58 protein-coding genes are annotated in these 55872 nt (G+C 61.5%); 37 read left to right on the forward strand and 21 right to left on the reverse strand.

From position 1 onward, the window contains the following. Positions 1 to 186 precede the first annotated feature (186 nt). The 3 genes from LB529_RS22535 to LB529_RS22545 all read right to left on the reverse strand — a co-directional run bounded on the left by LB529_RS22535 (position 187) and on the right by LB529_RS22545 (position 2225). Positions 187 to 651, reverse strand: a complete 465-nt coding sequence (locus LB529_RS22535) for a hypothetical protein (RefSeq protein ID WP_140848042.1) — start codon at positions 649 to 651, stop codon at positions 187 to 189. 179 nt (positions 652 to 830) lie between these two features. Continuing rightward, positions 831 to 1319, reverse strand: coding sequence for a hypothetical protein (locus LB529_RS22540; RefSeq protein WP_224532374.1), 489 nt, complete (start codon positions 1317 to 1319; stop codon positions 831 to 833). Between the two features lie 63 nt (positions 1320 to 1382). Beyond that, entirely contained in the window at positions 1383 to 2225 is an 843-nt protein-coding gene (locus LB529_RS22545) for a PRC-barrel domain-containing protein (RefSeq protein WP_318011914.1), read from the reverse strand. Between the two features lie 580 nt (positions 2226 to 2805). Here LB529_RS22545 and LB529_RS22550 point away from each other — a divergent pair. From LB529_RS22550 to LB529_RS22590, 9 genes are all read left to right on the forward strand, one after another. After that, positions 2806 to 3003, forward strand: coding sequence for a hypothetical protein (locus LB529_RS22550; RefSeq protein ID WP_224532373.1), 198 nt, complete (start codon positions 2806 to 2808; stop codon positions 3001 to 3003). A 2-nt stretch (positions 3004 to 3005) separates the two neighbouring features. Next, positions 3006 to 3332: a DUF736 domain-containing protein gene (locus LB529_RS22555; protein WP_224560579.1), complete on the forward strand. Its 327-nt coding sequence runs from the start codon at positions 3006 to 3008 to the stop codon at positions 3330 to 3332. Positions 3333 to 3603: 271 nt separating this feature from the next. Further along, positions 3604 to 3885, forward strand: coding sequence for a helix-turn-helix transcriptional regulator (locus LB529_RS22560; RefSeq protein WP_041002472.1), 282 nt, complete (start codon positions 3604 to 3606; stop codon positions 3883 to 3885). Positions 3886 to 3902: 17 nt separating this feature from the next. Next, positions 3903 to 4958, forward strand: a complete 1056-nt coding sequence (locus LB529_RS22565; protein ID WP_224638792.1) for a replication initiator protein A — start codon at positions 3903 to 3905, stop codon at positions 4956 to 4958. Continuing rightward, positions 4955 to 5446 carry a DUF2840 domain-containing protein gene (locus LB529_RS22570; RefSeq protein WP_224532295.1) on the forward strand — a complete coding sequence of 164 codons (492 nt, stop codon included), beginning with the start codon at positions 4955 to 4957 and terminating at the stop codon, positions 5444 to 5446. Before LB529_RS22565 ends, LB529_RS22570 begins: the two co-directional genes overlap by 4 nt. Next, entirely contained in the window at positions 5443 to 5988 is a 546-nt protein-coding gene (locus LB529_RS22575) for a S26 family signal peptidase (protein WP_224532296.1), read from the forward strand. Before LB529_RS22570 ends, LB529_RS22575 begins: the two co-directional genes overlap by 4 nt. A gap of 36 nt (positions 5989 to 6024) precedes the next feature. Next, a complete protein-coding gene (locus LB529_RS22580; RefSeq protein ID WP_224638790.1) occupies positions 6025 to 6354 on the forward strand; it encodes a DUF736 domain-containing protein in 330 nt (109 codons plus the stop codon). Next, positions 6351 to 7127, forward strand: a complete 777-nt coding sequence (locus LB529_RS22585) for a lytic transglycosylase domain-containing protein (RefSeq protein WP_411962571.1) — start codon at positions 6351 to 6353, stop codon at positions 7125 to 7127. The genes LB529_RS22580 and LB529_RS22585 overlap by 4 nt, the downstream gene beginning before the upstream one ends. Positions 7128 to 7370: 243 nt before the next feature. Continuing rightward, on the forward strand, positions 7371 to 9110 hold the full coding sequence (locus tag LB529_RS22590; RefSeq protein ID WP_224638788.1) for a relaxase/mobilization nuclease domain-containing protein: 1740 nt from the start codon (positions 7371 to 7373) through the stop codon (positions 9108 to 9110). 391 nt (positions 9111 to 9501) lie between these two features. On the opposite strand, the gene LB529_RS22600 is transcribed toward LB529_RS22590, so the two are convergent. Both LB529_RS22600 and LB529_RS22605 read right to left on the reverse strand, forming a co-directional pair. Next, positions 9502 to 10812 carry a type II toxin-antitoxin system HipA family toxin gene (locus tag LB529_RS22600; protein ID WP_224638770.1) on the reverse strand — a complete coding sequence of 437 codons (1311 nt, stop codon included), beginning with the start codon at positions 10810 to 10812 and terminating at the stop codon, positions 9502 to 9504. Continuing rightward, positions 10812 to 11066: a helix-turn-helix domain-containing protein gene (locus LB529_RS22605; RefSeq protein WP_224547933.1), complete on the reverse strand. Its 255-nt coding sequence runs from the start codon at positions 11064 to 11066 to the stop codon at positions 10812 to 10814. The genes LB529_RS22600 and LB529_RS22605 overlap by 1 nt, the downstream gene beginning before the upstream one ends. Before the next feature lie 292 nt (positions 11067 to 11358). Between LB529_RS22605 and LB529_RS22610 the strand changes: the two genes are divergently transcribed. Together LB529_RS22610 and LB529_RS22615 are read left to right on the forward strand one after the other, a co-directional pair. After that, positions 11359 to 13344: a conjugal transfer protein TraG gene (locus tag LB529_RS22610; RefSeq protein WP_224712363.1), complete on the forward strand. Its 1986-nt coding sequence runs from the start codon at positions 11359 to 11361 to the stop codon at positions 13342 to 13344. A 5-nt stretch (positions 13345 to 13349) separates the two neighbouring features. Then, on the forward strand, positions 13350 to 13790 hold the full coding sequence (locus LB529_RS22615) for a CopG family transcriptional regulator (protein ID WP_224638763.1): 441 nt from the start codon (positions 13350 to 13352) through the stop codon (positions 13788 to 13790). Between the two features lie 91 nt (positions 13791 to 13881). On the opposite strand, the gene ehuB is transcribed toward LB529_RS22615, so the two are convergent. Beyond that, positions 13882 to 14754 carry an ectoine/hydroxyectoine ABC transporter substrate-binding protein EhuB gene (gene ehuB, locus LB529_RS22620; RefSeq protein ID WP_224638760.1) on the reverse strand — a complete coding sequence of 291 codons (873 nt, stop codon included), beginning with the start codon at positions 14752 to 14754 and terminating at the stop codon, positions 13882 to 13884. A 325-nt stretch (positions 14755 to 15079) separates the two neighbouring features. Between ehuB and ligD the strand changes: the two genes are divergently transcribed. Together ligD and LB529_RS22630 are read left to right on the forward strand one after the other, a co-directional pair. Beyond that, a complete protein-coding gene (gene ligD, locus LB529_RS22625; protein ID WP_224638757.1) occupies positions 15080 to 16849 on the forward strand; it encodes a DNA ligase D in 1770 nt (589 codons plus the stop codon). 294 nt (positions 16850 to 17143) lie between these two features. After that, complete coding sequence (locus LB529_RS22630; RefSeq protein ID WP_140721597.1) at positions 17144 to 17335, forward strand: hypothetical protein; 192 nt, start codon at positions 17144 to 17146, stop codon at positions 17333 to 17335. Positions 17336 to 17522: 187 nt separating this feature from the next. Here LB529_RS22630 and LB529_RS22635 read toward each other — a convergent pair whose 3' ends face one another. From LB529_RS22635 to LB529_RS22645, 3 genes are all read right to left on the reverse strand, one after another. Continuing rightward, the gene (locus LB529_RS22635) at positions 17523 to 17807 is read right to left on the reverse strand and encodes a PilZ domain-containing protein (protein WP_224547915.1); all 285 of its coding nucleotides are present in this window, start codon (positions 17805 to 17807) and stop codon (positions 17523 to 17525) included. A gap of 181 nt (positions 17808 to 17988) precedes the next feature. Continuing rightward, positions 17989 to 18648 (reverse strand): hypothetical protein, encoded by a 660-nt coding sequence (locus LB529_RS22640; protein ID WP_224712364.1) that lies wholly within the window; start codon positions 18646 to 18648, stop codon positions 17989 to 17991. 443 nt (positions 18649 to 19091) lie between these two features. Next, positions 19092 to 20351 carry a GGDEF domain-containing protein gene (locus LB529_RS22645; protein ID WP_224638755.1) on the reverse strand — a complete coding sequence of 420 codons (1260 nt, stop codon included), beginning with the start codon at positions 20349 to 20351 and terminating at the stop codon, positions 19092 to 19094. Between the two features lie 2402 nt (positions 20352 to 22753). Here LB529_RS22645 and LB529_RS22650 point away from each other — a divergent pair. Both LB529_RS22650 and LB529_RS22655 read left to right on the forward strand, forming a co-directional pair. Beyond that, positions 22754 to 23491, forward strand: a complete 738-nt coding sequence (locus LB529_RS22650) for a Crp/Fnr family transcriptional regulator (protein WP_224608037.1) — start codon at positions 22754 to 22756, stop codon at positions 23489 to 23491. Between the two features lie 15 nt (positions 23492 to 23506). Further along, positions 23507 to 23746, forward strand: a complete 240-nt coding sequence (locus tag LB529_RS22655) for a DUF6894 family protein (protein WP_224608034.1) — start codon at positions 23507 to 23509, stop codon at positions 23744 to 23746. Positions 23747 to 24385: 639 nt separating this feature from the next. Here LB529_RS22655 and LB529_RS22660 read toward each other — a convergent pair. Then, entirely contained in the window at positions 24386 to 24853 is a 468-nt protein-coding gene (locus LB529_RS22660) for an Lrp/AsnC family transcriptional regulator (RefSeq protein WP_140721070.1), read from the reverse strand. 126 nt (positions 24854 to 24979) lie between these two features. On the opposite strand from LB529_RS22660, the gene LB529_RS22665 reads away from it, so the two are divergent. The 3 genes from LB529_RS22665 to LB529_RS22675 all read left to right on the forward strand — a co-directional run bounded on the left by LB529_RS22665 (position 24980) and on the right by LB529_RS22675 (position 29492). Beyond that, positions 24980 to 27361, forward strand: coding sequence for a transketolase (locus LB529_RS22665; RefSeq protein ID WP_224638753.1), 2382 nt, complete (start codon positions 24980 to 24982; stop codon positions 27359 to 27361). Between the two features lie 128 nt (positions 27362 to 27489). Beyond that, positions 27490 to 28425, forward strand: a complete 936-nt coding sequence (locus LB529_RS22670) for a kinase (RefSeq protein ID WP_224638750.1) — start codon at positions 27490 to 27492, stop codon at positions 28423 to 28425. After that, positions 28419 to 29492, forward strand: coding sequence for a PLP-dependent cysteine synthase family protein (locus tag LB529_RS22675; RefSeq protein WP_224638747.1), 1074 nt, complete (start codon positions 28419 to 28421; stop codon positions 29490 to 29492). The genes LB529_RS22670 and LB529_RS22675 overlap by 7 nt, the downstream gene beginning before the upstream one ends. On the opposite strand, the gene LB529_RS22680 is transcribed toward LB529_RS22675, so the two are convergent. After that, the gene (locus LB529_RS22680) at positions 29487 to 30824 is read right to left on the reverse strand and encodes a threonine synthase (protein ID WP_224638744.1); all 1338 of its coding nucleotides are present in this window, start codon (positions 30822 to 30824) and stop codon (positions 29487 to 29489) included. The genes LB529_RS22675 and LB529_RS22680 overlap by 6 nt on opposite strands. A gap of 127 nt (positions 30825 to 30951) precedes the next feature. Here LB529_RS22680 and LB529_RS22685 point away from each other — a divergent pair, with 127 nt between their 5' ends. From LB529_RS22685 to LB529_RS22695, 3 genes are all read left to right on the forward strand, one after another. After that, complete coding sequence (locus LB529_RS22685; protein ID WP_140845541.1) at positions 30952 to 31218, forward strand: helix-turn-helix domain-containing protein; 267 nt, start codon at positions 30952 to 30954, stop codon at positions 31216 to 31218. 167 nt (positions 31219 to 31385) lie between these two features. Next, complete coding sequence (locus LB529_RS22690) at positions 31386 to 32114, forward strand: LuxR family transcriptional regulator (RefSeq protein ID WP_224712365.1); 729 nt, start codon at positions 31386 to 31388, stop codon at positions 32112 to 32114. 67 nt (positions 32115 to 32181) lie between these two features. Then, complete coding sequence (locus LB529_RS22695) at positions 32182 to 32796, forward strand: acyl-homoserine-lactone synthase (protein WP_224638741.1); 615 nt, start codon at positions 32182 to 32184, stop codon at positions 32794 to 32796. A gap of 455 nt (positions 32797 to 33251) precedes the next feature. Here LB529_RS22695 and LB529_RS22700 read toward each other — a convergent pair whose 3' ends face one another. From LB529_RS22700 to LB529_RS22710, 3 genes are all read right to left on the reverse strand, one after another. Continuing rightward, the gene (locus LB529_RS22700) at positions 33252 to 33569 is read right to left on the reverse strand and encodes an SDR family oxidoreductase (protein ID WP_224712369.1); all 318 of its coding nucleotides are present in this window, start codon (positions 33567 to 33569) and stop codon (positions 33252 to 33254) included. A gap of 110 nt (positions 33570 to 33679) precedes the next feature. Continuing rightward, the gene (locus LB529_RS22705) at positions 33680 to 34105 is read right to left on the reverse strand and encodes a type II toxin-antitoxin system VapC family toxin (protein ID WP_224608012.1); all 426 of its coding nucleotides are present in this window, start codon (positions 34103 to 34105) and stop codon (positions 33680 to 33682) included. Then, a complete protein-coding gene (locus LB529_RS22710; RefSeq protein ID WP_224608009.1) occupies positions 34105 to 34347 on the reverse strand; it encodes a type II toxin-antitoxin system Phd/YefM family antitoxin in 243 nt (80 codons plus the stop codon). Before LB529_RS22710 ends, LB529_RS22705 begins: the two co-directional genes overlap by 1 nt. Positions 34348 to 34596: 249 nt before the next feature. On the opposite strand from LB529_RS22710, the gene LB529_RS22715 reads away from it, so the two are divergent. Then, on the forward strand, positions 34597 to 34932 hold the full coding sequence (locus LB529_RS22715; protein WP_224638727.1) for a hypothetical protein: 336 nt from the start codon (positions 34597 to 34599) through the stop codon (positions 34930 to 34932). 104 nt (positions 34933 to 35036) lie between these two features. On the opposite strand, the gene LB529_RS22720 is transcribed toward LB529_RS22715, so the two are convergent. From LB529_RS22720 to LB529_RS22730, 3 genes are all read right to left on the reverse strand, one after another. Beyond that, positions 35037 to 35453, reverse strand: coding sequence for a curlin (locus LB529_RS22720; RefSeq protein ID WP_224608004.1), 417 nt, complete (start codon positions 35451 to 35453; stop codon positions 35037 to 35039). 237 nt (positions 35454 to 35690) lie between these two features. Beyond that, positions 35691 to 36092 (reverse strand): curli-like amyloid fiber formation chaperone CsgH, encoded by a 402-nt coding sequence (gene csgH, locus LB529_RS22725; protein ID WP_224608001.1) that lies wholly within the window; start codon positions 36090 to 36092, stop codon positions 35691 to 35693. A 35-nt stretch (positions 36093 to 36127) separates the two neighbouring features. Next, a complete protein-coding gene (locus LB529_RS22730; protein WP_224532320.1) occupies positions 36128 to 36565 on the reverse strand; it encodes a curlin in 438 nt (145 codons plus the stop codon). Positions 36566 to 36815: 250 nt separating this feature from the next. On the opposite strand from LB529_RS22730, the gene LB529_RS22735 reads away from it, so the two are divergent. Beyond that, positions 36816 to 37751, forward strand: coding sequence for a GGDEF domain-containing protein (locus LB529_RS22735; protein ID WP_224638725.1), 936 nt, complete (start codon positions 36816 to 36818; stop codon positions 37749 to 37751). 373 nt (positions 37752 to 38124) lie between these two features. Then, the gene (locus LB529_RS22740; RefSeq protein ID WP_224638723.1) at positions 38125 to 38940 is read left to right on the forward strand and encodes a winged-helix domain-containing protein; all 816 of its coding nucleotides are present in this window, start codon (positions 38125 to 38127) and stop codon (positions 38938 to 38940) included. An 86-nt stretch (positions 38941 to 39026) separates the two neighbouring features. Here LB529_RS22740 and LB529_RS22745 read toward each other — a convergent pair whose 3' ends face one another. Genes LB529_RS22745 through LB529_RS22755 form a run of 3 tightly spaced genes read right to left on the reverse strand, consistent with a single transcriptional unit; the run spans position 39027 to position 41111 of the window. Further along, positions 39027 to 39803: an amino acid ABC transporter ATP-binding protein gene (locus tag LB529_RS22745; RefSeq protein ID WP_224638721.1), complete on the reverse strand. Its 777-nt coding sequence runs from the start codon at positions 39801 to 39803 to the stop codon at positions 39027 to 39029. Then, on the reverse strand, positions 39803 to 40462 hold the full coding sequence (ehuD, locus tag LB529_RS22750; RefSeq protein WP_224638719.1) for an ectoine/hydroxyectoine ABC transporter permease subunit EhuD: 660 nt from the start codon (positions 40460 to 40462) through the stop codon (positions 39803 to 39805). Before ehuD ends, LB529_RS22745 begins: the two co-directional genes overlap by 1 nt. Then, complete coding sequence (locus LB529_RS22755; RefSeq protein ID WP_224532325.1) at positions 40452 to 41111, reverse strand: amino acid ABC transporter permease; 660 nt, start codon at positions 41109 to 41111, stop codon at positions 40452 to 40454. The genes ehuD and LB529_RS22755 overlap by 11 nt, the downstream gene beginning before the upstream one ends. A gap of 420 nt (positions 41112 to 41531) precedes the next feature. Between LB529_RS22755 and trbB the strand changes: the two genes are divergently transcribed. The 11 genes from trbB to LB529_RS22810 are packed head-to-tail and all read left to right on the forward strand — an operon-like array spanning position 41532 to position 51159. Then, positions 41532 to 42515 carry a P-type conjugative transfer ATPase TrbB gene (gene trbB / locus LB529_RS22760; protein WP_224712366.1) on the forward strand — a complete coding sequence of 328 codons (984 nt, stop codon included), beginning with the start codon at positions 41532 to 41534 and terminating at the stop codon, positions 42513 to 42515. Continuing rightward, positions 42512 to 42844, forward strand: a complete 333-nt coding sequence (locus LB529_RS22765; RefSeq protein ID WP_140845533.1) for a TrbC/VirB2 family protein — start codon at positions 42512 to 42514, stop codon at positions 42842 to 42844. Before trbB ends, LB529_RS22765 begins: the two co-directional genes overlap by 4 nt. Then, the gene (locus tag LB529_RS22770; RefSeq protein WP_019863699.1) at positions 42844 to 43125 is read left to right on the forward strand and encodes a VirB3 family type IV secretion system protein; all 282 of its coding nucleotides are present in this window, start codon (positions 42844 to 42846) and stop codon (positions 43123 to 43125) included. The genes LB529_RS22765 and LB529_RS22770 overlap by 1 nt, the downstream gene beginning before the upstream one ends. 10 nt (positions 43126 to 43135) lie before the next feature. After that, positions 43136 to 45586, forward strand: coding sequence for a conjugal transfer protein TrbE (gene trbE, locus LB529_RS22775; protein ID WP_224638715.1), 2451 nt, complete (start codon positions 43136 to 43138; stop codon positions 45584 to 45586). Then, positions 45583 to 46341, forward strand: coding sequence for a P-type conjugative transfer protein TrbJ (gene trbJ / locus LB529_RS22780; RefSeq protein ID WP_224638703.1), 759 nt, complete (start codon positions 45583 to 45585; stop codon positions 46339 to 46341). The genes trbE and trbJ overlap by 4 nt, the downstream gene beginning before the upstream one ends. Positions 46342 to 46352: 11 nt before the next feature. After that, positions 46353 to 46679 (forward strand): putative entry exclusion protein TrbK-alt, encoded by a 327-nt coding sequence (gene trbK-alt / locus LB529_RS22785; protein WP_224638702.1) that lies wholly within the window; start codon positions 46353 to 46355, stop codon positions 46677 to 46679. A gap of 2 nt (positions 46680 to 46681) precedes the next feature. Beyond that, positions 46682 to 48052, forward strand: coding sequence for a P-type conjugative transfer protein TrbL (gene trbL, locus LB529_RS22790; protein WP_224638700.1), 1371 nt, complete (start codon positions 46682 to 46684; stop codon positions 48050 to 48052). A gap of 3 nt (positions 48053 to 48055) precedes the next feature. Continuing rightward, positions 48056 to 48745 carry a conjugal transfer protein TrbF gene (gene trbF, locus LB529_RS22795; protein ID WP_224638698.1) on the forward strand — a complete coding sequence of 230 codons (690 nt, stop codon included), beginning with the start codon at positions 48056 to 48058 and terminating at the stop codon, positions 48743 to 48745. Next, entirely contained in the window at positions 48742 to 49803 is a 1062-nt protein-coding gene (gene trbG / locus LB529_RS22800) for a P-type conjugative transfer protein TrbG (protein WP_224638697.1), read from the forward strand. Before trbF ends, trbG begins: the two co-directional genes overlap by 4 nt. Continuing rightward, entirely contained in the window at positions 49800 to 50936 is a 1137-nt protein-coding gene (locus tag LB529_RS22805) for a TrbI/VirB10 family protein (protein ID WP_224638695.1), read from the forward strand. Before trbG ends, LB529_RS22805 begins: the two co-directional genes overlap by 4 nt. Position 50937: 1 nt before the next feature. Then, positions 50938 to 51159, forward strand: a complete 222-nt coding sequence (locus tag LB529_RS22810; RefSeq protein WP_224712367.1) for a DUF2274 domain-containing protein — start codon at positions 50938 to 50940, stop codon at positions 51157 to 51159. An 80-nt stretch (positions 51160 to 51239) separates the two neighbouring features. On the opposite strand, the gene LB529_RS29240 is transcribed toward LB529_RS22810, so the two are convergent. Beyond that, a complete protein-coding gene (locus LB529_RS29240; protein ID WP_224638690.1) occupies positions 51240 to 51434 on the reverse strand; it encodes a transposase in 195 nt (64 codons plus the stop codon). Between the two features lie 276 nt (positions 51435 to 51710). On the opposite strand from LB529_RS29240, the gene LB529_RS22820 reads away from it, so the two are divergent. Continuing rightward, a complete protein-coding gene (locus tag LB529_RS22820) occupies positions 51711 to 54380 on the forward strand; it encodes an EAL domain-containing protein (protein ID WP_224638688.1) in 2670 nt (889 codons plus the stop codon). A gap of 948 nt (positions 54381 to 55328) precedes the next feature. Further along, on the forward strand, positions 55329 to 55523 hold the full coding sequence (locus tag LB529_RS29055; protein ID WP_263483784.1) for a hypothetical protein: 195 nt from the start codon (positions 55329 to 55331) through the stop codon (positions 55521 to 55523). The last annotated feature ends 349 nt before the right edge of the window (positions 55524 to 55872 follow it).

Here is a 55872-nt window from a genome sequence, read left to right on the forward strand (position 1 = left end):
TCGCACCTAGTGCCGAACCTCGGTGGACACCGTTGGTCGGTTTACCTTTGAGGAGAGTGATCGCGGCCACCGGATGCAAAAAGAATACGGGCGACACTCGCCCGTATTCTCATAATTAGCGATGTTAGCCCCAAATGCATCTGCTGGACTTTTCGCACGCTGCCTTTTCAGCTTTCCGAGGAGACGTTACTCCCTCGCATGGGTCAAAATGCGAAATACCGGCCAATGAGCAATCGCTTCACGTAGTCTGCTGAAAAGCTTCCCTTCCATGCCGATGGCAGACCGAACTTGAACGGCAGCCCATCCGGCTTTCATGGTCCCGCCGACATGGCAATGGCAGACGATAGCGTGCAACTGCCAATCCGTAAGCTCGAAAAAGCGTTTCGCTTCGCCATAGGTATCGTTCTTCAATCCTTGCGCGCGCAATATCGGATCAGCGAAAGCGACGCTGAGCGCGGAGTCCAGGGACCGCGCCTTGTCACGCACGTCCAAGGTCATGTATTCCGTCCCAGGGAAAGCGGCGAGGCGCCGCTCGGGATTTCGCTCGAGCAGCATGGCCCAATGTTCCAAACGCTGCCCTCGCGTCATAGCCGGAAAGGATACTTCGACTTCCGCGACCTCATGTAGTTCTTCCAGTGTCTGATGTTTCATGGCCGTCTCCTGTTGGCGAGGCGCTCTGCCTGCAGAATGCACAGGTCGGAATGGGCCTCAGTCGTCCCTATGCAGGCGAACCAGCAGTGCGTCGGGAAGTTCCAATGGCGAGAAAATTTGACAGTGTGCCTGCTTCAATCTCCGCTGTCTGTGTGCCTTGGACCATCCCGCGCAACGAGCTACTGCGATGCTTCGACCAGCCGTCGGAGCAATGGGTAATCCTTCAGGTCCTTGTAAGGCGTGAGATCTAACTCCCCTGGCACGCACTGAAGCTGTTCTTCATCGATCGCTTTCTCGTGCCCCTTGATGACGCTTTGGTAGTGCCGCCAGGTCAGGCCAGCCCCTCTCACCGCATCTCTTTCGATGCGCGAGGCAATTTGGTGGGCGTGCAGATAATGAAGCCGCAACTCGTCCAAGAGAGCTTTTTCAACAATTTCGTGGCACACCAGAAATGGTTCGAGCCGCACGTCCTTGCCTCTCCACCTGATGGTGCGCGGCAGATGTCGGTCGATGTAAATCGTCCTTGCATCCGTGCTGTACCCAGCAATGTAGGGAATATCGAACTCGTGGCTGACCTTAACTCGTCGATGAAGTGCAGACACGACATCGGACAGGACCAGGTCGCTGATATCTTCAGAGCTATGACGGACCTCGTCGGCTAGTTTCAAGTCCGCTCCTGCGTTTTCCAGTCGAAGCGCCCGCCACACGGGCGAGCGCTGCGCGATGATTTTTTACTTGTTGACGATGATGCGCTGCTTGTCCCGGTTTTGGGCGTAAGTGGCCTTGTCGTAGGCAGTCTGCGCCTCCAACTGGTCCTTGGTGAAGTTCGTGTAGAGGTAACGGTTGCCGTTCTTGTCGGTCATGAACTTGAGGTTCTCCATAGCGACCGCGACCTTCTTTTCGCCAATGCCCAGAAAGCCGCCTACATCAACGATTATTGCGTCGACCTTCTTGTCACCAGTCAGGATGACGTCGCCGATCTCGCCGACCTTCGCATCATCTGCGCCATAGACGTTGGTTCCGATCAGATTTGCCGCACTGATTTTGTCTGACGGCATTTCGGTCAGGGACGACTTGTCGATCGAGGCTGTCGAAGTCGTATCGGTTTTGCCGTTAGCCGCTTGGCCGTTAGTCGTCTGCGCCGTGGGTGCTGCCGCGGTATCATAAGCCTTCGTATCAAAATTGGGTTGAGCTTTGAGCTCATCCTTCGTCGTCTTTGCGACTAACCAGCGATCGCCCTTCTTGTTGACCCATTGAAGCTTGCTGAAATCATAGGCTACGTTCTTTTCCCCCACGCCAAGGAATCCGCCGACGCCAATGACGACGAGCTTGGCGTTCCCGTCCTTGTCCAGGACGATGTCATTGACATCGCCTATCTTCGTCGCGTCGTCGGCGGTACTGTCATAGACCGCGGCTCCCATGATCTTGGAGACGAGCTTGCCATCGGTGACCGCGGCAACAACCTCCGTCTGGGTAGCGGGGTTGCTGGGATTTGCGGCGTGAGCACCCGCCGTGCAGAGCGCCGTCGACATGAGAGCTGCCGTCGCGGCCGCAGCTAGTATCTTGCGGATCATTGTGAAATTCCTCCTGTTGCCTGGTCGATTGACGTCGGCAGCTGCCAACGCCAATTCATCCAACGGAAGGAACTGCCTTGCGTTCCGGGAGGAGGCCAATGGTCGCAACGGGCGCCGGACTGAAGGCTCATGCAGAACCTGCACGGGTTTACCGCCCCCCGCCACCAACGAGTCAAATGACCCGACCTGCAAACAGGATTACAACTGCCGTCGATGCCGGGGACCTAGCCTAATTGTCCGAAGAGGACGTTCCGTTATCGGCCGCAACGAGACGTCCGCAATATACGGCCGCTCAATAGCAAAAGCCGGTACTTGGAGCGCGTGTCTGGACCAGCTTCGATAGCATCCAGCAACGGCATTACCAGTCATCACGCGAAGCCGAGGCCGATCCCATGCGCGATCGCCAGATGGATCAGGCTCTGATGCAGCACATGTCAGGCCCTGGTGACATCAGCACCGGCGAAATGGTCCACATCAGGTCATTTACCCGCAGATGATCGCATCGTCCCGTCTTCCATTTCACGGCGGGCACCAAACGACCTCTCGGACGGGCTGATCTGGCCGAAGGACGGCGGAAGCCTTGATCGCCTATGCCGCAATGGCGCGACGCGCGTTTCTTCCCCTGGGCGAAGCCCATTCCTCGCGCAACCAAGAAACGCGCGCCTGCGCCATCCTGCGCTTTGCTGCGGTCGCAAGCGATGCGGCAGCGGTCGCCTCCGGCCTCACGATCGCCATCGAGGCCGCATGGTGCGGGCTCGGAAACAAGAACGGAGACTGAAAATGGCTACCATCGGCAGCTTCAAGAAGACCAATGCGAACGAGTTCACCGGCGAGATCGTCACCCTCAGCGTCCAGGCCAAGGGCGTGCGCATCGTCCCCGACACCCGGGCCAGCGGCGAGAACGCTCCAAGCCACCGCGTGGTGGTCGGCAAGGCCGAGATCGGCGCCGCCTGGTCCAAGCGCTCCAACGAGGGCCGCGATTATCTCGGGCTCAAGCTAGACGATCCGAGCTTCACCGCTCCCATCTACGCCAACCTCTTCGCCGACGAGGAAGGCGAGGGCCACAGCCTCATCTGGTCCCGACCCAACCGCCGCAATAGCGAGTGACCTGGAAGACGCCCCGCCCGGCACCGGGCGGGGCGTCTCCTGATGGCGCGGAAACGTTCCGCGGCGCCGGTATCTGACCGAGGTTCCGGTTACCGGGTGCGCGGCTTGATGCGCGATACCTCCGATCGACGCACGCGCCCGAGCCACCGCCTAAGGTCTCTCAGCGGTGCGAAATAGTGCCCCTCAATTGCGCACCTGATCATCGTGCCCTTGCTCCTCCATCCTGGCCATCGATCGCCGTTCAACCGCAACGGCCGGAAGGAGAAACCTCATGAACGCCGACGCCGCGCCACTGCCGCCGCGCTACCTGCGCACTTCGGAAGCCGCGCATTTCCTCAGTCTCTCGGCGCGCACGCTTGAGAAACATCGCACCTACGGCACCGGGCCTGCCTATCGCAAACTTGGCGGCCGCGTGGTCTACGCCGTCGATGACCTCCAGCTCTGGGTTCAGCGCGGCGCGATGACATCGACGTCCGATCCGCATGGGTCGGTGCTGCCCGCCAAGCCTCAGGCCGCCCGCCTGATCCCTTATGCCGGGCGCGAAAGGCGCTGAGCCCGCTGATTTCCCCCTTGTCGGCACGACTACGCCCACCATTGGAGCGCGAACAGCTCGACCTGTTCCAGGCTCTGCCGGGCGTCGTCGCGCCACGCGATGCGCAGGACCTCATGGCCTATCCCTTCTTCTCCCTCGCCAAATCCAGGCGCATCGCACCGATCGACTTTCACGCCGGCGATATCGCGATCCGTGTCGAAGCGATGCCCGATCACGGCATGGCGACGATCTGGGATGCCGATATTCTGATCTGGGCCGCTAGCCAGATCGTCAGCGCGCGGGACGCCGGATTGCGCACATCCCGCCTGATGGCCGCGACGCCATACGAGATGCTTACCTTCATCGGCCGCGGCGTCTCCAAGCGAGACTACCTGCGCCTCAAGGCGGCGCTCGACCGCCTGCAGTCGACAAGCGTCGTCACCTCCATCCGCCAACCCGCCGAGGGACGGCGTCATCGCTTCTCGTGGATCAATGAATGGCAGGAACGTTCGGGTCGAAACGGCCGCCCGCTTGGCGTCGAAATGATCCTGCCTGATTGGTTCTATCGCGCCGTCATGGACGACACGCTGATCCTGACGATAGACCGGGCCTATTTCGGGCTGACCGGCGGCCTGGAGCGTTGGCTCTATCGCCTGGTGCGAAAGCATGGCGGGCGCCAGCGCGCCGGCTGGCGTTTCGACATCAGCCACCTGCATCGGAAATCCGGCAGTCTCTCGCCACTCAAGCGCTTCGCCTTCGAGCTGCGTGACATCGTGCGTCGTCAGCCTTTGCCGGGATATCTGCTGTTCACCGAGGTCGAAGCCAGCGGCCGCGTGTTGTTGGCTTTCGAACCGGCGCCGACGCCTGTTGATAGGATCGTGCCATCGGGAACCCGAACTATCGTGCCATCGGGAACCGCTTCCTCGTGCTTTCGGGAACCGCAATCGGCCTTAAGGAACGGACCCGAAACGAAAAATCGCGCTCTTAACTTGGAGTCTAACTCTCAATCTAACATTCTTGCGGAGCAGCCGCGCATCGACGGCGGGGAGCAGAAGCCGCGATTTGTCGGCCGACGCGGTGGAGGCGACGCATGACGCGGCCTCCTCAATCGACGCCGCGCACCGGCCTCACGACGGTGGAGTTGATCTGGATCGAGAAACGGATCGAGCACCGCATCCGCTTCGGACGCCCTGCCGATCAGACGATCATCGACACGCGGCGTCGCGTCGTGGGATTTGCGCCGGGCAGCGTTTTTGCGTTCGTCCGCTGGGCGGCGAATGACTTTGGCACCATCGTTTCGCGCATCGACATCGTGCGCGCCGTCTTGCCCGTTGAACCCTATCAGACGCTGCCTTACATCCGGCCAGGCGCCGAGATCCTGCTCAAGATCGCAGGCTGGGACAAGGTTGAGCGGGTTCTTCAACTGATCGATGCAATCGAGGCGATCGGCCTCGATCCGGTCGATGCCGCCCCTGACTATTGGCGTCAGACCCACAACCGGCTGGTTGCCGGCGGAACGCCGCGCGCCTATTCGCTCGAGCAGCACCGGGCCTTTCTGTTGCGCAAGCGAGCGACTTCATGAGCCGCGCCGCTTGCATGGCCGTGACGCTTGCGGCCGTTGCCGCGATCGTCGCTCCAGCTGCTGTGGAAATGCCGCCGCTGCTGCTATGGAACGCGTCGGCCAGCGCGCCGATCGGGCTCTATTCACTCAGGAAAATGGCCGTCCCTACGGCTGGCGCGCTCGCCGTCATCGAACCGCCGGAGACCGTCGCTCGGTTCGCCGGCGAACGCGGCTACCTTCCGCTCGGTGTGCCAATGCTGAAGCACATCGAAGGGCTTCCTGGACAGGAAGTCTGTCGCGTCGGCCGCGTCGTCACGGTGAACGGGCTTGCCGTTGGCACCGCGCTGGAGCGCGATCGCAAAGGACGCGCGCTGCCTGACTGGCAGGGCTGCCGCACCATTGTCGCCGCCGAAATCTTCGTCATGAACCGGAATGTCCAGGACAGTCTCGACGGCCGCTATTTCGGCCCGTTCCCGATGGACTCGATCGTTGGGCGCGCGATGCCGCTTTGGACCGACGAGAGGGGCGATGGCCATTACACCTGGCTTGCTCCCGCGAACTGAAATTCAGCCCAGCCAACAAGAGGAAGGAGATTGTCCATGGCCGAGATCGGCGTCTTCCAGGAAACGGAATCGGGTTACTCCGGACGCATTCGAACGCTGCTTGTGGACGTCGAGCTGGTGCTTGTCCCGATCAGGACGTCCAACGGCAATGCGCCGGATTTTCGCATCCACATCGGCGATGGCAGCGGCCCCGAGGTCGGCGCGGCCTGGAAGGAAAACGGGCAGACGGCTGGCGACTATCTGTCCTGCCGACTGGAGGATCCGCTGTTTGGTCGACGCTTCCGCGCCGGTCTCTTCCGCTCCGATGACGGTTCCTGGTCGCTGCGCTGGATCCGGCCGAAATCGCGGCCGGAGCGTGCTCGATGAGTGCGCCATCGGCGCCGAACTATGCGCACGTAAGCCGCCCCGTCAGTTGGTTGCCTGGTCGGAGGCAAGCACGTCGGCTTATCGCTGGCATGCTGATTTTTTGTCACGCGATGACGGAGGCCGTCGCACAGAGCGCCCCGGGGCCACGTATGCCTGCGGACGATCCATATGCCACCCATATCGCCGAGGCGTCGCATCGCTTCCGTATTCCTGAGCTCTGGATACGGGCAGTCATGCACATCGAGAGCGCCCGCGACCCACGCGCCGTGTCGCGCAAGGGTGCAGTGGGTCTGATGCAGATCATGCCCGCAACCTGGGCCGAACTGCGTCTTCGTCACCAACTGGGCCGCGATCCCTACGATCCGCACGCCAACATCCTTGCCGGCACCGCCTATCTTCGCGAGCTCTATGATCGATACGGTTCACCGGGCTTCCTGGCCGCCTACAATGCGGGGCCGGGGCGCTACGAAGCCTCCTTGAAGGGCCTCCCGCTGCCGGCAGAAACCCGGGCCTATGTTGCGAAGCTTCGCCCTTTGTGGCGCGGCGGCGATGCGCCCGGCGCGCTCACCGCCGGTCATGCCAAGGCCATCACTTGGAAGCTCGCGCCGCTGTTCATAGTGCGGTCCGGGTCCTTGACCGATTCCGGTCTCTCGTCCGGCGAGCACGCTTCTGTCGAGGTCTCATCGTCACTGTTGGTGCGCAAACTTTTTGCGGCCAGTTCGCAGCCGCGCCGACTGTTCACCGGGTCTTACGTCCGGACATCGCGGCGATGATGAAGTCTCCGCCAAATCGCGCCCCGGCGCCTCTTTGGGAGTCGTGGCCTTTGAGGCGCATAGGGTACAAGGCAACAACCGAAGGATGGCAAGATAAAAGGGCGCACATTGTGCTGCGGTCGGTTGGTTGCATTTATTGGGTTTTTTGCCGTTTCTCGCACATTGCGGCGCCTCGGCGCAATGTGCTGAGAACATGCAAATTATTGTATTTGCTGTACTTATGGCAAGGTGAGGGCGGGCGCCGTGTCTGATGAGCACGAGTTCCGTATCCGTCCAGGCCGCATTCGCTCGACGCGAGCTCAATCGTCGCGGCCCTTCATCGCCCAAGCGCTTGCGGCAGCGCAAAAGGCTGGCGGCAGCGTGTCCCGGTCAGGCCGGATCAGGACAGGCAAGCGCTCGCAGTTCGGACGCGGCAGGGCAGCGAGCGTTCAAGCCAACCGCTTCCTCACCGGCCGCTCCCGCCTCGCCACGATCAAGACCCGCGTGGTTCGCCATTCGAAACGTAGCGCGCCGCTGGCGACCCACCTCAATTATCTGCGCCGCGAAGGAGTCACACGCGACGACGCGAAAGCCCGAATGTTCGGACCGGAGGTCGACGATGCGTCGACCACGGATTTCGTCGATCGCTGCAAGGACGACCGGCATCATTTCCGCTTCATCGTCTCGCCCGAGGATGCCGCCGACATCGCCGACCTGAAATCCTTCACCCGTGATCTCATGGGTCGCGTGCAGAAGGATCTCGGCACGTCCCTCGACTGGATCGCGGTCGATCATTGGAACACCGACAATCCGCATGTCCACGTCATCCTGCGTGGCCGGGCCGACGACGGCCAGGACCTGGTGATCTCGCGCGACTACATCAGCCGCGGCATGCGCGATCGCGCCAGCGAACTCGTCACGCAGGAGCTTGGCCCCCGGTCGGAACTTGAGATCCGACGGCATGTCGAGCGCCAGGTCGAGGCCGAGCGGTGGACCGGGCTCGACCGCCAGTTGCTCCGCGACACAGGCGAAAGCGGTGTCATCGATCTCGCGCCACGTGCCGATCGCCAGCCTGACGAATTCATCGCGCCAAAGATCGGGCGGCTGCGCAGGCTGGAAACGCTGGGCCTCGCCGAGCAGGTCGGTCCTGGCCAATGGATCCTCAGCGACAAAGCCGAGGCGACGCTGCGCGCGATGGCTGAGCGCGCCGATATCATCAAACGCGTGCATCGCGCATTCTCAGCCCGCGACATCGAACGTGCGAGCGCCAGCTATGTGCTGGCCGCTGAGACCATCGACGACAGGATTGTCGGCCGTCTGATCGAGCGCGGCTTGGACGACGAGCTCAAAGGCACGGCCTATGCGGTCATCGATGGCGTCGACGGCCGTTCTCATCACGTGCGGCTCGCCGATCTCGAGGCGGCGGGCGACGCCCCACCGGGCGCGATCGTCGAACTGCGCAAATTCGAGGACGCCACGGGACGCCCGCGGCTGGCGCTTGCCGTGCGCTCCGATCTCGACATTGACAGACAGGTGGTTGCGGAGGGGGCGACCTGGCTCGACCGGCAGGCGCTTGCCCGTCCTGCGGCGGCTCTCTCCGATGGCGGCTTCGGCGCCGAGGCGCGCCAGGCGCTCGATCGGCGCGTCGAGCACCTGGTCGGACTGGGGCTGGTGGAGCGGCGGCCGGGCGGGACCGTCTTTGCCCGCAACTTGATCGACACGCTGCGCCGAAGGGAGATCGAGGCGCTGGGCGGCAGGATCGCGGCCCAGACCGGCCGTTCGTTCAACCGTGCCGCACCTGGCGAGTCCGTGTCCGGTACCTACAGCCAGCGCTTTGCGCTTGCGTCCGGCCGCTTCGCGATGATCGATGATGGCCTCGGGTTCCAGCTCGTGCCCTGGACGCCTTCGCTCGAAAGGCACCTTGGCCAGCATATCAGCGGCAGCACTCGCGGCGACGGCGGTGTCGATTGGAGCTTTGCCCGCAAGCGCGGGCTAGGCCTCTAGCAGCTGAAAGATGGATCCTGCCATGTCCGCCGCGAAATCCTTTGGGAGCAGATACTCACGGTTTTCCTGAGCGTGGTGTTGACGACTTGGACGGCGACACAATCGCGGCATGGAGACTTGGCGTTCGGCCGCACCTCGGGCCGCACTGGTCGCGCCGGCTTGCCCGTCAACTTGTGCGCCTGCGCGCGTGCAGGAGGCGGGCGAACGCTATGAGGCCTTCGTCACGGCGCGAGACGGTCTGGCGAAAGGGGCGAAGCTGCGCCAAGAGATTTGGGAAGATACGATCCGGTGTACCGAGAACAGGCAGTCTTAGCTGCGCCGTAGGGTATGTCGCTATCGAATGTGCGGTCGGGCAGCCCAGAATTCTTGTCCGGCCGCCCTCTGAGCTTGATCAGCGTGTCTCGGCGAGGATGATCGCGCGCCTGATTATCGCCGATCTGACCGACTCGACGAGCTGCGCGGGAAAGTGACGTGGCAACGAAGAAATCACGGCCTCGGTCCGCCTCTCGGCATTTTCGGAGATGTCTTCGAGGACCTTGCGCATCAGGGACCTCCCCACGCCGGAAACCTCGGCGGTCTGCATGAAATGGCGGGGTACAATTTCATGTATGGAATAATGCCGGCTGTTGCCGGCAGACATCGCCAGCTTGAATTTCTTGCGCGGGATCTGTCCAGCATCAAGGCTGGGCTGCGCGGTCAGCACGTCATAGAGCGGCGTCATCCGAAACCGCCCGCCGGGCCCGAGAAAAATGCTGAAGTTCTTCGCGTGACCGTCGGTCGCGCCAATGAGCCAGAATATTATGCAAGCACGCAAAAACAGCGAGATGTCGTCTTCGGGCCTGTCACTGCCCTTAAGAAGCTCGATAATCGACGGCATGCCGGGACCGCCCTCCGACTGGTACTTGCGTGTTGGCGGGACCGACAGTGCTTGACACATATCCTCCTGTGGTAGGCGCATGAGACGGCCATCCCTGGCCCACAACCGGTCGAACCGCTCGACGATCAGCGTACGGCGCTCCCCGAAGTCGGCGATCTCAGTTCTGGCGGCGGGAACGCCGAACGCGTCGATCAGCTTAAGGCAAAGATATTCGTTCTCAACGCTGTTGGAGAGATCGATGCCATTCGGCAACCTGCCGATCTGCGGTTTCAGGATGTGGGTGGTCGCCGCCGTGCCGACCGGCTTGTACCAGCGTCCGTCCTTGCGTAGCAGCGCCGTCTTTTCCTGGGCGCCGGCGATCGAGATGCGGAAATCCTCATCCTCGCCGAGGCCAAGCGGGGCGACAGCGAGGTTTGCGATCAGCCCGGCGATATCCTTTTTGCTGATCGGCTTGCCTTCGCTGCTACCAGGACTGCCGGGATCGGCGCCATCAGGCAGGAATTGCAGTGCGCCGACGCAGTCATGGCCGAGGGCGGCAAGCATGCTGTAGGTGTCGGTGCCATCTGCGCCGACACGTTCGGCAATCCGCTTGCGGATGGCGTCATTGTCGGGAAGCAGGTTGTCGAAGACATTGATAACCGGCGCGCCGATATAGCGGTCCTCCCGCAAGGGAAGCGAAAGCGAGACAGGGAAGGTGCCGTGCCAGTCCAGCCATTCGCGGGCATATCGAAAGTCCACGGCGCCGGTGGATTGCCTGCGCAGCACGCCCACCAGCCGACCGTTCACGAAGACATTGTGCGGCGTGTGAGCCGATCGCCGCGCCATCAGAACAGGTCCGCGATCTCGGTGGCGCTGCTTTTGCTGCGCGGGCGAACGACGAGTTCAAGGTCGAGGGCGGAGAGGGCTGCCATCAACGTACTGAGCTGGACTGCCGGCTCGCCGGCTTCAAGGCGGGACACCGTGGCCTGACGCAGGTGGATCCGGCTGCCAAGCGTCTCTTGCGTGAGATCGGCTTGCCTGCGGGCGCGACGCAGAATGGCGCCGAGCTGCTTTTCGTTACGAGCGATCTGGTCGGACATGATAGCCTCCTGAGCTTATATACGCGATCGCGTATGGCTTTGCAATATACGTGATCGCGTATAAATCTGTCGCACACGCAAATGCGTATAGAGATCGGATATACGCAATCGCGTATGATGTCTGCTACTCAAATGCGCAGTCCAAGAGGACGGCGCCCTCGCTCGCGCCCCGGGCTCTTGGGCTTCCCGATTCCCTGTCTTCCTTGCCGACGGCACGACGCGATGCGATCGGCGTCAGACGGCTGTTGCATCTCGCGTCACCTTGCTGACCTCTCGCCACAAGGAGAAGCGAATGTCGGGAACGAAAGTCCTTTGGGGACAGATTGTCGTGGTCTTCCTGATCGTGCTCCTCACGATCTGGGCCGCCACGCAATGGTCCGCCTGGCAGCTGGGCTATCAGGAGCGGCTGGGCGCGCCTTGGTTCGTCATCGGCGGCATTCCAGTCTACTATCCGCCTGCTATTTTCTGGTGGTGGTATTTCTACGACGCATACGCACCAGCCATCTTCGCGCGCGGCGGTCTGATTGCCGCCTCGGGCGGCTTCATCGCGATCGCTGTAGCGATCGGCATGTCGCTGTGGCGTGCCCGCGAGGCGAGGGAGGTCGCGACCTATGGCTCCGCACGCTGGGCCGAAAGAAGCGAGGTGCACGCGGCAGGCCTGCTTGCCCCCGACGGCGTGGTGCTGGGGCGCTATGGAACTCACTATCTGCGCCACGACGGGCCTGAGCATGTGCTTTGCTTTGCACCAACGCGTTCGGGAAAGGGTGTCGGGCTTGTTGTGCCTTCGCTGCTGACCTGGCCTGGCTCGGCGATCGTCCATGACATCAAGGGCGAGAATTGGGATCTGACCGCCGGCTTCCGCGCCCGCCACGGCCGGGTGCTGCTGTTTGATCCGACCAATGCAAGATCGGACGCATACAATCCTCTGCTCGAGGTTCGCCGGGGTGAATGGGAGGTCCGCGATGTGCAAAACATCGCCGACATCCTGGTCGACCCCGAGGGCTCGCTGGAAAGGCGCAACCACTGGGAAAAGACGAGCCACGCGCTCCTGGTCGGCGCGATCCTGCATGTGCTCTATGCCGGACCGGACAAGACGCTTGCCGGCGTAGCCGCCTTCCTGTCCGATCCCAAGCGGCCGATCGAATCGACCTTGGCCGCGATGATGACGACGCCGCATCTGGGGGAGGGCGGTCCGCACCCGGTCATCGCCAGCGCTGCCCGTGAGTTGTTGAACAAGTCCGACAACGAACGCTCCGGCGTGCTCTCGACCGCGATGTCCTTCCTTGGACTCTATCGCGATCCGGTGGTGGCGGAGGTGACGCGCGCATGCGGCTGGCGCATCGCCGACCTTGTCGCCAATCCTCGTCCGGCAACGCTCTATCTTGTCGTTCCACCCTCCGACATCAGCCGCACCAAGCCGCTGATCCGTCTCATTCTCAACCAGATCGGCCGCCGTCTGACCGAGGATCTGCAGGCCAGGACGGATCGCCATCGATTGCTCCTGATGCTGGACGAGTTCCCGGCGCTCGGACGGCTCGACTTCTTCGAATCCGCGCTCGCTTTCATGGCCGGCTATGGTTTGAAAAGCTTCCTGATCGCGCAGTCCCTCAACCAGATCGAGAAGGCCTACGGGCCGAACAATTCAATTCTGGACAACTGTCATGCGCGCGTCAGCTTTGCGACCAACGACGAGCGGACCGCCAAGCGTGTTTCCGATGCCTTGGGCACGGCAACCGAGCTGAAGGCGATGAAGAACTATGCCGGTCACCGGCTCTCGCCCTGGCTCGGTCATCTCATGGTGTCGCGCTCGGAGACGGCGCGACCTTTGCTGACGCCCGGCGAGATCATGCAATTGCCGGCAGGCGACGAGATCGTCATGCTGGCCGGCACGCCGCCGATCCGGGCGAAGAAGGCGCGCTATTTCGAAGACCCGCGGTTGCGGGAGCGCATTCTGCCGCCACCGGCTGTCACAGCTCGAGCCGAGCCGGAGCCTGACGATTGGACGGCGCTTCCGTTGCCGCTCCCGCCATCTGGTACGGCAGCCGCAACTGCCGTGGCGAAAGTTCAGGAGGAATCGACCGAGTCCGAATTGCGACGTCAGCCCGAGCTCGATCGACTTCTCCCGGCTGCGGCGGAGCTGCCGCCCGTCAACGAATTCGAGATCGAAGCGCCTGACGAGACGGATGATCTCGCATTGAGCAGCAGCCGGATGGCTCGCCTTGCTCGGGGCGTGGCGCGTCAGATCGCGCTCGATCCGGACGACGGCATGGAGCTGTGAAGGTCATGACAGCAAGAAAGAAGAAGGTCCAAATTTCTGTCTATCTCGACCCTGCCGTGATGGCCTTGCTGGTCGATTATGCCGCCCGGCGCGATCGCTCGCAGTCGCTCGTCGCTGAGGCGGCGATCGCCTCCTTCCTTTCTCCGGATGCCGACGCGCAACGCGAGGCGGCGATCTCCAAACGTCTCGACCGGATCGATCGCCGGATCGCGCGGTTGGAGCGCGACGTCGGCATCTCGGTTGAAACCCTCGCGGTCTTCATCCGCTTCTGGCTTGCCACCACTCCGGCCTTGCCTGAGCCGATGGCCCAGGCAGCGCGCGCGAAGGCAAGCGAGCGTTATGAAGCTTTCGTTTCCGCGCTTGGCAGGCGGCTGGCCAAGGGGCCGAGCTTGCGGCAGGAAATCCCCGAAGACATCGTGCCATCCAGCGATCCTGAGCGGCAGTGATGCGAGGGCCTGCGGGCGAAGGCGCCGCCCGGGCTCGCGCGGCGCCGCCAGGTCCTGTTGATTGCTGGGCGGCTTCCCGTTGCCAATCCGGTCAGTTGGCGGCTCCGCACAACTGCGAGGTCGTCAATCCTGGCGGCACGTTTTCGGTGGGGCCAAATCCGTACCTCGCCATGATGGAGGCAATCGTGCCGTTCGACATGACCTTGGCCAACCCCTGATTGTAAAGGTCGCGCAGGTCGCCATCATCCTTCCTGAACGCGATCGCGACGTAGCTGATCGACTTCTCGTCGGTCGTGAATGGGTTGGCGCGCTCCAGATCGGGGTTCTTTTTGCCGGCCAGCAGCCCGATCACCGTCGGGGACGAAAATACCGCGGCGTCGATGCGGCCGGCGCGCAGTGCCGCGATGTTGGTCTCGATGTCGGGAAACTGCAGGATGCGATCTGCAGGGACGCCCTCGGCGATGGCGTTCTGGATGACGTTGCTGCCGCGGCCGCCGCCCATGATCGTGTCGGATCTCTTAGCAAGATCAGCATAGCTATGGATCGCCTTGGGGTTGCCGGCGAGTACGATCGCCGCGTCGTCCTGCCTCAGGTCGGGAGCGCCGAAGGCGACCTGCTGGCATCGCGGCGGCGTTATCGACAAGCCGGACGCCACGGCATCGAAACGCCCGGCCATCAAGCCAGGGATCAAAGCGCCGAACTCGGTGACCTGGAAGTCGACCTGCTTGACGCCGAGGTCGGCGAACGCAGCTCTGAGCAGGTCCGGATGCCAGCCGAGCAACTCGCCGGTTTCTTCCTTCTTGTAGCCCCATGGCGCGCGGTTGTGGATGCCGATCACGATCTTGCCCTCTCTCAAGACGCGTTCCTTTGTCGTTTCCGCCGTGGCCGGCAGCACAGTTCCAACAATCGCGGCATAGGCGATGCAGGCCAGGCCGATGGCGGCCGATCGGGCTCGAAAATTCATCGTGCAGTCCTCCCGTAAGATTGAGTTGCGCACAGGCGTTCCGCCCAGCCCTTCAACGCTACGTTGAGGGCCGCCAATGCGTCAATATAGATATACAAGCTATGTACAAAATATTGCCGACGCGAGGCAGCGAGAGGCGGCTCACCGCTGGATTGGCCGTTGAGCGGATAAGGCTCAGCGCACGATCATCGCTATAGGGTTTCTAAGAACTTCCAGAGGTAGCAGCGAACCCGCGCCGGCGGCGGGGATCATATTCAATTTTGCTAAAATCTTCGGAACCGATTGCTCCGGCCCGGTTTGAATCCCGGTTCAGGAGTTCGAGTGCATGCGTAAATTGACCGGTCACCTCGCCTTCATCGAGTTCCAATCACCGACGCTGGTCGAGAGCGCTCCTGCCGATACGGACTGGCTGCACGAAATCAAATACGATGGCTACCGGACCGAGCTTATCGTTGAAGGTGGCGCGGCACGTGCCTTCACCCGTCGGGGCTATGACTGCTCGCATCGGTACAAACGGATCGTCCAGGCGGCGGCGAACCTATCGGTCAAATCCGCAATCCTCGACGGCGAAGCGGTCGTCCTCGGCAAGACTGGCTTGCCGGATTTCCAGGCTCTCGAGCGGGAGCTGGCAAACCCGAGCTCGCCGAAGCTCATGTTCTTTGCGTTCGATCTTTTGTACCTCAACGGCCGAGACATTCGACAGCAGCCGCTGATTGAGCGCAAAGCTGCTCTGCACAGGCTCCTGCAGGAAACGGCTCCAACGCTGACCTTTGTCGAACACCTGGACATTAGCGGCAAGGACGTGTTCGACCATGCCTGCCGCATGGGCCTGGAGGGGGTGGTCTCAAAGCGGGCTGACTCTCCCTACCGTTCCGGTGTCCAAACGAGCTGGCTCAAGGTGAAGTGCGTCAAGAGCGACACGTTCCCGATTGTGGCTTTCGTCGAAAAGCTTGGCGCGCAGCCGCGCCGCGTTGCTTCCCTGTATATCGGCAGATGGGAGGGCGAGCGGCTGCTTTATGCTGGAAAAGCGCAAAGCGGCTATACGCTGGAGGCAGCCCGGCGAGTTCGCGAGCGGCTCGATCCGCTCATCATCAGCAAATCGCCTCTTTCGGAACCCATCAAAAAGCCTAAAGCAACTTGGGTGCGGCCGGAGGTGCCGGCTGAGGTGCAATTCAGTGGCGTGACCGACCGGGGTATCTTGCGCGAGGCGGTGTTCAAGGGATTGCGCGAGGATCTCGCTGTGATCCCAGCGAAGCCGCCGTCGCTCTCCAAGCGCAGGTTGGAGAGCCAACATGGCGTTCCTGGCGAGAACATTCTCCAGCTGCTACCCGATGCGGTTGCACCTTCCAGGGAAGAGCTTTTGGGCTACTGGCGGCGGGTGGCCGACCGAGCGTTGATTCATCTGGGCCGAAGACCATTGAAGCTGGTTCGCCATGCGTACGGGGCCACCTTCTATCACAAGGGGCCGCTGCCGCCGATCCCTGCGTCGGTGCACCAGCTGCGGGTGCAAAAACGCGAAGGTGGCGAAGGTGTCCGGGTTTGGGTGGATGACCTTGACGGACTGCTCGGCTTGATCGAAATGGATGTCATCGAGCTTCATCCTTGGAATGCCACGATTGACGACATTGAACATGCCGACCGGCTTGTCCTGGACCTCGACCCTGGCGAGGGCGTCTCCTGGGATGCGGTGATCGAAGCCGCGCTGTCGCTACGCGCGATCTTGGAAGCAACTGGCTTGGACAGCTGGCCGAAGCTCACCGGCGGCAAAGGTATTCACTTAATGGCACCGCTCGCCGCGAAGATGACTCATGACAGGGCGCGGCAACTGGCCAAATCGCTGGCCCAATGTCTCGTTGATGCCGATCCTGACCGGTACCTGTTGTCAGCCGACCCGGCAGCGCGGAGAGGCCACATTTTTCTAGATTACCTTCGCAACGGCCGAGGCAATACCGCAGTTGGTGCGTTCTCACCTCGATCGCGGCCCGGCTTTCCGATTGCGCATCCAGTTACATGGAAACAGGTTGAAGTCGGCATTAGGCCGGACGTTTTCACCATGAGCCATCCGTTTAGAGCCGCTGCTCAAACGGCGGCTTGACTGTAAGAAAGAGCACGGCAGGGTCCTGTCGATGACGTCCGCGTCGCATTCGAGGCTGCGGCGCGCTAGGAAGGGATGGTTTTCGATCGAAAGAAAAGCCCGTCGCAGCTAATGAGCGTAAGCGACGGGCTTTCCGGGACGAAAGAGCAGCTACACCTCGGCGGATCGACTGCTTCGCTTAAATCATCAAATCGTGAATGCGTTCTATGATGGGACACTTTTTTGTTCGATGCCTTGGGAACCAAATCCGAGTTTGAAAGTTGCGGCCGCTGGGGGAAAAGAGATTCCCAGCCAATGTCAGACAAAAACCAGACGATACCGATCGTCCAAAAGCTCGTTCAAGAAACCGGTATTGCTGAGGCGCAGGCCTACGAGCTTGCCCTCCTAATTGGTATGAATTGGAACTCGCTCGTGCGAGAGGCGAAGCTCATTCGCGCTGCGGCAAGGGCCGAGGTCGCCCAGGACGGGCCGCCTGTCGAGAATTGACGCGCTAGGAACCGAAATATTTTTCCTGACCACCAGTCCGCCGGTCACGTAGAGGCTTAGAATCTGATCAGCCCATTGTGCTGGAGGACATACGGAAGGATCAGGACCATTCCGATCCCACATACCCATAGGATGGCTTTGTTCATTCCGATATCCGTTGAAGGCCACGCCGAACATTATCGATCCGTCAGCCATAGTGAAGCTTCGGCTTGCTTTCGGTGCCGGTAAATTGAACGCCGATCCTGTCGTTCTTCCGCCAGCGTATCACGCACCGGTAAGCGATCCCATCGACCGGGACATAGAGTAGAAATTCTGCCGGGACCCTAGTGTCGGCCGGCACTTTCAATTCTGCTCCAGCCGCGTGTTGATTGCGGATCGTGCACGTGGTTTCCGAGTTAGTAATGCTGGTGATGATCGTCGCGCCCTTGAGAACACGCTTCCGATGTTCGCGACGGTGGTCCTTTTCCGACAACGTGGATTCCTCCGGGCATAATCAGCGCCGATCGACCCCGAAGCCGCCCCTTCTTATCACGAACGAACCGCGGACGGCGAAAAGCCCGCCGCGTTGTCGCAGCGGACTTCCAACCGGCTGGAGGCCGGAGAGTGTCACAACGGGCCTCCTGCCTGTTCACACTTCCGTCCTGCAGGCCAGACTATCGGCGCGAAATCATCAGGCACAGTTGGCGCAGGTCCCGATCGTAGCTGTCCTGACTGCCCAGCACATCGACACAACGATTTTTCATCCGAGCCAATTGAGTGCCAGACAAGCCAGAGACAGCGCTGGCCACCTTGGGACTCGTCGGGTTAACCGGGCTTGTCAGGCCGCTCGGATTGGTTCCTACCCCGACCCCGGCAGTAACGCCGTTGCCGACCCCAACACCAACTCCGATGCCCGTCCCACTGGTGCCGCCTACCGTAGCGCCTAAGCCAGCCGTGACGCCGCTCGCACCGCCCACTGTCACCCCAGCGCCTGCGTTCACCCCGTTAGAGCCGCCTAGGGAAGCACCAGCTCCGGCATTGGCACCACTTGATCCGCCAATGGAGGCACCGAGCCCGGCGTTCACCCCATTGGAGCCGCCCAAAGAAGCTCCAGCCCCGGCGTTGGCGCCATTTGATCCGCCAATGGAGGCACCGAACCCGGCGTTCACCCCGTTGGAGCCGCCCAAGGAGGCCCCAGCCCCGGCATTAACACCTCCACTGCCGCCGACTGATGCGCTGACGCCAATTCCGGCTGCATTTGCGGACACGCACATAATCGCGATGACAGCACCACCCGCGAAAGTTTTAGCAAGTTTTCCGAAGACGCTGGCCATAACATTCTCCTGTCGTTGCTTTGAGCACCTGCAACAAGCCATTTGCCGTTACTCAAATTAGTACGCCCCGAGGTACGGAGGGTTTCCGCGCAGAAGCATGAGCCGCAAGATATGGTTTCTCAGCGGTTAATATACTCGGAATTTTAATGTCCTCGTCGTGCTACCGCTGCCAAGCCGTTGTCCTCCGATGTTGGCTTGGCGGCATGGCGGGGAGGGTTGGTGAGATTGCGAGCCTGACGAACCCAAACTGCGGCGGCCGACGGCGTGGAGATCAGGGGAATCGCTAACCTTCGAATGGCGAGTCATGTTCGCCAATGCTGCGAGCCGCGCGTTGCAGGTCGAGCGGCGCTTGGCTTAGCCATGATGAATACGCACATTCAACTCACGTAGATTGAAATGCCAACATATTCCGGAACGGCCCACTGCGGACCCGCTCGAGAGCATCACCGTGTCGAGCGAATATGTTTACGTCCCGCTGGGTCGGGTGTGTGGAGCAGCACCCGGTTCCGGCCGGTTTGCTTGGCCAAATAGAGTGCGGCGTCCGCTTTACCCTGTAGCTGCTCCGGTGAAATGGCTTCGTCAGCGGTCTGAACTGCAACTCCAATGCTGAGAGTGACGCTGCGCGAGACGCGCGATCCTGGGTTGGGCAAAGCGGCGGCCTCAACGCTCTTACGAACCCGTTCAGCCACTGAGACAGCCTCTTCCTCTGTCACCCCGGGCAGCAGCACGAGGAACTCTTCCCCACCGTAGCGGGCAACATGATCTCGATCGCGCCTGACGTTTTCCTGGATAATATTGGCGACCTCCACCAGACAGCGATCGCCGTCGGAATGGCCGAGATGATCGTTCAGCTTCTTGAAGTGATCAATGTCGCACATCAGCATCGCCGCACCGTCGAGGCAACGTTTGTCATTTCCCCACAAGTGCTCGAGTGTTTCAGTCATCCAGCGCCGGTTGGCGATGCCCGTGAGCGGATCGGTCTTCGCCAGCAATTCCAGTCGATTGTTCGCTTTAGCCAATTCGGCGACCCTGCGCCGGTCGCGCAACTCAAACAGGAAAGTCTTTTGAGCGAGAATTGTCATGATGCGACGGGCTGCAACCGTCGCGAAGATGCCGCTGGCGAAGAACAGCGTTCCATCGATCGCGCTGCCATGCTCAATGGCCGGATTCTGCACCTGAAACACGAGATACAGTCCGAGCGCCAGCGCCGCGATCGCGACCGTCCAGGCCAGCGGGATGCCGAAGATGATGATGGCTGTAATGGCTACGAACAGCATGACGTTCAATTGCCGTTCATAGAACTCGCCGCCAGCGGCTACGCCGACCAAGGCCACCGACAGCAAAATCAGGAACATACCTGTAATCAGCGAACCCCCTTCGAGCCAGGAAGGGCGCGGCTTTCGCCATGCTAGAACCACTGCGACGACGACGGGCGGGATGATACCTGCAGGCAGCAGCATAGATTGCGCGATTGCGGTTGGGAGCATCAGCATGTTGAGCGCCAGCGTTAGCATATCCAACACGGCCACCCAGATCATCCAGGCGCGGATGATCTTCGCCGTTTGCGGCCAGACACGTGCCCGAAACAGCCGCCTGACCTCACCTTTGAGGCGGATGTCGCGCGTTCGGCGCGCCAGAAGCCGGTCGACTTCAGCAATTAAGGCAGGATCATCCTGCACATCGATGTGCGTAAGATCTGACACAGTCGAGAGGCCTTACGCTTTCTCCTGATCATCCATTCGGACCCCACCCGGAGTTCCGTAAAGCCCAAGCGTGTCAAACTATCCTGAAGATTTCATTTCCAGGCGTGGTGTGTTCCAAGATCCTAGGCTGCAGCCAAGGACGTGGGCATCCGCCTTACCGGCGCACCGTGCTCTGCGCGAGATCAACTCTTGGATTCTGGTGTCTCGCGTTCGAGAGTCCTTCGGTCGTTCGTGTTCTGAGATGGCGCGTCGCCGCGCCTTAGGTTTCCGCAGCGGTTTTTTGCTTTGCGTCAAAACATCAAATGAGATTAGTTTCTCATGTATTCCGCTCAGGGAGCTCTGCATACCGATTTCTCAAGGAGCTAACCAAGCTGGCGTGTTCAGTTCGGCCGAGATCGCCTTGTTGGCACGCGTGCTCGAAGATTGAAACCGATGGTCAATCGCTTCAGCGACGTGAAGCGCTCGTGTCTCGCGTTGTAGCAAACTGTCAGGCAGGAATTAGAGACGAGGAAGAATTGGCATCGGCCTCAAAGCTGCCGCTCGGACGCTAATGTCCATACCTAGGCGGCCAAATATTGGCAGGTGCCTAGACTAGGCCTTCTTGGCAATGCGGAGCTTTGAAAGCAATTTCCACAATTCCGTCTCGTCAGTTATTCCCCTATCGAAGGCTGCAATAACTTCGCACGCAAGATGTTCCCTCTGCTCCTCGTCTTTGAGGGCCAGACGTCGCTCTCTGCACAGTTGGTCGAATACCCTCTGAAGGATGTCGAGATCGCAAGGCGCGTATACGCCGCTGTATTTCTTGAAGCCCACTGCGCTTCTGTCCCCCCGGACCCGAGCAAACTGAACTGTATGATCGCGCTCCGTGCCAAACTTGGGCGCTAGTAATCGCATGCCGCGTAATCCGAACGAGTGGCGATATTTGGCCCTTCTGCCGCCTATCGGAACCGCTCCAAATCTGGACCCGAGAGCATGCTTTTGTTGCGCTCAGCCGCTCTGGCGATTGCGGCATCGATCTCGTGGCGTATTGGGCCTGATTCCAGCGTTGCGCCAAAATTGCGTATCTTCAGCGAGTTGAATGATCCACGTTGAATTCACGCGGCCTCCTTCGTCCACGCGTGACCGCCAGAAAGCCGCTGGAGCGACTGGCCATGCCGTCGAGCCAGGTTCCTCTCGGCGTCAAGCAACTCGTGCTCCCCAGTCAAGCCGTTCATAAAAAGCTTGAGCAAATGGGACGCTAAGCGTTCCCCTTGTTCCGAAGCCGATAAAATGCCGCGCTCAGCGCAGATCGCCCGAAGAACCCGAGCTAGCATCTCGATTTCGCTCGCCTCCAAAAACCGACCTGGATACAGCATGACGTCCGCTCCCGAAAAGCCCGTTGATCGGGCGTTTACGCGACGTCAGGTACGGCACGCGATTACCTATGATAGTCTCATTCTTTTTTTTCCGATCTAATGCCGCCAAGACTCCTGTTCCGGGCGAGAGGCCGTTGGAGCAGGAACAATTCTGTCCATGCACGCAAACCGCGATGCAAAGGTTCCGGGTGCACAAACTATCGGTGACGAGACGATGATGCCTTCTAGAGCTCACGAAAACTCCCTTGAGCAGGGAGGCGTCGCAGCTCTCGCCAAGACTCGAGTTCAGCAATTTCAGTGGTGCGCAAGCTTAGAACGGTTTCTTCATGCCCCGATAACATGTGTTATTCAGCGGGAACAGGTCACGGCCTAGCTTGGAGGTTCAGGAAAGGCCCAGTGGCATGCGGGGAGGCACCATGAATTTCGTGAGAAATGGCGTCGGTCCGTTTGAGGCCGCCATGGTCGCGGTCATGACCTTAGCGGCGATCGGAATCATACTCGTCATTGTCCTAGGGATTTACTGAATTTCCCTCCGTCCGTTCATCGTCAGATCACGAATGCCCGCCAGTCACGCCAACGCAACAGCTCGATCCCACCCGCACAATCAAAGAAGATCAGGACGTGAAGGATCGCGTCTGTGCGCTCCGGCACCCGCCTACATGGATTGGCAGCCGCCGGGGGCGGTGCAAGCGCGAACGCCGCTTAGAAATCATCGGATGAGCGGAACGACATCGAACGGCGTCGTTACCGGGCGTTGCGAATCATATCTCTTTGGAACCACGCTTATGCCGATTACCTCGGGGCGCGACCTCGTGCAGAGGCTTCTGGAGAAATCATTACCGAGGCACAAGCGCGAGAGTTGGTCTCTCTACTCGGCACGAATTGGTCTTCGCTCGTCCGAGAGGCCAAAGCCATCACCAAAAAACCGAGGCCGGGACTGCGCTCGTAAGACATTTCCAAGCTCGCGCTTGGCAGCAAAGCCGCCCGCCAAATGGAACATTACCGCCTAATCCAGGTTCGGTACGCAACTCAACCCGGTCACCCAACTTGGCACATGTCCTTTCCCCGAACGTTTTGATCCGTAAGCTTCAGAACATCTCCGATCTGACCCAGTCAGATATAGCTATTTTAGAAGGCATTCCGCTTTCAAAGAGGGACTATCATGCAAACGAGGATATTGTACGCGAGGGCGATCGACCTACTCATTCATTTGTGGTCTTGGAGGGCTTGGTGGGATCCACCAAGCTTACCGGCGACGGCAAACGGCAGATCACGTCCTTCTTTGTTCCGGGAGATATTCCCGATCTGCACGGTATGCATCTCTCGGTTCTGGACTGCACCTTCTCATCGCTCGCGCGCGCCAGTCTGGGCTTCATGCGGCATGATGCTATGCGAGCCATCTGCGACCGACATGCCTCCATAGCCGCTATATTTTGGCGCTCGACGCTGATCGACGCAGCGATATACCGAGAATGGGTTACCAACGTTGGAAGGCGCGACGCCTATACCCGTATGGCTCACATATTGTGCGAACTGATCGTCCGCCTTCACTCGATGGGGGTTATCAAAGATCATGTAGCCAATCTCCCGGTCACGCAGGCAGCCCTTGCCGACGCGTTGGGCCTGTCAACTGTCCACGTGAACCGAGTGCTTCAGGAGCTGCGACGCAACGGGCTTATATTTACCGAGGGCACCCGATTTCATGCTGTTGATTGGGCCGGGCTCGTCCGAGCCGGAGATTTTGACGCCACCTACTTGCATCAAAGGACCGCAACAACATTCTGATGGCGAGCTGGTGCGATGGCGAGATACTTCTTTGATAGCGGTGATCGCGACGTTGTCCTCAAGGATGAGGTAGGCATCGAATGCGATGGGATCGGGAGCGCGCGTCGTCAGGCCATAGAAGGTCTGGTAGACCTGACGAGAGAATTCCTTAAGGACCTCAATGGCCAGGAGTTGTTCATCGAAATCCGCAACGAGCATGGAGAAAAGCTGGCAAGGTTGAGCCTATCTCTGCATGCGCAACCGAGCGCTCAATGAAGGTTAGGGGTTTCCGTGACTGGCGGCGGTCTTTGCCGCTTGGACGCAGACCACCCTTGATGATCGCTGACCGCCTATGTCGCCCGTAATGAGCATATCGCGACGCCAGAAATTGACAGTCGGCATCACCGCAAGCAAAGCAATTCGACCGCTTGTCAATTTGGAAAGCGCTTGGATTGCTTTGCATTCCTGTACAACCCGCGGTGGCGGAGAACAAAGCGGCGTGGACATGATCCCAGTCCCTGTGGGACAACACTTGCACCGGCTTCTCCGATGAATCAGATCGGAAGAGTTTCGGAAACGTGAGTCGATTGGAAGCCTACGTCCAAGTGAAGAAGCGCTTTCCCGTTCTTATCGAGCAGCGAAATAAAGCCTGCTTGGCCGACGTCCCTTACAGCCACGGCAGCCGGAATCTTGATGGTGCCCAGCGTGGCTTGAACATCGGATAACGGAGTACCTGTCGGCACTTGGCAAATTTGTTTGACATGTGTCGGCAAGGCCGAAATAGGGGTTGCCGCAGCTCTCGCGGGCTGCACGAGCGGGCATACATCTGTCGGTGAAATACTATCGGGGTAGGTGACGGGTGCCCAGCCTCGCTTCAGTTGCCGCCGCCACGGCCGTCGCAGAATACTTGCTCGTTCAAATGGGCAGCACTTCCGAGCGCTTGACCTGGCCCAGGGCAAAGCTGCTTTCGATCGAAGCGATGTTGTCCAGCCGCGTCAGCTTGTCCTTTATGAACCGCTCATAGGCCTCGAGGTCGCGCACCACGATGCGCATCAGGTAGTCGCGCTGGCCGGTCATCAGGTAACAGTCGACGACCTCCGGCCAGCGCAGCACGGCCTGCGAGAAACGGTCGAGATCGTCCTCGCGTTGCCGTTCAAGCTTGATCGACGCGAAAGCGCTGATCGGCAGGCCGAGCTTCTTCTGGTCGACGACCACGGTGTAGCCCTTGATGACGCCGGCGCTCTCCAGGAGTCTGACGCGCCGCGCGCAAGGCGAGGGCGACAGACCGACGGCTTCGGCGAGGTCGTTCGAAGTCGCCTTGGCGTTCTTCTGCAGCGCGGCGATGATCTTCAGGTCGATTGCGTCAAGCGCTGGATTTGGCATCGTTCCCTCGTTTGGGCGTCGTTATTGGCTGGAGCAGCCAATATGATCGATCGGTTTGGGCAAGAATAGTCACATTTGGAAGAGCGACGCAGGTATCGTTGAGCCGCGATTTCACAGGAGCCGACGATGACGATCCTTTCCGAGCTTGAGCGCAAGGTCCTCTGGCTGGCCGTCTGGATGATCCATCACGCCAATCATCTTCGGGCGTCGACGGACGGCCTCAAGGTCGGCGGCCACCAGGCGTCGTCGGCGTCCGCGTCGACCTTGATGACGGCGCTCTATTTCCAGATCCTGAGGCCGCAGGACCGCGTCGCCGTCAAGCCGCATGCCAGCCCGGTATTCCATGCCATCCAATATCTGTTCGGCAAGCAGACGGTTGAGCAGCTGCAGAATTTTCGTGGCTATCGCGGCGCGCAGTCTTATCCGTCCCGAACCAAGGATATCGACGACGTCGATTTCTCGACCGGGTCGGTTGGACTGGGCGTGGCGCAGACCCTGTTCTCGTCCCTGGTCCAGGATTATGTCACGGCAAAAGGCTGGAAGACCGATCGGCCGGAAGGCCGGATGGTGGCCCTGCTCGGCGACGCCGAAATGGATGAAGGCAATATCTTCGAGGCGCTTCTCGAGGGCTGGAAGCACGGCCTGCGCAACACGTGGTGGGTCGTCGATTACAACAGGCAGAGCCTCGACGCGGTAGTGCGCGAAGGCCTGTGGCAGCGTTTCGAATCCATCTTTCGCAACTTCGGCTGGGATGTGGTGATCCTGAAACATGGGACGTTGCAACAGGCCGCCTTCGAGGAAGAGGGCGGCGAAAAGCTGCGGACCTGGATCGATGCATGCCCCAATCAGCTCTATTCCGCGCTGACCTTCCAGGGCGGTGCTGCCTGGCGCAGGCGCCTGCTGGACGATCTGGGCGATCAAGGACCGGTCAGCCGTCTGATCGAGAAGCGCAGCGACGATGAGCTTGCGGCCCTGATGGCAAATCTCGGCGGCCACGATCTGGCGAGCATCATCGATGCCTTCGAGCAAGCGCGCGGACATGATCGTCCGACCTGCTTCATCGCCTATACGATCAAGGGCTTCGGCCTGCCGCTCGCCGGCCACAAAGACAATCACGCCGGACTGATGACACCGACGCAGGTCGACGTGCTGCGGCAAGGCATGGGAGTCCGCGAGGGCCGCGAATGGGACATTTTCGAGGGCCTTGCCTATGACGAGGCTGCGATACGATCCTTCCTCGCGTCGTCGCCTTTTGCGCAGCCAGCCCCGCGTCGTCACAAAGCCCCAGCTGTTCCGGTGCCAGCGCGCATCGGCTTCGGCGCTCAGCCGGCCATGTCGACACAACAAGGTTTCGGGCTTTTGATGCACGAGATCGCAAAATCGGACAGCGAGTTTGCAAGCCGTGTCGTCACGACATCCCCCGATGTCACCGTCTCGACCAATCTCGGCGCCTGGGTAAACAAGCGGGGTCTGTTCGCGCGCGGCGACCAGGCGGACATTTTCCGCCAGGAGCGCATTCCCTCCACCTTCAACTGGACGTTTGCGCCGTCGGGACAGCATATCGAACTGGGCATTTCGGAGATGAACCTTTTCACGATGCTTTCGGCGCTCGGGCTATCGCACTCGCTTCACGGCGAGCGCCTGCTTCCCGTCGGCACGCTCTACGATCCCTTCATCGAGCGCGGTCTCGATGCGCTCAACTATGCCTGTTACCAGGACGCCCGCTTTATCCTGGCGGCGACGCCCTCCGGCGTGACGCTGGCTCCAGAAGGCGGAGCGCATCAGTCGATCGCCACGCCGCTGATCGGCATGGCGCAGGACGGTCTGGCGACGTTCGAGCCTGCCTATGTCGACGAACTGGCAATCATCCTGCGTTGGGCATTCGACTACATGCAGCGTACCGGCGAAGCCGAGCCTGACGACCATACCTGGCTGCGAGATCAGACCGGAGGTTCGGTCTACTTGAGGCTCTCGACGCGCTTGATCGAGCAGCCGACACGCCCGATGGAAAGTAAGCTGGCGCGCGACATCGTCGATGGCGCCTACTGGCTGCGCCCGCCCGGGCCAAACGCCGACCTGGTGATAGCTTATTCCGGCGCAGTCGGGCCGGAAGCGGTACAGGCGCTGGGATTGATGGCCGGCGATCGGCGCGATGTCGGGCTTCTGGCCGTGACCTCGGCCGATCGGCTGAACGCCGGCTGGTCAGCCGCAGCCCGGGCGCGCCAGTACGGCCATCAGCGCGCTTCAAGTCATGTCGAGCGCCTTTTTGCCGGTCTTCCGGCGTCCTGCGCCATCGTGACGGTGTTGGACGGGCACCCCGCGACGCTCGCCTGGCTGGGGTCGGTCCATGGCCACCGTACACGCGCTTTGGGCGTCGAGCATTTCGGCCAGACTGGTACGATCGCCGATCTCTACCGGCATTACGGGATCGATGCGCAAGGTATCATGGCTGCAGCGCAGGCGGTTTCGGTTGGCCGGCCGCTGAGGCACCTCGGCTCCGCCGCCTGACCATCGATCACCCGCCTCCCGGCCGGCTCGTTCGATAGCAAGCCGTCAATACCGGAATTCCTTGAGGGCGGGCATCAGCCGCCGGCGCCATTCTCCTCCGCTGCGAGAAAACCATGGGGGGAATGGAAATGGCTGGCGGCGATCTTATGAGCCGTGAAACGCTGCGCTCTGCGATCGGGACGGGAGCGGCGATCGCGCATCACGGCGAGCTCATCCAGGGCGTCTTCAAGGATGATGGCGGGCGCCTTCATCGCGGGCTGGTCACCCTGCCGATCGCCGCTTTGAGGTCCGAGGCGACCTTTGCCAGAACCGACGGCGATGCGGTCATTGTCCACCCCGATCATAAGATCAAGGCTTCGGCAGCCGCGCGGCTCACACTCGATTTCTTGAATGTAACCGGTGGTGGCGTGCTGACACTTCAAAGCTCGATTCCCGTGGGGCACGGCTACGGCTCATCGACCGCGGACGTCGTCGCTTCCATTCGCGCTGTGGCCGCAGCCCTCAAGATCCAGTTGCGGCCCTCGAGCATCGGGCGTCTCGCCGTTGCCGCCGAGCGCGCCAGCGACGCGATCGCATTCGATGAGCATGCGGTCCTGTTCGCGCAACGCGAGGGCACGGTGATCGAGAATTTCGGCGGCTCGCTGCCGCCGCTGCTACTGGTCGGGTTCAAGGCGAATGGCGGCGTCCCGGTCGACACATTGCAGCTGCCGCCGGCGCGCTACGACAGTGCCGAAATCCAGGAATTCGGCGTGCTTCGGGCGCTGGTGGCGCGCGCGGTTTACCGTCAGGACCCAAATCTTCTCGGACGCGCCGCCTCGGCCAGCGCGGTGATCAGTCAACGGCACTTGCCGAAACAAGGGTTCGACGAGATCGCCGAAATCGCCAGGCGAGCCGGGGCCTGCGGGGTGCAAGTCGCCCATAGCGGCTCGTTGTTTGGTCTGATTTTCGATCTTTTCGCATCGAACCTGAAGCGACGGGCAGCTTTGACCGCACAACAGATAAGACGCGCCGGCTTCAAGGACGTCGAGGTCCATCTGGTCAATGCGGAGGGCTGGACATGGTGACCCTCGCAGTCGACTATTTCAGGGACCTTGAGACCCCACGCCTTGCTCGCCTGGCGCCAAATCTGGTGGCGGCGGCTTTTCCGTTGATGAAGCTGATGCCGGCCCGCTACATTCTGGATCGGGCAGCGTCGAATGGCGAATTGAAGGCAGGCTCCCACATCGTCGAGACGACGTCCGGCACGTTCGGCATGGCGGTGGCGCTGCTCGCGGCGGCGCGTGGCTATCGCCTTACCCTCGTCACCGCTTCGACCCTTATCGACGCCAAATACAAAGCCCGGCTGGAGCGCATCGGCGCCACGGTCATCGCACTTGACGATCCCCGCGGTGACGGCAATCAGCCTGGCCGGCTTGAGCGCCTGCAGGAAATCCTGGCCAAGGAGCCGGACGGCTTCTGGACCCGCCAATACGACAGTCCGGGGAACTGGCTTGCCTATGCGCGGCTGGCTGAACTTTTCATCCGGGCAATGGGAAAGGTCGATTGTCTGGTCGGCTGCGTCGGGACGGGCGGTTCGCTATGCGGCACCGCGTCCTTTCTGCGAACGGTCTTTCCCCATCTGACGGTGTTTGCCGTCGATACCCATTGCAGCATTCTGTTTGGGCAGCCCATCGGCAAACGCATGCTGCGGGGCCTGGGCAACAGCGTTCTGCCGAAAAACGTCAGGCATGAGCTTGTCGACGAGATTCATTGGGTCGGTGCCTATCCGGCGTATCTGAGCGCGCACCGTTTGCTGCGCGAGCACGGGATTTTCATGGGGCCAACCAGCGGCGCCGCCGCGTTGGTGGCGCGGTGGGTCGCAAAGACCCTTCCGGACGCACAGGTCGCGGTCATCATGCCTGACGAAGGTCATCGCCATGCCGAGACCGTCTACAATGACGACTGGCTTGCGACCTTGCCTGGCTGGCCCTGCAAGGAACCGTCTGAGCCGAGGACGCTGACGACAATCGCACCAGCTGCAGAGACGCAATGGACGCGCTTTCTTTGGCTGCGGCGCAGTCTCGACGATGTGCTCCAAACCCAGGCAGCAAGTGCAGTGCCCTCGGCTATTGGTGCGGTGGAGAATCTATGAGACGAGATCCAGCCCGCTTTTGTCGAGCCAGCGCCAGGCATCTTGCGTCGTCTGGAAGATCTGGCCGTGTTCATTCGATCCGGCGGACCGATCGAGGTCCTTGAGTCCGCTGGCGGTCACGACGGCCACGACGCGGTCTGTGGCCGCGACGACCCCTCGATCCCTCAACGTCGATATGGCGATCAGCGGCGTAACCGATGCCAGTTCCGCAAAGATCCCTTCGTCGCGCGCAAGGCGTTCCTGCATCGCGATCAGGCCATGATTGTCGACGGGGACCGCGTGCCCGCCCGATTCGCGCAGAGCCTTCAGAGCCTGAAAGGTGCTGCGCGGGGTGCCGATCGATACGGCAAGGCTGTCGAAGAGCATCTTGCGTTCACTCAAGGCATCGGCGCCGCTGGCAAGGGCGTCCGCCAACGACCCGTGCACCTCCGCCGCGACGAGACGGGGCAGCTGCGTGATGGTCCCTTGCGCGTACAATTCGCAAAAGCCAGCCCACAGGCCGGACAACGCATCGCCATAGCAGACCGGCAGGACGCACCAGTCCGGCGCCGCGCCATCCGATTGCTCGACGATCTCGTAGGCGATCGTCTTGTAGCCCTCTATGCCGAGCGGATGGCTGCCGACGACCGGACCGTGATAGGGCGAGGCGATGAACCAGTCATAGCGGGCAGCCGCCTGTTCCAGCAGTGACCATCGGTCCATTTTGTTGACCAAGGGCAGCACCGTCGCGCCATATTTTCGGATCTGCGCCAGCATCGCGCCGGCCGACCCGGCGAAAGTAGTGACAACGCACTTCAGCCCGGCTCTGGAAGCGTAGGCCGCCAGCGAGGCGCCGGCGTTGCCAGAAGACGCGGTCGCGACGGTCTTCGCGCCACGTGCGCGCGCCACGCTGACCGCGACGGTCGAGAAGCGGTCCTTATGCGACCAGGTCGGGTTCCGGCCTTCGTCCTTGATTGCGAGGTTGGGCACGCCGAGAAGCGCGCCGATGCGAGGCGCGGCAAGCAACGGTGTCAAACCCTCGCCAAGGCTCACTGCATCCGCGGCTGTGCAAGGCAGCATATGCGCAAAACGCCATAGCGAGCGCGAGGCGGTGGCGCCGTCCAGAGGATGAGGGGGAGGACCCGAATAAACCGGCCGAAGATTTGCGGGTGCGGTCTCCTGACACCGCGCGCACCCTTTGGAGTCGATGGTGATATCGGCGGGGTAGGCGGCACCGCATCGGATGCAGACGAATTCCAGAACCCGGCTTTCTTCCCTTCCGGGTCGGCTAATGTCGCCTGAGGAATGCACGGAACTGTTGTGCGCGAGGTCGCGAAACGGCCGGCTCGGCATGGCTATTCCTGTGTCAGGAAACGATGAATTCGCTGGTTGTTTCAAACAGCCAACAGCACCGCTGTCAATGCGGAATGTGCACTATAGTGTGTCGCACCATAGTGCGCGTCGTAGCATCCGTTGTTTGATGAAGCTTCGCGGCGTTTTTGGTTTGAACGTGCAGCGGCTACGGAGAGAAAGAAAACTGTCTCAGGAGCAGTTGTCTTTCGTTTCGGGCCGCACGCGAGCCTATATCAGCAGCGTCGAGGCCGGTCGGCGAAACGCCACGCTGGATACAGTCGAGATCCTGGCGAAGGCTTTGGATGTGGAGCCGCAAGAGTTGATCGCGGCCGTTCCATCGAATCGGCGAGCAGTCCGCGGGACAAAGCAGACGACCCCAAAGTCAGCGGAATGAAGCGCGGTCTGTTCAGCCAGCATTGATACGGCTTTCAGGCTCTGTATCTTTGTGCCAGCTAATTGACTCCTGAAGTGTACATTCGGCGCAAGTCCCATTGAATATATCGCATCTGTGACCGTAAGTTTCTGGCCGGGACGGGGCCTGACTCTTGTCGAGGTCTGCCGATGGAGATCGATAGTCTTGTCGGGTTGTTTGCAGCGATCTCAAGGATCGATGCCGCGTGCTCGGTGGATGGTGTCCTCCAAGAGTTCCGCTCTGCCATCGAGCGTTATGGCCTGCGTTATTTTCTGATCACCGGCCTGCCGGTGCCGCACGACACCGACTGGAAGCGAGAGATCCTGGTCGATGGTTGGCCGCCCGAATGGTATCTTCGCTACATGTCAGAGGATTACTTTTCGCATGATCCCTGCGTCGCGCAGTGCCGGCATTCGCCGAAGCCGTTCCTGTGGGAGGAACTGCCGCCGGCAAAGCTTGTTGCGCGCGCAAAGCTGGTGATGGACGAAGCGGCGGATTTCGGAATGGGCCAAGGCCTCTGTGTTCCCGTCCACGTGCCGCTGGCGGGCCCAGGCGTCGTCACGGCAGCGGGCGATCGGATTGAAATAGCGCCGAGCGTCGTGCCGTTCATCGAGACGCTTTGCGTGCATACGTTCCGACGCCTGTCAGGGCTGGAAGAATCCGGCCAGTCCGTTGAGGCCGCGCCCTTGACGCCGCGCGAGCGCGAACTCCTGGAGTGGAGCGCCGAAGGCAAGTCGAACGAAGACATCGCCTGCATCCTGGGCGTCACAAGGAACACGGTTGAGAGCCATCAGCGCAACATTCGAGGCAAGCTCGATGCAGCCAACGTCTCGCATGCCATCGTCAAAGCTCTGCGGCGACAGGAAATCCAGATTTAGCAATACCTGAATACCATCATACGGGCATGAAGCGTGTTTTCCTACGACCTCCACTTTTGGAGGCGTCATGGTCCGTATTCATCTGGTCACCTGGGAAAACAGGAAGCGGTATAGAAAAGTGCTGGAGCGCTATTTTCGTATCCGGTACGACATTTACGTCAAGCATAGACGATGGCGCGCCGTCGCCCGGCCCATCAACATCGAGATCGACGCATTCGACAACGAGCATGCGCTTTATGTTCTGGCGCTCGACACCAACGGCAAGATCGTCGGCGGCTCCCGTCTTGTACCGACGCTGGAGCCGCATCTGATGAGCGAGGTCTTCCCAGTTCTCGCCGGCGGCACGCCTCCGAGAGCGGCTGAAATTTTCGAATGGACGCGTTTTTTTGTCGTCCCATCGCTTCGCACGCACGGAGCGTCGTCGCCGATCGCCGGCTTTGTTCTGTGCGGCCTTCTTGAGACGGCGCAAAGTCTGGGGATTCGACAGATCAGCGTGGTGTGCGAAACATTCTGGCCGAAACGCCTGCGTGCGCTTGGCTGGACGCTTTTCGAACTCGGCAACGCTCTCGAGCATCCGGATGGCGACATTATCGCGCTGCTGATCGATGTCACGCCTGAGGCTATTGAGCAGACGCGCCGCGCTTATGGCATCAGCGGCGTCATACTTGCGGATAAAATCTAGGCTGATTGCCACCGGCAGCTGAAGGTTCGCTCGCCAGAGGATATTGTCATCGCGCCCATTTGCGCGGTAGTCAGCGCTACGATGCATAGGAACCATAGACACATATCTCAGCGCTCCTAGACTGCACTAGGAAGCTCGGTTCCTGACCTGCTCCTGCGTCGAGGCTTGAGCTTTCGAGTTGGGCGGATCTCACAATGTGAGCAATGCACTCGCTGCAGCATTGAACATCGGGCTGTCATCTCAGATGAAGCGCAGGGGCATCAGAAAACCCTGGCTGTTCGGGCCTTTTCCTTGTAGCATCGAACGAGAGTCCAGCGTCGTTTCAAGTCGCCATGTTGAACCTGTCTCGGCCTGCAGCGACAGCCTTGAGCAACGGAAGCAAAAACTCCGCTGAGGGCCTCCGCAGGTGATCATTAATTAGAGCGATGGTGAAGATCTGAGCCGCGGCATCTATTTCACCGGCAAGTGCATCCGCCGTCGATGGGCAGGTGGACCCCGGTGATCATCGAGGCTGCGTCGCTGAGCAGGAACACGATCGGGCCGGCGACCTCATCCTCGGTCGCCCAGCGCCCGAGCGGCATCTGCTTCAAGAATGGCTCAGCGACATGCGGCTGGCTCCAGTGGCCGGACGAGATCGGCGTCATCACCACGGTCGGGTTCACGCTGTTGACGAGGATGTTGTATTTGCCCAACTCCAGCGCCGAGCAGCGGGTGATGTTTTCGAGCGCTGCCCTGGACGAGCCGCAGGAAATGTGCCCCTCGAGCGCAACCAGCGCCGCCTAGCTGGAGACGTTGACGATCGCGCCGCCCTTGCGGATCGCCACCATCTGGCGCACCGCCCATCGGCGCCCCAGGCAAGGTCAATGGGCCAGGAGGGGCATGATCATGCCAGCAGTTGTGTCGGCACACCGAGCACTGGCCCGGCTGTGGCAAGCCGTTGGTCAAGGGTGTACACCGTCGTTCCATGCTCCGACGCCGTCGCGAGATGCAATGCATCACCGGCACGAAGCCCCAGCGTATGCTGATCGACGAACTTCGCCGCCGCTCGAAACTGCCCGCTTGTGACCGAAAGCACGGTGAAGCTCTCGGCGACCAGCTTGTTGAACATTGCCAGCGCTGCGGCACGCTGCTCCAGGTTGATCTGCCCGGTCCGTAGCTTGACCGCCATGGCAGAGGACATCTCGGTGATCGTCCAGTCGCTGATCAGAAGCTGAGCAGGATCCTGCTGAGCGAGCCATATTTGGGCGCGTGGGGTCATCGCTTCGTTGGAGAGCGCCGCCACGATCAGCGACGTGTCGAGATAGAGCATCAGTAGCGATCGCCATCGCGCATCGACCGCACCAGATCGGCGGCACTTTGAGCCTCCGGCGGCATGCTTGCCGTCAAGGATCGGAGCAGGGCGGCATCGATCCGCATGCGTGGCCTGGCCGCCGCTGTGAGGCGGGCGACTGGCTTGCCGCGTCGAGTAATGTCGATCGAATCACCAGCCTCAACTCGGTCAACGAGTTCGCTCAGATGTGCCTTGGCGTCCGCCAGATTGATAGCGTGCATGTCATGCTCCTGACCATGTAGATGGTCATATAGCGTACTGGATCAAAGAAATCTAGTGGGAGAGAAATCGGGTAGTGCAATCCGGACCTGAGGGCTCGGTCTGGTCCAATGGACAACCCCCTGAAAGCTCACAGCTGGGTCAACTTCAACGCTCATATGTTCAGCCGAAAATCAAAGTGATCACTGCCGCCCCAAATTGCCCCAATCAGCGGGTTTTCCGGCCTTAACTCTGAGACGATGGAGAGGTCGATGAAATTGCCTGTTCTTGCTCTTGCCGGCGGCATGCTGCCAATGATGCCTTCGGTCCAGGCGGCGCAGATGATCGCGGCGCCAGATATAAATAGGCTGGTGCAAGAGGCGCATGTGACATGCGCCTATCTCACGGAAGACGGCTACTGCGTGCGGCCGCACAGGAAGCAGAAGTATTGGAAGCCTAAGCACCATTACCGGCAAATCTACCGCACCTATGAGTCGCAGCCGTCAGACGAGTATCAGTGGCGTTATGAACATCCGCGGCCAATTATCCGCGTCGTACCAAACTACCCGCCGCAGGATGAAGATGACTGGGACGACTCGGACGATTGAGGCAGTCTGATGCCGGTGGTCCGTTTGCGCCTGCGGCCCCAGATCGACGGCGGCGGATGCGTGGCGGACAGTTGTCACGCATCCGCAACCGCGCAGTTTCGTTCCTACCACCCGAACAGGAGAGCCGCGCCGCTCTGCCTGTCGCCGGCCTGCACGACGTTTGCTTCGGTGTTTCGGCCAAACTGGAAGATACCGTAGGAACTGTCGTTGCCGTCCTGCCGCAGGGTGGCCGAGTGTCCGCTGCCCTCCTGTCGAACTATGCCAAGATTGCGGGCCCCGTCCTGATCTATGCCGGCACGGTTGTTCCAGCCGCGCTGCCGTATGTGGGCGCCGCTGCGCAGCCCTTTGTAGGCCGAATAGGCGCGCAGACCGAAATCCAGCGCCCGCGCATCGCGGGCCGTCGGAGGCGAGTAATAGAACCCGATCGCGCCGCCCGCCCTCGCCGGAGCGGAGACAAGGGGCAGACCGACGGCTGTCGCGAGCGCGATGGCTGCTATAAGTTTTGTGACCTGGCGGTTCATGATGCCTCTCTTTGTGGTTTCATCATCTGATGAGCCACAGTCGCACAGCGAAGCTGAACCGTGACGGAAGGTTTCGTTCAGCCGCGGTTCAAGACATGGAGCGGCGTGAGCTTCGGCGCACCGTCAAAGCCCAAATTGTTTTGTTGCATCACTCCGGAAGGAAAAAACCCATCGTGTAAGAAGAAAGGGCTCCGGTCGCCCGGAGCCCTTCTTTCGATTATCGAAGACAGACGGCGCTCAGTTCGCGCCGGACACCTGTTTGAGGCAGTTGACGCTGGCCCCGCCTGCAGTCACCTTCAGCTTAACGTCGTAGGCAGCGCCATTGGCTCCCACGCTCATCCGGCCCACTGACGCCGGATTGCCGGGACCGGCCTCGAAGGCGCCGCCCTGGCTGATTTTGGCGGAGCCGGACGTTCCGCCCCCGGAGACGCTGACCGTGTAAGTGCCGGTGATTTTCCTGTCGGCATAAACCACGGGCTCCAGCAGGATAGCGTCGCCTTGCACTGTGTCCCGGATCTCGCATCGCAGCGGCTCGTGACTCGAGCCGTCCTTGTCGGCCGTCGCGGCGGTCGCGGCGGCGACCATGACAGCCACGAGCGCGGCCGACACCGCTGCTGCTCGCTTTTCCAGTCTGGTCATGAATGATCTCCTAGCGATTGCGGGCCGTCCATGGTTCAGGGGCAGTCCTGGACGAAGGCGGCGACATTGCCGCTGCCGCCCTGGCTGACATCGGCATTGCACCCGTGGCCGACCTGGACACCGGCTGCGATGTTGCCGTTGCCGTCCTGCGTCATAATTGCGGTGTGGTTCGAACCGAACTGGGCAATCCCCGCGGCATTGCGGTTGCCATACTGGTACGTCGCGCCGTAATTGTTGACGCCTTGCTGTCCGATCACCGACCGGTTGCGATGACCATATTGCTGGCCGATCGCGGTGTTGAAGCGGCCATCCTGGTAGACATGGATGCGGTTACGGGAGCCGTGCTGGCCGCCGCCGGCGGAATTGCGCCAGCCGTATTGTTCGATATTCACATCGTTGGCCTTGGCGGGCGCGATGGTTGTGAGGCCGACCAAGGCGGCAAAGGCTGCAGCGACGACTGATGTGCGGGTCATGGGTGCTTCTCCTTGGGTGCGGTAGGGTACCGCGGGTTGAACGGTCTCTTTGTAAGAGGATGGCCCGGAACGGTGGCTGAAGGCTCCATTCAGTGAAAATTCATGATCGCTACGTTTCTGCTTCGGAGTTGGCAGCGCGCCTCCCTTCGAAAGAGGCCATGGCTGCGAGAGGAACATGTCACAAAACCGGAAGGCACGGAGTATCAGAGGTTCTCTTCTGCAGGGCGCCACCTTAGGGCCCGCGCATCGAATGTCCCCGATCGGCAATTGCAGGACGAAACTGAAAATCCCGTTGCCCGTGCCGGATCTGCGCTCGCGAGGTCCGAATAATCTTAGTCGAACCGATAACGTCGCGTTCAGCGCCAGCGGTTATAAAGACGGTATGACGCCGCGCACCAAGCGTATTCTGGGCAAATCGATCGTCGTGACGATAATTGCAGTCGTCGCGACTTTCGGTCTGTCGTTCACAGCCAGAATTGCCTTGCAGATGCCGATCGATTGGTTGAGTTGGGTGGAATGCACCGTCATCCCCATTCTGATCGGAATGCCTGTCGGTGCCTATATCTTTGCCCAGTCCGAAACGATCCAGGACACATGTGACAAGCTGGAGAAGTCGTACGCAGACCTGAAAGAGGCGCACGACAGGTTCACCTTCGTGACAAGCCATGATCCCATGACGGGACTCCTTAGCCGCGGTGAATTCATCGCAAGGATGAACAGAAAGCGTGATGAAGGGGAATGCGACACGCTTCTTCTGATCGATCCGGATCATTTCTCCTTGATCAATGACAAGCACGGACATTCCAAAGGCGACGAGACATTGGTGCGGATCGCCAAGGCGCTTGTCTATACGACGCGCCCAGGGGACTCGATTGGCCGGCTTGGCGGGGAAGAGTTCGGGGTCCTGCTAAGTGATGTGCGCAAAGAGCAGGCGATCACCATAGCGGAGAACATCCGCCGGCATGTCGAGGGAGGTCCCTGGGTCAAAGGGCGACAGGATGGCGTAAGGGTGACTGTCAGTATCGGCGGAGCGGAAATACCTCGCGCTGCTGATGCTGAGGATATCCTTCGTGTTGCCGGTCGCTGCCTTTTTGAGGCGAAACAACGTGGACGGAACTGTGTTTCCTTCACCCATGAGGTGGCCAGGTTGCGGGACATCGCGCTCCCCAAAATGCGACTCGAATAATCGGCGGTCGCCATCAGCGTTTGCGTAGCTCCGCCACTTGATCTCGCTCGACACGAAAGACCGGTCCTTCTTCAGAGAGGGCCGCGGCCTTGGAGCGGCGAGGGGACTTGCCTACGTCGCATATGTCGTCGATATGGACGTCGATAGTTCGCCGGAAGTTTTCAGGCGCGCTATACGTGACTTGGTCTGCGTCTCTCCACGATCCACTTGGCGCTCGGTCCCGGTCGCCCAGCGGCGTGCGTAGTCACGGCGCAGGAAAGTCTCGCTGGCGTGGAGCGACCTTCGCGACGGATTTGCACGCGCCAGGAACCGGACGAGAGCTTTGTGTAGGTTGCCATTTTCGTGTGCGCTCCGTGTGCACTGAGATCGAAACGTGACGAAAAGGATCGTACTCTGGCGTGAATTCGGGTTGGCTAAACAAAATGTTGGAAAACCAAGGGCATGGAATCGGCATGGCGCCCATGATGCACCGCATTCGGTTGATGGACTCATGACGCCGCTGGTCCTGATTTCTTCGAAGGACCCGGATTTCTTTCTGGTTTTCGGGCACATCCTTTCAGCAGCCGGCTTCGAAACCCGGCTGATCACGGCAGACACGGAGATTGCGCGCGCCATCAAGGCCGCTGCGCCGCTTGCCATCGTCCTGGACTGTCATCCGGGCGACCGCGCAATCGTCAAGCAATGCCTGGCGCTGAAGTCGGCCGAAGCGACAAAAGGGACGCCCCTTGCAGGCTTGGTCGCGCCTCGTTCCGGCAAGCTGCACCTGGACCTTATCAAGGCTGGCGTCGATGAGATATTTTCGCGGCCGTTTGCGCCCGAACAGCTTCTGAGTTGGCTGCATGGCAAGGCGCGTGTTGCGAAGCGTTCGCGCGAAACCAAGACAGGCGATCTGGTGCAGGGCGATTTCCGGTTGGAGCGACAGACCCACCGGACATTCTTCAAGCAAAAAGAAATCGTGATGCCACCGATTGAGTTCAAGCTTTTGCGCAGCCTTCTGGCGCAACCTGGCAAGGTGTTCAGCCGGGAAGAACTGGTCGCGACTGCATGGCCTGAACACGCCGCCGCAACCGATATACGCGGTGTTGACGTTCATATTGCCAGGTTGCGCAAAAGGCTTCGGGCATCTGTGGGAAGCGATGTGATCCGGACCGTTCGCTCTGCTGGTTACGCCTTCGCGCCGGACTGGTAGTCCGCGCGGCGGTTCCGGCACCGATGCGATTGTCATGTTGCTGATCGCGCCGCGGTTGCGTGCGCCACGTTCGCAGGCATCGGCTCTCAATGGCTTAGGATGGTATCCAGGAACAGCTTGGCGCGCGGATGAGCGGCGCTAGAGAAGAAATCACTGGAAGACGCGTGCTCGACGATGCGGCCTTCGTCCATGAAAACGATCTCATCCGCGACTTCGCGGGCAAATCCCATTTCGTGCGTCACGCAGACCATGGTCACGCCGGTTTTCGCGAGCGCGATCATGACGTCGAGCACTTCCTTGATCATTTCCGGGTCGAGCGCGGAGGTGGGTTCATCGAACAGCATGATACGGGGATCTAGGCACAGAGCGCGCGCGATCGCCGCTCGCTGCTGTTGGCCGCCCGACAGCTGGGCCGGATAGGCGCGCGCCTTTTCGGGGATGTGCACCGCCGTCAGATGCCGCATGGCGATCTCTTCGGCCTCATGCGCCGACTTCAAGAGGACCCGGCGCAGCGCCAGCGTGCAGTTGGCAAGCACGGTGAGGTGAGGGAAGAGATTGAAGCTTTGGAACACCATGCCTGTCAGGCGGCGCGCCATCGCGGCATCGCGATCGCTTTTTCCCAGACTTCCGCCTTCAAACTCTATCGTCCCCTTTTGGAAACGCTCAAGACCGTTGATGCAGCGTATCAATGTCGACTTGCCGGACCCGGAGGGTCCGCAGACGACGACGCGCGCACCCGGCCGTAAGGTCAGGTCGATGTCTTTCAAAACGTGCAGGGCACCGAACCACTTGTTGAGACCGTCGATCCGCACGAGCGGGGAGGATTGAAGCGTCGAGGTCGCAGGCGCGCGTCGGTCGAGCATCAGCGGAGCCCGCTCGCAAGCAGGAGCTTCTCCATGCGCTTCACCCCATAAGAAACGATCAGCGCCAGGGCGAGAAACAGAACGCCGGCGACGGTCAGCGGCTCCGCGTAGCGATAGGTCTCGGAAGCGATATCGAAGGCGCGCCCGAGCATTTCCGGCACCGCCAGGATCGCGAGATAAGGCGTCGCCTTAAGGATCGAAACCAGGTAGTTGCCCAGGGGCGCGGCGATGTTGCGCAGCATCTGGGGTGCGATGACGAAGATGACCGTGTCGCGGCGGGTGAGCGACAGGGCTCTGGCTGCTTCCTGCTGGCCCCTCGGAATAGCGTCGATGCCCGCCTTGAACACCTCCGCCAGATAACCGCTGTAGTACAGGCTTAGCCCCAATACGCCCACCGTCATGGCGCCAAGCCTGATCCCGTAGAAGGGCAGGACGAAATACAGGAAATAAAGCCAGGCCAAGACCGGCGTCGAGCGGATGAAGTCGATCAGGAAGCGCACGGCGAGGCCGGGCGCGCCGCCCCCGCGCCGGATCATTTCGAAAGTGAAGCCAAGCGCCGACGCACCGAGGCAACTCAAGACCGTTGCGAGCAAGGTAGTCCCGATCGCACCGATTATGATCGGGATGGTCGAGAGCGCGAAGTCGAGGTTAAATCCCACGAGGCGCTCCTCTTTCGGGATTGACCCGCGCCTCGAGCCAGCGGCCGGCGAGCGCGATCGGATAACAGACGACGAAGAAGGCTAGCAGCAACGCCGAATATATCGCGACCGGGTCGTATTCGGTCTGCGAGATTTCCTTGGCGCGGAAGGTCATGTCCGTCAAAGTGACCAACGAGACAAGGGAAGTCGCCTTGACGAGCTGAATAAGGTTGTTGACGAATGTGGGACTCATGGCGACCAACGCCTGGGGCAGCTCGATCAGAAGCAGGATCGCCGGGCGCGAGAGGCCGAGCGCCATTCCAGCCTCGCGTTGGCCGGCAGGAAGAGATTGGAGCCCGGCCCGCACCGCTTGGCTGGCGTAGCCGCCGCTATTGAGGCCGAGCACCAACGCACTGACGGTCATCGCCGACAGGGTGACCCCCATGACCGGCAGAACGTAGTAGAAGACGAAGAGCAGGACGACGACCGCCGAACTGCGCCAGAATTCAATTACTGCCGTGACCAGGAAGCGCGTCAAGCCGGTCGTCACAAACTGAGCGACACCGAAAACAAGCGCGAAGGGCACCGCGAAGAGCAAGCCATAGGCGGTGACCGCTGCCGTTATACGCAGCCCTTGCAGGATCCCAAGCCAGATGTCGAGCATGCTCATGAAGCTTCGCCGCCCCTTGCCATCAAGGGGCGCGGCGTAGCGACTCTCGGAGCGCTTCGAGCATATTTGGAAGCGGCTGTCTGGCGCCGCGAAACCGAGCCTTCCGGACCAAACCGCATGACAATCCTCCGCGCCGTGGAAAGGGCGATCGCCGCCCCTGCCAGGAGATTTCATAATCCCGGTGAGAGTCGTGTGTCAATAAACATGTACGTATCATTGCGTCAGTTCACATTCTGCCGATGTTGGAACGCCGCGATACGCCGGCATAAAACTTCCTGAGCTCTGCGCCGCCGTTCGCCGGTTTTTGCTCGCTGCGCTACGACGGCGGTCGAAAGCTGTTGAATCGGGCTGCTTCAGGCCTCTTTTGCTCATCCCGACCGGGAACTGCTCGATGAGTTCCCGCACCCAAACGGGGACAGGATGGCTATCTTGCACAACGACACCGAAGCACGTTCGCGCAGCTCGCGTATGCTGCGCACCGCGCTCGGGCCCGCCATCGCCCGGTTCCTGGACGATCCCGCGATCGTCGAGGTCATGCTGAATCCGGATGGCCGCATCTGGGTGGATCGGCTCACGGAGGGCCTTGCCGATACGGGGGAGATGCTCGCGCCTGCCGCTGGCGAGCGGATCGTGCGCCTGGTCGCCCATCATGTCGGCGCCGAGGTCCATTCCCGTTCCCCGCGCGTCTCGGCCGAGTTGCCGCAAACCGGCGAGCGTTTCGAGGGCCTGCTGCCGCCCGTGGTCGCCGCCCCGGCCTTCGCGATCCGCAAGCCCGCGGTCGCCGTGTTCACGCTCGATGACTATGTCGCGGCGGGCATCATGACTTGTGGCCACGCTGCTATGTTGCGCGCCGCCGTTGCTGGTCGCGCGAACATCCTTGTTGCCGGCGGCACGTCGACGGGCAAGACGACTTTGACCAACGCGCTGCTTGCCGAAGTGGCGAAAGGGACGGACCGGGTCGTCATCATCGAGGACACCCGCGAACTGCAATGTGCCGCCCCCAACCTCGTCGCGATGCGCACCAAGGATGGCGTAGCCACGCTTTCGGACCTGGTTCGTTCCTCGCTGCGCCTGCGGCCCGATCGCATTCCGATCGGCGAGGTTCGCGGCGCCGAAGCGCTGGACCTCTTGAAGGCATGGGGCACCGGGCATCCCGGTGGCATCGGCACCCTTCATGCGGGCTCTGGTATTGGCGCTCTGCGCCGACTTGAACAGCTGATCCAGGAGGTCGTCGTCACTGTGCCGCGTGCGCTGATCGCCGACACCATCGGTCTCGTCGCCGTGCTCGCCGGACGCGGCGCCGCGCGACGGCTTGTCGAACTGGTCAGGGTCGAGGGTCTTGGCCCCGATGGCGACTATCGCATCGCTGAAGCCACACCGATCAACACAGGAGACATTTCATGATCCGCCTGCTTTCGCGCTGCCAGGCCAGCCTGGCCGCGGTCGGCGCCGCCATTGCCTTCAACCTCATGGTCGCGCCGGTCGCCCTCGCGTCGGGCTCCTCGATGCCGTGGGAACAGCCACTCGAGAAGATCCTGCAGTCGGTCGAGGGACCGGTATCCAAGATCATCGCCGTCATCATCATCATCGTCACCGGCCTGACGCTGGCCTTCGGCGACAGTTCGGGTGGCTTCAGGCGGCTGATCCAGATCGTTTTCGGGCTTTCGATCGCCTTCGCTGCGTCGAGCTTTTTCCTATCGTTCTTCTCGTTCGGCGGCGGAGCGTTGATCTGATGACAACCGCTTTTGAACAGCTCGACGCAGTGCCGGGGTGGACGGTGCCCGTGCACCGGGCGTTGACCGAGCAGATACTGCTCGGGGGCGCGCCGCGTGCAATCGCGATCCTGAATGGCACGCTGGCGGGCGCCGTCGGTCTTGGGCTGCGGCTCTGGCTGGTCGGTCTTCTCATATGGGCAATCGGACATTTTACGGCGGTATGGGCTGCCAGGCGCGATCCGCTTTTTTTCGAAGTCGGACGCCGGCACCTGCGGCTGCCCGGGCATCTGTCGGTTTGAGGGCGCCGCTATGATGAGCCTTGCCGAATACCGCCGGACTGCTGCTCGCCTTGCCGACTTTCTGCCTTGGGCGGCACTCGTCGCTCCCGGGGTCGTGCTCAACAAGGACGGCAGCTTTCAGCGCACCGCGAGGTTTCGCGGACCCGATCTCGACTCCGCCGTAGCGGCGGAACTTGTTGCGGTGACATCGCGCATCAACAATGCCTTTCGTCGCCTCGGCTCTGGCTGGAGCATCTTCGTCGAAGCGCAGCGGCACGAAGCGGCTTCTTATCCCGAGAGCCAGTTTCCCAATGCGGCCTCTGGCCTGCTCGATGCCGAGCGCAAAGCCGACTTCGACGAGGAGGGGGTTCATTTCGTATCGAGCTACTTTCTCACATTCCTGTTCCTGCCGCCGCCCGAAGACGCCACGCGCGCCGAGGGCTGGCTTTATGAGGGTCGCGACCAGTCGGGCGCGGATCCGGGCGAGATCGTCCGCGCCTTTGTCGATCGCACTGAGCGTGTGCTGTCCCTGCTCGACGGCTTCATGCCTGAATGCCACTGGCTCGATGACGGCCAAACGCTGACCTACCTGCATTCGACCATCTCGACCAGGCGCCATCGGGTGCGCGTCCCCGAGACCCCGATCTATCTCGATGCGCTGCTGGCCGACGAGCCGCTTGCCGGCGGGCTCGAACCGCGGCTTGGCGACAAGCATCTTCGCGTGCTCACCATCGTCGGCTTCCCGACCGCCACGACACCCGGCCTGCTTGATGACCTCAACAGGCTGGCCTTCCCGTACCGTTGGTCGACCCGCGCGATCCTGCTCGACAAGGTCGACGCTGTCCGCCTTTTGACCAGGATACGGCGGCAATGGTTCGCCAAGCGCAAGAGCATCGCCTCGATCCTGAAGGAGGTGATGACCAACGAGGCATCAGCACTCCTCGACACTGACGCCGCCAACAAGGCGGCCGATGCCGACACGGCGTTGCAGGAGCTCGGCGCCGACATGGCTGGCATGGCCTATGTCACCGCCACCGTCGCCATATGGGATTGCGACCCGCGCGTGGCCGACGAGAAACTGCGGCTTGTCGAGAAAATCATCCAGGGCCGCGACTTCACGGCCATTGTCGAGACCGTCAACGCCGTCGACGCCTGGCTCGGCTCGTTGCCCGGGCACGCCTATGCCAATGTCCGTCAGCCGCCTATCTCGACGCTCAATCTCGCCCACATGATCCCCCTTTCTGCCGTGTGGGCGGGGCCGGAACGGGACGAGCATCTGGTCAGTCCTCCCTTGCTTTACGGCAAGACCGAAGGCTCGACCCCGTTCCGGTTGGTTCTTCATGTCGGCGACGTCGGTCACACGCTGGTCGTCGGCCCGACCGGTGCCGGCAAGTCGGTGCTGCTGGCGTTGATGGCGCTGCAATTCTGCCGCTACCGCAAGGCTCAGATCTTCGCCTTCGACTTCGGCGGCTCGATCCGCGCGGCGACGCTCGCCATGGGCGGCGACTGGCACGATCTCGGGGGTCATCTCACCGAAGGCATGGAGGCTTCCGTTGCGCTGCAGCCGCTCGCCCGCGTTCACGACACGTACGAGCGCGCCTGGGCGGCCGACTGGATCGTCGCGATCCTGACGCGAGAGGGCATCCAGATCACGCCGGACGCAAAGGAGCATATCTGGGCGGCGCTGACCTCGCTGGCCTCGGCCCCGGTCGAGGAGCGCACCATCACGGGGCTCAGCGTGCTTCTGCAGGCCAATGACCTGAAACAGGCGCTTCGCCCTTACTGTGTTGGTGGCCCGAACGGCCGGCTGCTCGACGCAGAGGCCGAACACCTCGGCCAGGCATCCGTGCAGGCGTTCGAAATCGAAGGCCTGGTGGGCACGCCGGCCGCGCCGGCCGTCCTGTCCTATCTGTTTCATCGCATCGGCGACCGGCTCGACGGTCGTCCGACACTGCTCATCATCGACGAAGGCTGGCTTGCGCTCGACGATGACGCGTTCGCCGGGCAGTTGCGCGAATGGCTGAAGACGCTTCGCAAGAAGAATGCCAGCGTCGTCTTCGCCACCCAGTCACTCTCCGACATCGACAATTCGGCTATCGCGCCGGCGATCATCGAAAGCTGTCCAACCCGGCTGCTGTTGCCCAATGAACGGGCGATTGAGCCGCAAATTACCGCGATCTATCGCCGCTTCGGCCTGAACGACCGCCAGATCGAGATCCTGGCGCGAGCCACACCCAAGCGCGATTATTACTGCCAGTCCCGTCGCGGCAACCGTCTCTTCGAGCTCGGCCTGTCCGAGGTCGGGCTTGCGCTTTGCGCCGCGTCCTCCAAGAGCGATCAGACCCTGATCGGCAGCATCATCGCCGAGCATGGCCGCGACGGCTTCCTGTCGGCCTGGCTGCGTGCCCGCGACGTCGGCTGGGCCGCCGACCTCATTCCCAACCTCACCGTTCACGAACCTGAAAAGGATCCCAGACCATGACTGTTCATCAAAGCCGCCGGCGTGTCCTTCTTCTGGTCGCGGCGACGCTCGCCACGCCGATCGCGATCTCGCCGATGATGACTGCGCCAGCGCATGCCTTCATCGTGTTTGATCCATCGAACTATTCGCAGAATGTCCTGACGGCCGCGCGCTCGCTGCAGCAGATCACGAACCAGATCACCTCACTTCAGAACCAGGCCCAGATGCTGATCAACCAGGCGCGCAACCTGGCGAGCCTGCCTTTGTCCTCACTGCAGCAACTGCAACAGTCGGTGCAGCGCACGCAACAGCTTCTCGGTGAAGCAAAGAACATCGCCTTCGACGTCCAGCAGATCGACAAGGCATTTCAGCAGCAATACAGCAGCGCCTCGCTTTCTGCTTCCGACCAGCAACTCGTCGCTGATGCGCGCTCGCGCTGGCAAAACACAGTGGGCGGCCTCCAGGACGCAATGCGCGTCCAGGCGGGTGTCGTCTCAAACATCGACACCGGCCGCGCGCAGATGTCGGCGTTGGTCGGCGCCAGCCAATCGGCGACCGGTGCGCTGCAGGCGACGCAAGCTGGCAACCAGTTGCTTGCGCTTCAGGGTCAGCAGCTTGCGGACCTGACAGCCCTGGTGGCCGCCAATGGTCGCGCCCAGGCGCTGACCGAAGCCGAACGCGCTGCCGCGGTCGATCAGGGCCGTGAGCAACGCCGCCGCTTCCTGACCCCAGGCTCCGGCTACCAGGCCGGCTCGGTCCAGATGTTCAACCGCTGAGGTCGATCGCCATGGACGGCAAAACCCTCGCTCGCATCGTGGCGGTCGTCTTCGTCGCCGTCGCCATGACGGCGACGGCGCTCGAGATGAGCCGTAAGGAAGACAAGTCGGTGGGGGAGGGCCCGCATATACCGGCGGCCTCGGCGCCGCATCCGCTCCGCGATGGCCTGCGCCGCTGCCAGGCCCTCGGCGAGGCTGCCCTGCGTGACGAAGGATGTGCGCGGCTGTGGGCCGAACAGCGTGATCGCTTCCTCGGTCTCGAAAATGCGTCGGGCAGTTCGACAAGCGAGGCGGCCGCTTCGCAATCGCCGGATGCTGCCCTGCACGGGGCCCGGTAGACATGGGCAACACCGGCGTCATCGACCAATTCCTGGCCACCTTCACCCGCTATATCGATAGCGGCTTCGGCCTGCTCGGCGGCGAGGTCGCCTTCGTCGCCACCACGCTGATCGTCATTGACGTGACACTTGCCGCGCTCTTCTGGAGCTGGGGCGCCGATGACGACATCCTTGCGCGGCTCGTCAAGAAGACGCTCTTCGTCGGTGTCTTCGCCTATCTGATTTCGAATTGGAACGGCGTCGCCCAAATCGTCTTCGAGAGTTTCTCGGGTCTTGGTCTCAAGGCGAGTGGAACCGGCTTCTCGGCACAGGACCTGCTGCACCCGGGCAAGGTGGCGCAAACCGGCCTCGACGCCGGACGACCATTGCTTGAGGCGATCTCCGGTTTGATGGGCTACATCTCCTTTTTTGAAAACTTCATCCAGATCGCTTGCCTGCTCTTTGCCTGGGCGCTCGTCCTGCTCGCCTTCTTCATCCTGGCGGTGCAGCTCTTTGTGACGCTGATCGAGTTCAAGCTGGCGACGCTGGCCGGCTTCGTGCTGATCCCCTTCGGCCTCTTCGGCAAGACGGCCTTCATGGCCGAACGCGTGCTAGGCAACGTCATCTCGTCCGGCATCAAGGTTCTGGTGCTTGCCGTGGTCATCGGCATCGGATCCACGCTCTTCGGCGAATTCACCCAAGGCTTCGGCGGCGAGAACCCCACCATTGACCAGGCCATGGCGATCGTGCTGGCTGCGCTGTCGCTGCTTGGCCTCGGCATCTTCGGTCCCGGCATTGCCAACGGCCTCGTCGCGGGTGGACCGCAGCTCGGCGCCGGTGCGGCTGTCGGGACTGGCCTTGCCGCCGGCGGCATCGCAGTTGCAGGCTACGGAGCAGCCAGCCTCGCGGCGCGAGGCGCGACAGCCGCATTCGCGGGAGCAGCCTCAACCGTGCGTGGCGGGACGTCACTCGCTGGGGGCGGTTCGGCCGCCTATATGCTTGGCGCCGCCGGCCAGTCGGGCGTGGCAGGCGTCGCCTCCGGCTTGGGCGGCATTGCGCGCGCTGGTGCTTCGGCGGCAGCCTCTCCGCTCAAGCGCGCCGCCGCAAACACCGGTCAATCGCTCAAGTCAAACTTTGCCTCTGGCGCCGGTTCGGCCGCTGAAATCACCGGCGGTTCGTCGACCATGGGAACGATCGGCGGCGCTGCTGCGTCAACGGCGGCGGCTGCTTCCGGCGCGGGCAAGCCATCCAGCGCCCAAGGAGAGCCCGAATGGGCCAGACGCTTGCATCGTTCCCAGCGGCTCGCCCACGGCGCCCAGACCGCCGCCCACGCGGTGCGCGCCGGCGACAGCCATGGCGGCGGAGCCTCGATTTCTCTTTCAGAAGGCGAATGACCCATGAACATCTTTAGGCGCCCCGCCGTCCACTACGGCAAGAGCCCTCGACCGGAAACTCCCTATCAAAAGGCGGAGCAGATATGGGATGAACGAATCGGCTCCGCACGCGTGCAGGCACGCAACTGGCGCGCCATGGCGTTCGGGTCGCTTATCCTGTCGGCGGGGCTCGCCACTTCACTGGTCTGGCAGTCGGGCCGCGGCACTGTCGTGCCTTGGGTCGTGCAGGTCGATAAGCTGGGGCAGGCTCAAGCGATCGAGCCCGCAACCGCCGACTATAAGCCGACCGATCCGCAGATCGCGTGGCATCTCGCCCGCTTTGTCGAGCAGGTACGCTCCATCCCCGCTGACCCAATCATCCTCCGCCAGGACTGGCTGCGGGCCTATGAGTGGACCACCAATCAGGGTGCTGCGGCGCTCAACGACTATGCTCGCGCTGCGGATCCTTTCTCCAAGGTCGGCAAGCAGCAGGTCGCGGTGGACGTTTCTTCGGTCATCAGAGCCTCGCCGGGCTCCTTTCGTGTCGCCTGGATGGAGCATCACTACGAAAACGGTCAGCGTTCGGGCACCGAGCGCTGGACCGCGATCGTGACGATCGTGACGCAGATGCCAAGCGACGCCGAACGGCTTCGCGCCAATCCCCTCGGCATTTACATCAACGCCATCAACTGGTCGCGGGAGATGAGCCAATGAGCCGGACATCGCGTCTTGTTGCCGGCACGACTTTCTCAAGATATCTGCTATCGGCCATGCTGGTCTCGGGGACGACGCTGCTTGCGGCTTGCGCCACGCCTGCGAAGAAGCCGCCGAAGATCAGCTACGATACCCATGTTCCGCCCTTGCCGCCGGCTCCGGCCGCCGCGACCGACCAAAGGCCGAAACCCCTTCGCGTGCCACCAGGCTGGGCGCCCGCGCGGGGCGGAGCCATCGGGCAAACGCCAGCAGCCCGTGTCGAGAACGCAAACGCCGCGGCGCGCGTGGAGCCGCGCCGTGAGGGCTACTACAACGCAATTCAGATCTACCCATGGAGCGAAGGAGCGCTCTATCAGGTCTACGCCTCACCTGGCCAGATAACGGACATCGCGCTTGAGCCGGGCGAGAGCCTGACCGGAGACGGTCCGATCGCGGCTGGCGACACCGCGCGCTGGATCATCGGCGACACCGAAAGCGGGTCCGGCATTGCCCGACGCGTCCACGTCCTGGTGAAACCCTCGCGGGCGGACATCACAACGAACCTTATCATCGCCACGGACCGGCGCAGCTATATGCTTGAGCTGCGGGCAGGCGCGAAGCCCTACATGCCCGCCGTTGCGTGGTCCTATCCGGCTCTGAAAGCGAGCCTGCTGCAGACGGTCGCCACAACGCCGGTCATCCCGGAGGTCACGGCGCGCAACTATCGCTATGGCCTCACCGGCGACAGCCCGCCTTGGAAGCCGGTAAACGCCTACGACGACGGCCGCAGGGTATACATCGAGTTTCCGCGCGGCATCGTGCAAGGCGAGATGCCGCCGATTTTCGTCATCGGCGCGGACGGCGAGGCTGAAATCACCAACAGCCGCGTCTATCAAAACATGCTCATCGTCGACCGCCTTTTTGGTGCGGCCGAACTGCGTCTTGGCGCCGGCAAGCGGCAGCAGGCGGTCAGGATCGTGCGTGTCGATAGAAGAACCGATGGGCTGCGGCGGGGCCCAAGCGACAGCGCCGCGTCGAAGCTGCCGAACGCAACGCTGAGGGGAGCGCTGCAGCCATGAACGAGAAGAACATGGCCGTCGAACCCATGCGGCTTCGCGCCGACCCGCCGCGTGTGACGCGTCTGTCGCGCAAGATGCTCGCAGGCATCGGCCTCGTCGCCTCGCTCGGTGTCGGCGGTGCGCTGATTTACGCTCTGCAGGATGCCAACACTCTCAAGCAGGGCGAGGAGCTCTACCCAACCGCCAATCGGCCGCCCGCCGACGGACTGGCAAGACTGCCGCGCGACTATGCCGGCCCGATCCTTGGGCCGCCGCTGCCTGGCGATCTCGGCAGGCCGATCCTCGACGCTCAGAACAAGGGGCAGGCGGTCGTGCCGCCCTCAATCGCAAGCCCCGCGATTGACGAAGCCGAGCAGCGCCGGCGAGCCGATGAGGAAGCGGCCAGAACCTCGCGCGTCTTCTTCCAGGCAGCGCAAGGAGATCCCAGGCCCGCCGAAGCGTCCGCTCCTGCTGTTAACGACTTTGCCGGTCAGTACGGTCAGCCAAGTGCGCAGGATCGCCAGCTTTCCTTCCTGTCCGCCGCCGCTGACCGGCGGACCGTGGCCCCGGATCACATCACGCCGCCCGCGTCACCCTATGTGCTTCAAGCCGGTGCCGTGATCCCGGCCGCGCTCATTACCGGCATCCGCTCGGACCTTCCCGGGCAGATCAGCGCTCAGGTGACCGAAAATGTCTATGACAGTCCCACCGGCCGCTCCCTGCTCATCCCGCAAGGTACTCGTATCATTGGACAGTACGATAGCGGAATTGGTTCCGGGCAGCGCCGCGTGCTGCTTGTCTGGAACAGGCTGATCTTTCCCGACGGACGCTCCATCGTGCTGGAGCGGCAGCCTGGCGCCGACGCTCAGGGCTATGCCGGCCTGGAGGATGCCGTCGACTATCACTGGGGCGAATTGTTCAAGGCTGCGGCGTTGTCGACCATTCTGAGCGTTGGCGCGCAGGCCGGTTCTTCTGACCAAGACAGCGATATCGTGCGTGCTGTGCGAAGCGGCGCTTCCGATAGCGCCAGCCAGGTAGGCCAGCAGGTCGTTCAGCGGCAACTCGCTATCGCGCCGACGCTCACGATCCGGCCGGGGTTTCCCGTTCGCGTCTTCGTCACCCGCGACCTCGCCCTTGAACCATACGGAGGTTGACATGGCCAAGTTGAAACTCGCAGCGATCGCCGACGACAAGCCAGTGAAGATTACGCTGGAACTGCCGGCGCCCCTGCATCGCGAATTGGTGAAATACGCAGAGATCCTCGGGCGCGAGACCGGGCGGCCATCTGCCGATCCATCGCGCCTGATTGCGCCGATGCTTGAACGGTTCATCGCAACGGACCGCGGCTTTGCGAAAGCGAAGAAGGAGCAGTCTTAGAAGATCAGCAGGCGGCGGTGCCGCCCAACCGCGGCTGTTCTGGGGTTGCCCAGATGATCGCAACTCGGCTGCACCGCCGCTCAGATACTGGCCCGCCAGTGATACAGCAACTTGTGTGCCCGCCACCCCAGCTCTCTGGTCAGGGCCGCCACATTCTCTCCCGCCAGCATTCGCTCAGCGGCTGCTAGCTTCACCTCCCGGCTAAATCTCCGTCTTGCATCAGTCCCTCTCTCAGGACTTCCCTTATCCTTTTTCCAATTTGGGGTGCACTCCAACAGACAATCATCCTATTGGCGGAGGACTGCGGCGATTCGACTTTGCTCAGATTTTTCGGTTTCAGGTTCTTTTCGCTTCCTATCCACCAGTAAAAGACTTGTTCAAAGTCGGTAATTACATGGATGCCGTTAGTCGTCACGTCAGGCTCCGGCTGGCGATCGGCTTCGCTGCGGACGTTCACAGACAATTAGTAGATCACAACTAACTTGTGCGGGATTTTTGCTCGCACGCGGCCAATTGTATTTGCAGCGCAGGCCGAAGCGGAGGAACTCTGTTTGGCCCCGAAATCACCCAGTCGCATTGCCGAGCCGGCGGACGAATCGGGCCTGGTTGTACTGTCGAAACTGGCAGTCGTCTCATACGAGAACCTGGAGAGCGAGCTTCGGGCCACGAACGCGACGCTCCAAGCACAGACACGGTGTTTCGAGGCGGCGCTCGACAACATCTCGCAAGGCATTTGTTTCTTCGACGCCGACGAGCGGCTGATCATGTGCAACCGCCGCTACGCGGAAATCTATCGTGTCGCGCCCGAAAAACTTCATGCCGGCGCAATGCTAAGCGAAATCGTCGAGCTGAGGCTCGCTGCAGGAACATCGCCAATGACCGGCGAGGACTATCTCGCTTTCGCGCGCTCGATCAATGCGGGCAGCCGTTCGAAAACCTGGACTGCCGGCCTCAAGGACGGCCGCACGATCCGGGTCTGCCATCAGCCGATGCCCGACGGCGGATGGGTGGCGACACATGAAGATCTCACCGAACTCGCCGCCAGCCGCATGGTCGCCAATGAGCGCGTTTCGCTGCAGGCGCTTATCGACTGGGTTCCCGACTATCTGTGGGTCAAGGATACCGAAAGCCGTTTCGTCGTGGTTAACCGGGCGCTTGCCGCGGACAGTGGCCGGCAAACGGCCGAAATGATCGGCCTGACCGATTTCGACCTGCATGCTCCAGAGCTCGCCCGGCAGTTTCGCGCCTGCGAGCTGGACCTCTTGCGCCGTGGCCAGCCGATGGTCGACGAGGAAGAATTCGTTGTCGATGCCGCCGGCGCCGGCAAGTGGCTGTCCTCGACCAAAGTGCCGTTGCGCAACGACCAGAATGAGATCTTCGGCCTGGTCGGCATCGCCCGCGACATCACACAGCGCAAGCGGGCGGACGATTTGCGAAACGGCCAGGCGAAAATTCTGGAAATGATCGCCGCAAGCGCAACGCTCGAGGATGTGCTCGACCGACTCATGCGCCTCATCGAGTCGCAGTTGCATGGCATATTCGGCTCCGTGCTCCTGCTCGACAAGGATAGCAGTCACTTGCGCCATGGCGCGGCGCCGAGCCTGGCAAAGGACTATGCAAGCGCCATTGACGGCATTCAGATTGGCCCCAATGTGGGGTCTTGCGGCACCGCCGCTTATCGCCGCGAACCCGTCATCGTGACCGATGTGATGAGCGATCCACTCTGGGACGATTATCGCGACATCGCAGCCCCGTACGGCTACCGCTCGTGCTGGTCGACGCCGATCCTGTCGCATACCGGCGCGGTGCTGGGGGTCTTTGCCATGTATTCGATGACAGTGCGCGAGCCGGACCAGAGCGAGACCAGCCTCATCGACTTCACCACCCGTATCGCCGGCATCGCCATCGAGCGCAAGCTTGCCGAAGACCGCATCCACTTCATGGCCAACCATGACACGCTGACCGGGCTTCCCAATCGCGCCTTGCTCGGGGACCGGCTTTCGCAAGCGATCCTGTATGCGCAGCGCTATCACCGTTGGGTGAGCGTGGTGTTCATCGATCTCGACAATTTCAAGCTCGTTAATGACACGCTGGGCCACAATGCCGGAGACACGCTGCTGAAAACTGTTGCCGACCGGATGGTCGAATGCGTGGGGGCGACCGACACCGTCGTGCGGCTCGGCGGCGATGAGTTCGTCGTCGTGCTTTTCGACCAGGACCCGGATGGTGAGCTTGTTGCCGCGACGGTGCAGAAGATCCGTGCGGCGATCGCGGAGCCGGTTCAACTGGGCGAGCATCATCTCAGGACGACAGCCAGCATGGGCGTGGCGAACTACCCCAAGGACGGGGCGAATGCCGATGCGCTGCTGGCCAATGCCGATGTGGCCATGTACCGGGCCAAGGAACTCGGCCGCGACAATTTTCAGTTCTACGCGCCCGAATTCAACGCCAGCAGCCACGAAAAATTCCTGCTGCAGGAGGAGTTGCGCAACGCGTTGTTGCGTGCCGAATTCACGCTCCTGTACCAGCCGCAAGTCGATCTTCGCTCAGGTCGTGTATTCGCGGTCGAGGCGCTGATCCGCTGGAAGCATCCGGCGCTGGGCCTGATCTCGCCGATGAAGTTCATTCCGATGGCCGAGGAGACGGGCTTGATCGTGCCAATCGGCGACTGGGTGCTGCACGAGGCCTGCCGACAGAACAAGGCCTGGCAGGACGCGGGGCTGCCGCCGATGGTGATGTGCGTCAATGTGTCGGCGCGACAATTCAAGGAGAGCAACCTGATCAATGGTGTCGTTGCGGCGCTGGAAAATAGCAGCCTGGAGCCGAAATACCTTGAGCTCGAACTGACCGAGAGTCTGATCATGCAGAATGTCGAGACGGCGGTCGCCACGATGAACGCGCTGCAAAATCTGGGTGTCCAGATCTCGATCGACGATTTCGGAACGGGATATTCGAGCCTGAGCGCGCTCAAGACTTTCCCGGTGGCGCGCCTGAAGATCGACAAGTCATTCATCAACGACCTCGCCACCGATGCGAATGACCAGGCCGTGGCCAGCGCCATGATCTCGCTCGGCCAGAAACTGAACCTCAGAGTCATTGCCGAGGGCGTCGAAACGGACGAGCAGCTAGCGTTCCTGCGCAAGAACAATTGCGACGAAATACAAGGCTATCATTTCAGCAAGCCGGTCGCCGCCGAGGATATCGTCAAATTGCTCAACTGAGGTCGAGACGACCACACACTTCACCAGAAATGAGAGATCACCGTCAGTAACAAAAACGTCTTCGCTCCCGGCCGTGGACTTCCACACGCAAGCTATCTTCTAGCGAGAAAGGTTGCTGCACCTGGCTTCATTCGGTTTTTCAATCTGGCGATATCTGGCCAGCGGATCATGCCGCGATTTGCAGGACGCGGAAGCGCTCGAGCATTTGCGGCCGGTTGAACGGCGTTAACAGGTCGCCATGGGCACCGGCCCACTTTGCCCGCATGATCGGAGCTTCTTTTGCATGCCCTTTAGGGAAGCGGCAAAGGCGGACTAGCGCACCGTGGCGAGTTGTCACCATATCGAGCCAGCACGGCCTGAAGCGCTTCGATCGCTTCATCCGGCACCTTGCCATCCGGCAAGACGAAGAATTCATGGCTCTGCCGGCCTATGTAATCGGGCACGATTTGAAACCGGTAGGCAGGGAGCGCTGCGTGGAGATCCTTAGTCAGATCGTCAACAAGCTTGGGGGTGACCGCGCACATGCGAGGAGGCACAACGATCATGCCGGTGGCCGGCTTAGAAGTCATTGGTGCCTGATCCGTCAAAAGATACCGGCGGCCGACGCATACCTGGATTTGGGGTCCGCACATGAAAGCGTCGGCCGCCAGTTTTGGGCGGGAGGGTGCGTCTCAAATGACGCAAGGGGTAGACTAGGCGCGTTGGGGGCACCTTCAATCAGGTTGCCGCGATATGGTGAACAGGCGGTTACTATCCACAGGCCGACCGACTGCGGAGTTCGGCCGCCAATGCTTCGAACGCTTCCACATCGTGTGAGTAATTGGCTGCATCGCCCCGCCATCACCTATTCGGGCCGGCTCTACCGCGCTCTCAATCCGGTGTATGCCCCGCAAGCCTATGTCGGGATGCGGTGCCGAGCTTTATGGAGGGCGCTTCAATCCCAAAGGCATGCCGGCGCTCTATGCATCGACCGCGGTCGTGACGGCTTTGCGCGAGGCCAACGAGGTGGGTGATCTGCAGCCGACGACACTGGTCGCTCGAGGCCGTCTTCGAGCGGGCGACGCCACTGCTCTTGTAGCGTGGGTCTCCATACGCGGCCCTCGCGGACCCGACGTAGCGCGATCAGATGAGAGGCCATGGTGAGGCGCATACGCAGCGATTTGCCCGTGAGCTGGTCGCGCGAGGCTACAATGCCTGCTTGTGCCGAGCTTCGCCAAGGGCGCAGCAATCGGCGACCTGAAACTCGTGTGGGGCGATGGGTGATGCTGCCCATCAGTCTCGAGCTGATCGACGACGAGCCCGGCTCGGTTGATCTAGCCGGCGGCTGCCCGCGCTGGCGCCGACTCTGCCTCGCTCGTGGACCCCGCGGAACAGATGCTTTTGGGCATTCAGCGATTTGTGGAAACGAGGGCCGGCATCAAGTCCGACTTCACCGACATAAGATGTCTCGTCTGAAGGATCAGGCAAAGGACATGTTCGACAGACAGTTTGG

This window comes from Mesorhizobium sp. CA5, from assembly GCF_020165105.1.
Taxonomy (GTDB): Bacteria; Pseudomonadota; Alphaproteobacteria; order Rhizobiales; family Rhizobiaceae; genus Mesorhizobium.

What these genes read in the sequence shown, in the direction of transcription:
- LB529_RS22630 (WP_140721597.1), top strand. Translation starts at nt 17,144, where the DNA reads ATGTCAGACAAAAACCAGACGATACCGATCGTCCAAAAGCTCGTTCAA.
- LB529_RS22600 (WP_224638770.1), bottom strand. Translation starts at nt 10,812, where the DNA reads ATGGCGCGGCGATCGGCTCACACGCCGCACAATGTCTTCGTGAACGGT.
- LB529_RS22580 (WP_224638790.1), top strand. Translation starts at nt 6,025, where the DNA reads ATGGCCGAGATCGGCGTCTTCCAGGAAACGGAATCGGGTTACTCCGGA.
- LB529_RS22660 (WP_140721070.1), bottom strand. Translation starts at nt 24,853, where the DNA reads ATGCCAAATCCAGCGCTTGACGCAATCGACCTGAAGATCATCGCCGCG.
- LB529_RS22710 (WP_224608009.1), bottom strand. Translation starts at nt 34,347, where the DNA reads ATGCACGCTATCAATCTGGCGGACGCCAAGGCACATCTGAGCGAACTC.
- LB529_RS22555 (WP_224560579.1), top strand. Translation starts at nt 3,006, where the DNA reads ATGGCTACCATCGGCAGCTTCAAGAAGACCAATGCGAACGAGTTCACC.
- LB529_RS22560 (WP_041002472.1), top strand. Translation starts at nt 3,604, where the DNA reads ATGAACGCCGACGCCGCGCCACTGCCGCCGCGCTACCTGCGCACTTCG.
- LB529_RS22705 (WP_224608012.1), bottom strand. Translation starts at nt 34,105, where the DNA reads ATGCTCTATCTCGACACGTCGCTGATCGTGGCGGCGCTCTCCAACGAA.
- trbL (WP_224638700.1), top strand. Translation starts at nt 46,682, where the DNA reads ATGGGCAACACCGGCGTCATCGACCAATTCCTGGCCACCTTCACCCGC.
- LB529_RS22685 (WP_140845541.1), top strand. Translation starts at nt 30,952, where the DNA reads ATGAAGCTTCGCGGCGTTTTTGGTTTGAACGTGCAGCGGCTACGGAGA.
- LB529_RS22655 (WP_224608034.1), top strand. Translation starts at nt 23,507, where the DNA reads ATGGCGAGATACTTCTTTGATAGCGGTGATCGCGACGTTGTCCTCAAG.
- trbE (WP_224638715.1), top strand. Translation starts at nt 43,136, where the DNA reads ATGATGAGCCTTGCCGAATACCGCCGGACTGCTGCTCGCCTTGCCGAC.
- LB529_RS22640 (WP_224712364.1), bottom strand. Translation starts at nt 18,648, where the DNA reads ATGGCCAGCGTCTTCGGAAAACTTGCTAAAACTTTCGCGGGTGGTGCT.
- LB529_RS22610 (WP_224712363.1), top strand. Translation starts at nt 11,359, where the DNA reads ATGTCGGGAACGAAAGTCCTTTGGGGACAGATTGTCGTGGTCTTCCTG.
- LB529_RS22605 (WP_224547933.1), bottom strand. Translation starts at nt 11,066, where the DNA reads ATGTCCGACCAGATCGCTCGTAACGAAAAGCAGCTCGGCGCCATTCTG.
- LB529_RS22665 (WP_224638753.1), top strand. Translation starts at nt 24,980, where the DNA reads ATGACGATCCTTTCCGAGCTTGAGCGCAAGGTCCTCTGGCTGGCCGTC.
- LB529_RS22575 (WP_224532296.1), top strand. Translation starts at nt 5,443, where the DNA reads ATGAGCCGCGCCGCTTGCATGGCCGTGACGCTTGCGGCCGTTGCCGCG.
- trbJ (WP_224638703.1), top strand. Translation starts at nt 45,583, where the DNA reads ATGACTGTTCATCAAAGCCGCCGGCGTGTCCTTCTTCTGGTCGCGGCG.
- LB529_RS22670 (WP_224638750.1), top strand. Translation starts at nt 27,490, where the DNA reads ATGGCTGGCGGCGATCTTATGAGCCGTGAAACGCTGCGCTCTGCGATC.
- ligD (WP_224638757.1), top strand. Translation starts at nt 15,080, where the DNA reads ATGCGTAAATTGACCGGTCACCTCGCCTTCATCGAGTTCCAATCACCG.
- trbK-alt (WP_224638702.1), top strand. Translation starts at nt 46,353, where the DNA reads ATGGACGGCAAAACCCTCGCTCGCATCGTGGCGGTCGTCTTCGTCGCC.
- LB529_RS22570 (WP_224532295.1), top strand. Translation starts at nt 4,955, where the DNA reads ATGACGCGGCCTCCTCAATCGACGCCGCGCACCGGCCTCACGACGGTG.
- LB529_RS22765 (WP_140845533.1), top strand. Translation starts at nt 42,512, where the DNA reads ATGATCCGCCTGCTTTCGCGCTGCCAGGCCAGCCTGGCCGCGGTCGGC.
- LB529_RS22805 (WP_224638695.1), top strand. Translation starts at nt 49,800, where the DNA reads ATGAACGAGAAGAACATGGCCGTCGAACCCATGCGGCTTCGCGCCGAC.
- LB529_RS22615 (WP_224638763.1), top strand. Translation starts at nt 13,350, where the DNA reads ATGACAGCAAGAAAGAAGAAGGTCCAAATTTCTGTCTATCTCGACCCT.
- LB529_RS22745 (WP_224638721.1), bottom strand. Translation starts at nt 39,803, where the DNA reads ATGCTCGACCGACGCGCGCCTGCGACCTCGACGCTTCAATCCTCCCCG.
- LB529_RS22545 (WP_318011914.1), bottom strand. Translation starts at nt 2,225, where the DNA reads ATGATCCGCAAGATACTAGCTGCGGCCGCGACGGCAGCTCTCATGTCG.
- LB529_RS22720 (WP_224608004.1), bottom strand. Translation starts at nt 35,453, where the DNA reads ATGAACCGCCAGGTCACAAAACTTATAGCAGCCATCGCGCTCGCGACA.
- trbF (WP_224638698.1), top strand. Translation starts at nt 48,056, where the DNA reads ATGAACATCTTTAGGCGCCCCGCCGTCCACTACGGCAAGAGCCCTCGA.
- LB529_RS22695 (WP_224638741.1), top strand. Translation starts at nt 32,182, where the DNA reads ATGGTCCGTATTCATCTGGTCACCTGGGAAAACAGGAAGCGGTATAGA.
- trbB (WP_224712366.1), top strand. Translation starts at nt 41,532, where the DNA reads ATGGCTATCTTGCACAACGACACCGAAGCACGTTCGCGCAGCTCGCGT.
- LB529_RS22535 (WP_140848042.1), bottom strand. Translation starts at nt 651, where the DNA reads ATGAAACATCAGACACTGGAAGAACTACATGAGGTCGCGGAAGTCGAA.
- LB529_RS22680 (WP_224638744.1), bottom strand. Translation starts at nt 30,824, where the DNA reads ATGCCGAGCCGGCCGTTTCGCGACCTCGCGCACAACAGTTCCGTGCAT.
- LB529_RS22735 (WP_224638725.1), top strand. Translation starts at nt 36,816, where the DNA reads ATGTCCCCGATCGGCAATTGCAGGACGAAACTGAAAATCCCGTTGCCC.
- LB529_RS22810 (WP_224712367.1), top strand. Translation starts at nt 50,938, where the DNA reads ATGGCCAAGTTGAAACTCGCAGCGATCGCCGACGACAAGCCAGTGAAG.
- LB529_RS22730 (WP_224532320.1), bottom strand. Translation starts at nt 36,565, where the DNA reads ATGACCCGCACATCAGTCGTCGCTGCAGCCTTTGCCGCCTTGGTCGGC.
- ehuB (WP_224638760.1), bottom strand. Translation starts at nt 14,754, where the DNA reads ATGAATTTTCGAGCCCGATCGGCCGCCATCGGCCTGGCCTGCATCGCC.
- LB529_RS22715 (WP_224638727.1), top strand. Translation starts at nt 34,597, where the DNA reads ATGAAATTGCCTGTTCTTGCTCTTGCCGGCGGCATGCTGCCAATGATG.
- LB529_RS22675 (WP_224638747.1), top strand. Translation starts at nt 28,419, where the DNA reads ATGGTGACCCTCGCAGTCGACTATTTCAGGGACCTTGAGACCCCACGC.
- LB529_RS22770 (WP_019863699.1), top strand. Translation starts at nt 42,844, where the DNA reads ATGACAACCGCTTTTGAACAGCTCGACGCAGTGCCGGGGTGGACGGTG.
- LB529_RS22755 (WP_224532325.1), bottom strand. Translation starts at nt 41,111, where the DNA reads ATGAGCATGCTCGACATCTGGCTTGGGATCCTGCAAGGGCTGCGTATA.
- csgH (WP_224608001.1), bottom strand. Translation starts at nt 36,092, where the DNA reads ATGACCAGACTGGAAAAGCGAGCAGCAGCGGTGTCGGCCGCGCTCGTG.
- trbG (WP_224638697.1), top strand. Translation starts at nt 48,742, where the DNA reads ATGAGCCGGACATCGCGTCTTGTTGCCGGCACGACTTTCTCAAGATAT.
- LB529_RS22585 (WP_411962571.1), top strand. Translation starts at nt 6,351, where the DNA reads ATGAGTGCGCCATCGGCGCCGAACTATGCGCACGTAAGCCGCCCCGTC.
- LB529_RS29055 (WP_263483784.1), top strand. Translation starts at nt 55,329, where the DNA reads ATGCCGGCGCTCTATGCATCGACCGCGGTCGTGACGGCTTTGCGCGAG.
- LB529_RS22690 (WP_224712365.1), top strand. Translation starts at nt 31,386, where the DNA reads ATGGAGATCGATAGTCTTGTCGGGTTGTTTGCAGCGATCTCAAGGATC.